50 protein-coding genes and 1 pseudogene are annotated in these 57,671 nt (G+C 63.8%); 18 read left to right on the top strand and 33 right to left on the bottom strand.

The features are described 5' to 3' along the window. Positions 1-72: 72 nt before the first annotated feature. The 7 genes and pseudogenes from ASF04_RS15370 to ASF04_RS15340 form a co-directional block, all read right to left on the bottom strand. On the bottom strand, positions 73-777 hold the full coding sequence (locus ASF04_RS15370) for a hypothetical protein (protein ID WP_056143388.1): 705 nt from the start codon (positions 775-777) through the stop codon (positions 73-75). A gap of 14 nt (positions 778-791) precedes the next feature. Next, on the bottom strand, positions 792-1,889 hold the full coding sequence (gene zapE, locus ASF04_RS15365) for a cell division protein ZapE (protein ID WP_056143385.1): 1,098 nt from the start codon (positions 1,887-1,889) through the stop codon (positions 792-794). Positions 1,890-2,047: 158 nt separating this feature from the next. Continuing rightward, the gene (lpdA, locus tag ASF04_RS15360) at positions 2,048-3,478 is read right to left on the bottom strand and encodes a dihydrolipoyl dehydrogenase (RefSeq protein WP_056143382.1); all 1,431 of its coding nucleotides are present in this window, start codon (positions 3,476-3,478) and stop codon (positions 2,048-2,050) included. Continuing rightward, positions 3,471-3,806 (bottom strand): PspC domain-containing protein, encoded by a 336-nt coding sequence (locus tag ASF04_RS15355; protein ID WP_056143380.1) that lies wholly within the window; start codon positions 3,804-3,806, stop codon positions 3,471-3,473. The genes lpdA and ASF04_RS15355 overlap by 8 nt, the downstream gene beginning before the upstream one ends. A gap of 78 nt (positions 3,807-3,884) precedes the next feature. Continuing rightward, the gene (odhB, locus tag ASF04_RS15350; RefSeq protein WP_056143376.1) at positions 3,885-5,135 is read right to left on the bottom strand and encodes a 2-oxoglutarate dehydrogenase complex dihydrolipoyllysine-residue succinyltransferase; all 1,251 of its coding nucleotides are present in this window, start codon (positions 5,133-5,135) and stop codon (positions 3,885-3,887) included. A 126-nt stretch (positions 5,136-5,261) separates the two neighbouring features. Next, on the bottom strand, positions 5,262-8,114 hold the full coding sequence (locus ASF04_RS15345; RefSeq protein ID WP_056143373.1) for a 2-oxoglutarate dehydrogenase E1 component: 2,853 nt from the start codon (positions 8,112-8,114) through the stop codon (positions 5,262-5,264). Positions 8,115-8,414: 300 nt separating this feature from the next. Next, positions 8,415-9,334, bottom strand: a pseudogene (locus ASF04_RS15340) (LysR family transcriptional regulator). 100 nt (positions 9,335-9,434) lie between these two features. On the opposite strand from ASF04_RS15340, the gene ASF04_RS15335 reads away from it, so the two are divergent. From ASF04_RS15335 to ASF04_RS15310, 6 genes are all read left to right on the top strand, one after another. After that, positions 9,435-10,304, top strand: a complete 870-nt coding sequence (locus tag ASF04_RS15335) for an MBL fold metallo-hydrolase (protein ID WP_056143367.1) — start codon at positions 9,435-9,437, stop codon at positions 10,302-10,304. A gap of 80 nt (positions 10,305-10,384) precedes the next feature. Then, on the top strand, positions 10,385-11,707 hold the full coding sequence (locus ASF04_RS15330) for a leucine-rich repeat-containing protein kinase family protein (protein ID WP_056143363.1): 1,323 nt from the start codon (positions 10,385-10,387) through the stop codon (positions 11,705-11,707). A 316-nt stretch (positions 11,708-12,023) separates the two neighbouring features. Beyond that, positions 12,024-13,097 (top strand): porin, encoded by a 1,074-nt coding sequence (locus ASF04_RS15325; protein WP_082488800.1) that lies wholly within the window; start codon positions 12,024-12,026, stop codon positions 13,095-13,097. A gap of 24 nt (positions 13,098-13,121) precedes the next feature. Further along, positions 13,122-14,765 (top strand): tannase/feruloyl esterase family alpha/beta hydrolase, encoded by a 1,644-nt coding sequence (locus ASF04_RS15320; RefSeq protein WP_082488799.1) that lies wholly within the window; start codon positions 13,122-13,124, stop codon positions 14,763-14,765. A gap of 10 nt (positions 14,766-14,775) precedes the next feature. Then, the gene (locus tag ASF04_RS15315) at positions 14,776-15,834 is read left to right on the top strand and encodes an ABC transporter substrate-binding protein (protein WP_056143357.1); all 1,059 of its coding nucleotides are present in this window, start codon (positions 14,776-14,778) and stop codon (positions 15,832-15,834) included. Continuing rightward, complete coding sequence (locus tag ASF04_RS15310; RefSeq protein ID WP_056143354.1) at positions 15,831-16,763, top strand: alpha/beta fold hydrolase; 933 nt, start codon at positions 15,831-15,833, stop codon at positions 16,761-16,763. Before ASF04_RS15315 ends, ASF04_RS15310 begins: the two co-directional genes overlap by 4 nt. A gap of 19 nt (positions 16,764-16,782) precedes the next feature. On the opposite strand, the gene ASF04_RS15305 is transcribed toward ASF04_RS15310, so the two are convergent. The 10 genes from ASF04_RS15305 to ASF04_RS15260 form a co-directional block, all read right to left on the bottom strand. Then, a complete protein-coding gene (locus ASF04_RS15305; protein ID WP_056143351.1) occupies positions 16,783-17,571 on the bottom strand; it encodes an enoyl-CoA hydratase/isomerase family protein in 789 nt (262 codons plus the stop codon). A gap of 21 nt (positions 17,572-17,592) precedes the next feature. Continuing rightward, a complete protein-coding gene (locus ASF04_RS15300; protein WP_056143348.1) occupies positions 17,593-18,474 on the bottom strand; it encodes an amidohydrolase in 882 nt (293 codons plus the stop codon). Continuing rightward, on the bottom strand, positions 18,471-19,079 hold the full coding sequence (locus ASF04_RS15295; protein ID WP_056143345.1) for a carboxymuconolactone decarboxylase family protein: 609 nt from the start codon (positions 19,077-19,079) through the stop codon (positions 18,471-18,473). Before ASF04_RS15295 ends, ASF04_RS15300 begins: the two co-directional genes overlap by 4 nt. A gap of 15 nt (positions 19,080-19,094) precedes the next feature. Then, positions 19,095-20,315, bottom strand: coding sequence for a CaiB/BaiF CoA-transferase family protein (locus tag ASF04_RS15290; RefSeq protein WP_056143342.1), 1,221 nt, complete (start codon positions 20,313-20,315; stop codon positions 19,095-19,097). Positions 20,316-20,360: 45 nt separating this feature from the next. Then, the gene (locus tag ASF04_RS15285; protein WP_056143338.1) at positions 20,361-20,984 is read right to left on the bottom strand and encodes a glutathione S-transferase family protein; all 624 of its coding nucleotides are present in this window, start codon (positions 20,982-20,984) and stop codon (positions 20,361-20,363) included. Positions 20,985-21,023: 39 nt separating this feature from the next. Continuing rightward, on the bottom strand, positions 21,024-21,776 hold the full coding sequence (locus ASF04_RS15280) for a GntR family transcriptional regulator (RefSeq protein WP_082488797.1): 753 nt from the start codon (positions 21,774-21,776) through the stop codon (positions 21,024-21,026). A gap of 153 nt (positions 21,777-21,929) precedes the next feature. Beyond that, complete coding sequence (locus tag ASF04_RS15275) at positions 21,930-22,721, bottom strand: enoyl-CoA hydratase-related protein (protein ID WP_056143335.1); 792 nt, start codon at positions 22,719-22,721, stop codon at positions 21,930-21,932. A 1-nt stretch (position 22,722) separates the two neighbouring features. Further along, positions 22,723-23,937, bottom strand: a complete 1,215-nt coding sequence (pcaF, locus tag ASF04_RS15270) for a 3-oxoadipyl-CoA thiolase (RefSeq protein WP_056143332.1) — start codon at positions 23,935-23,937, stop codon at positions 22,723-22,725. Beyond that, positions 23,934-25,469: a 3-hydroxyacyl-CoA dehydrogenase gene (locus ASF04_RS15265; RefSeq protein WP_056143329.1), complete on the bottom strand. Its 1,536-nt coding sequence runs from the start codon at positions 25,467-25,469 to the stop codon at positions 23,934-23,936. The genes pcaF and ASF04_RS15265 overlap by 4 nt, the downstream gene beginning before the upstream one ends. A gap of 51 nt (positions 25,470-25,520) precedes the next feature. After that, a complete protein-coding gene (locus tag ASF04_RS15260) occupies positions 25,521-26,876 on the bottom strand; it encodes an MFS transporter (protein ID WP_056143326.1) in 1,356 nt (451 codons plus the stop codon). Between the two features lie 169 nt (positions 26,877-27,045). Between ASF04_RS15260 and ASF04_RS15255 the strand changes: the two genes are divergently transcribed. After that, positions 27,046-27,420 (top strand): BlaI/MecI/CopY family transcriptional regulator, encoded by a 375-nt coding sequence (locus tag ASF04_RS15255; protein ID WP_056144631.1) that lies wholly within the window; start codon positions 27,046-27,048, stop codon positions 27,418-27,420. An 88-nt stretch (positions 27,421-27,508) separates the two neighbouring features. After that, on the top strand, positions 27,509-28,003 hold the full coding sequence (locus ASF04_RS15250) for a hypothetical protein (protein ID WP_229205067.1): 495 nt from the start codon (positions 27,509-27,511) through the stop codon (positions 28,001-28,003). Between the two features lie 64 nt (positions 28,004-28,067). Here ASF04_RS15250 and gltA read toward each other — a convergent pair whose 3' ends face one another. The 7 genes from gltA to ASF04_RS15215 all read right to left on the bottom strand — a co-directional run bounded on the left by gltA (position 28,068) and on the right by ASF04_RS15215 (position 34,253). Then, positions 28,068-29,369: a citrate synthase gene (gltA, locus tag ASF04_RS15245; protein ID WP_056143319.1), complete on the bottom strand. Its 1,302-nt coding sequence runs from the start codon at positions 29,367-29,369 to the stop codon at positions 28,068-28,070. 69 nt (positions 29,370-29,438) lie between these two features. Next, the gene (locus tag ASF04_RS15240; RefSeq protein WP_056143316.1) at positions 29,439-29,720 is read right to left on the bottom strand and encodes a succinate dehydrogenase assembly factor 2; all 282 of its coding nucleotides are present in this window, start codon (positions 29,718-29,720) and stop codon (positions 29,439-29,441) included. 91 nt (positions 29,721-29,811) lie between these two features. Continuing rightward, complete coding sequence (locus tag ASF04_RS15235) at positions 29,812-30,522, bottom strand: succinate dehydrogenase iron-sulfur subunit (protein ID WP_056143313.1); 711 nt, start codon at positions 30,520-30,522, stop codon at positions 29,812-29,814. 9 nt (positions 30,523-30,531) lie between these two features. Further along, the gene (gene sdhA, locus ASF04_RS15230; protein WP_056143310.1) at positions 30,532-32,310 is read right to left on the bottom strand and encodes a succinate dehydrogenase flavoprotein subunit; all 1,779 of its coding nucleotides are present in this window, start codon (positions 32,308-32,310) and stop codon (positions 30,532-30,534) included. A 2-nt stretch (positions 32,311-32,312) separates the two neighbouring features. Next, complete coding sequence (sdhD, locus tag ASF04_RS15225; protein WP_019920493.1) at positions 32,313-32,687, bottom strand: succinate dehydrogenase, hydrophobic membrane anchor protein; 375 nt, start codon at positions 32,685-32,687, stop codon at positions 32,313-32,315. A 1-nt stretch (position 32,688) separates the two neighbouring features. Further along, positions 32,689-33,111, bottom strand: coding sequence for a succinate dehydrogenase, cytochrome b556 subunit (gene sdhC / locus ASF04_RS15220; RefSeq protein WP_056143309.1), 423 nt, complete (start codon positions 33,109-33,111; stop codon positions 32,689-32,691). Between the two features lie 314 nt (positions 33,112-33,425). Beyond that, a complete protein-coding gene (locus tag ASF04_RS15215; RefSeq protein ID WP_056143307.1) occupies positions 33,426-34,253 on the bottom strand; it encodes a GntR family transcriptional regulator in 828 nt (275 codons plus the stop codon). A 207-nt stretch (positions 34,254-34,460) separates the two neighbouring features. Between ASF04_RS15215 and ASF04_RS15210 the strand changes: the two genes are divergently transcribed. The 5 genes from ASF04_RS15210 (at position 34,461) to ASF04_RS15190 (ending at position 41,440) form a co-directional block, all read left to right on the top strand. After that, a complete protein-coding gene (locus tag ASF04_RS15210) occupies positions 34,461-35,450 on the top strand; it encodes a malate dehydrogenase (protein WP_056143304.1) in 990 nt (329 codons plus the stop codon). 138 nt (positions 35,451-35,588) lie between these two features. After that, a complete protein-coding gene (locus tag ASF04_RS15205) occupies positions 35,589-36,596 on the top strand; it encodes a CoA ester lyase (RefSeq protein WP_056143299.1) in 1,008 nt (335 codons plus the stop codon). Beyond that, positions 36,596-37,117, top strand: coding sequence for a hypothetical protein (locus tag ASF04_RS15200; RefSeq protein ID WP_056143295.1), 522 nt, complete (start codon positions 36,596-36,598; stop codon positions 37,115-37,117). The genes ASF04_RS15205 and ASF04_RS15200 overlap by 1 nt, the downstream gene beginning before the upstream one ends. 84 nt (positions 37,118-37,201) lie before the next feature. Further along, positions 37,202-39,910 carry an aconitate hydratase AcnA gene (gene acnA / locus ASF04_RS15195; RefSeq protein WP_056143291.1) on the top strand — a complete coding sequence of 903 codons (2,709 nt, stop codon included), beginning with the start codon at positions 37,202-37,204 and terminating at the stop codon, positions 39,908-39,910. 264 nt (positions 39,911-40,174) lie between these two features. Further along, positions 40,175-41,440 (top strand): DUF2863 family protein, encoded by a 1,266-nt coding sequence (locus tag ASF04_RS15190; protein ID WP_056143284.1) that lies wholly within the window; start codon positions 40,175-40,177, stop codon positions 41,438-41,440. A gap of 41 nt (positions 41,441-41,481) precedes the next feature. Here the strand turns inward: ASF04_RS15190 and ASF04_RS15185 are convergent, their stop codons facing one another. Genes ASF04_RS15185 through ASF04_RS15175 form a run of 3 tightly spaced genes read right to left on the bottom strand, consistent with a single transcriptional unit; the run spans position 41,482 to position 44,599 of the window. Beyond that, complete coding sequence (locus ASF04_RS15185; RefSeq protein ID WP_056143281.1) at positions 41,482-41,946, bottom strand: CYTH domain-containing protein; 465 nt, start codon at positions 41,944-41,946, stop codon at positions 41,482-41,484. A 2-nt stretch (positions 41,947-41,948) separates the two neighbouring features. Next, a complete protein-coding gene (locus ASF04_RS15180; RefSeq protein ID WP_056143278.1) occupies positions 41,949-43,076 on the bottom strand; it encodes a M14-type cytosolic carboxypeptidase in 1,128 nt (375 codons plus the stop codon). A gap of 29 nt (positions 43,077-43,105) precedes the next feature. Beyond that, complete coding sequence (locus ASF04_RS15175; protein WP_056143276.1) at positions 43,106-44,599, bottom strand: acetyl-CoA hydrolase/transferase family protein; 1,494 nt, start codon at positions 44,597-44,599, stop codon at positions 43,106-43,108. 94 nt (positions 44,600-44,693) lie between these two features. Here ASF04_RS15175 and ASF04_RS15170 point away from each other — a divergent pair, with 94 nt between their 5' ends. Continuing rightward, positions 44,694-45,584 (top strand): LysR substrate-binding domain-containing protein, encoded by an 891-nt coding sequence (locus ASF04_RS15170; RefSeq protein ID WP_056143274.1) that lies wholly within the window; start codon positions 44,694-44,696, stop codon positions 45,582-45,584. Here ASF04_RS15170 and ASF04_RS15165 read toward each other — a convergent pair. From ASF04_RS15165 to cphA (ASF04_RS15150), 4 genes are all read right to left on the bottom strand, one after another. Continuing rightward, positions 45,581-46,696, bottom strand: a complete 1,116-nt coding sequence (locus ASF04_RS15165) for a patatin-like phospholipase family protein (protein WP_056143271.1) — start codon at positions 46,694-46,696, stop codon at positions 45,581-45,583. The two genes, ASF04_RS15170 and ASF04_RS15165, sit on opposite strands and share 4 nt — an antisense overlap. Positions 46,697-46,738: 42 nt before the next feature. Further along, the gene (locus ASF04_RS15160) at positions 46,739-48,202 is read right to left on the bottom strand and encodes a catalase (RefSeq protein ID WP_056143268.1); all 1,464 of its coding nucleotides are present in this window, start codon (positions 48,200-48,202) and stop codon (positions 46,739-46,741) included. 157 nt (positions 48,203-48,359) lie between these two features. Further along, positions 48,360-50,924, bottom strand: coding sequence for a cyanophycin synthetase (gene cphA, locus ASF04_RS15155; protein ID WP_056143265.1), 2,565 nt, complete (start codon positions 50,922-50,924; stop codon positions 48,360-48,362). Positions 50,925-50,945: 21 nt separating this feature from the next. Further along, a complete protein-coding gene (gene cphA / locus ASF04_RS15150) occupies positions 50,946-53,123 on the bottom strand; it encodes a cyanophycin synthetase (RefSeq protein WP_056143262.1) in 2,178 nt (725 codons plus the stop codon). Between the two features lie 349 nt (positions 53,124-53,472). Here cphA (ASF04_RS15150) and ASF04_RS15145 point away from each other — a divergent pair, with 349 nt between their 5' ends. From ASF04_RS15145 to ASF04_RS15130, 4 genes are all read left to right on the top strand, one after another. After that, the gene (locus ASF04_RS15145) at positions 53,473-55,749 is read left to right on the top strand and encodes an ABC transporter ATP-binding protein (RefSeq protein WP_082488796.1); all 2,277 of its coding nucleotides are present in this window, start codon (positions 53,473-53,475) and stop codon (positions 55,747-55,749) included. Positions 55,750-55,754: 5 nt separating this feature from the next. After that, entirely contained in the window at positions 55,755-56,222 is a 468-nt protein-coding gene (locus ASF04_RS15140; protein ID WP_056143258.1) for a DUF1854 domain-containing protein, read from the top strand. A gap of 209 nt (positions 56,223-56,431) precedes the next feature. After that, entirely contained in the window at positions 56,432-56,611 is a 180-nt protein-coding gene (locus tag ASF04_RS15135; protein ID WP_056143255.1) for a type II toxin-antitoxin system HicA family toxin, read from the top strand. Between the two features lie 58 nt (positions 56,612-56,669). Beyond that, complete coding sequence (locus tag ASF04_RS15130; RefSeq protein ID WP_056143250.1) at positions 56,670-57,089, top strand: type II toxin-antitoxin system HicB family antitoxin; 420 nt, start codon at positions 56,670-56,672, stop codon at positions 57,087-57,089. 34 nt (positions 57,090-57,123) lie between these two features. Here the strand turns inward: ASF04_RS15130 and ASF04_RS15125 are convergent, their stop codons facing one another. Both ASF04_RS15125 and ASF04_RS26890 read right to left on the bottom strand, forming a co-directional pair. After that, positions 57,124-57,474, bottom strand: coding sequence for an Arc family DNA-binding protein (locus ASF04_RS15125; protein WP_082488795.1), 351 nt, complete (start codon positions 57,472-57,474; stop codon positions 57,124-57,126). A 104-nt stretch (positions 57,475-57,578) separates the two neighbouring features. Next, a partial coding sequence (locus ASF04_RS26890; RefSeq protein ID WP_156368535.1) for an IS3 family transposase occupies positions 57,579-57,671 on the bottom strand: 93 nt, incomplete at its 5' end.

Raw genomic sequence — 57,671 nt, 5'->3', positions numbered from 1 at the left:
TCTCAGTCACTGGAAGGTTCACGGGATACGGCACGGTGCATAGTTTAATCTACCGGGGGCTTGCCAACAACCTTATTGCTTTTTGGCAGCCGCCGCTGCCGCTGCATCCGCCTTCTTCTTCTCGTCGGCCGCGCGCGCGTCGGCCTTGGCCTGGCGCTCCGCCAAGCGCTTGGCCACCTGCTCCTGGCGCCGGGCGGCATCGGCCTGCCGCTTTTCGTACGCGGCGACATTGGCGGCGCGCTTGTCGGCTTGCGATGCGGTCCTGGCAGCATCGCGGCGCAGGCGCTCGGCGTGCTCGGCTTCGCGCTCGGCTACGCTTTTTCCGCTCCTGGGTGCGGCGGGTGGCGCCAGTTCTTCTTCGGTACGGGCCGGCTTGGGCGGCTGGGCTTCGCGGCGGGCGAATTCCTCGGCATCCTTGCGGGCGCGTTCGGCCAGGTCGGCGTCGCGCTTGGCGACCGACGCGGCGCGCTTGAAGTGCTCGGCTTCCACTTCCTCGGCGCGCAACTGGGCCAGCGCCACGCGGCGCTTTTCCTTGGCCTTGTCCAGGCAATTGTTGACAAAGAACTTGTCGTTGCATACGGTTTCTTCGGCGGCAAAGGTGCTGGCCACCACGGCGCGTTCGCGCGTGACGCGCTCGAGCGTGGCGTCGGCCTGGGCCACCGACTGCGTCGGGGTGACGACCGGCGCCGCCCCGGTGGACTCGGCCCGGGCCGCCACGGTTGCCATGGTGAGTACGCCGAACGTAGCGGCCATCATCGATTTCACATTCAGTTTCATACGTATCCTGTAGCCTACGCCAGCGAGCCGGCGGCGGTGCGCTGCTCGCGGTCCATGTATTCCTGCGATTGCATTTCCACGATGCGCGACACCGTGCGGTGGAATTCGTTGGCCAGGGTGCCGGTCGTGTACAGCTCTTCCGGTTCCACTTCGGCCGACATCAGCAATTTTACGCCCTGGTCGTAGAAGACGTCGATCAGCCACGTGAAACGGCGCGCTTCCGACGACATCGACGCCGACATGCGCGGGATTTCCGACAATATCACGGTGTGGAAGCGGCTGGCGATTTCCAGGTAATCGTTCTGCGAACGGGGACCGCCGCACAGCGTATGGAAATCGAACCAGATCATCGAACCGGTACGGCGCAGCGCGCGGATCTCGCGCGCCTCGATGCGCACCACCGGGTCTTCGTCGGCGCTTTCGGCCAGGCGCGCGTAGGCGTCGCGCAGCGCGGCGTCGGCGGTGGCGCCCAGCGGCGTGTAATACGACTCCACCTGTTCCAGCGCGCGGCTGCGGTAGTCGATGCCGGCGTCGATATTCATCACGTCGAGCTTTTCGTACAGCAGGTCGATGGTTGGCAAGATGCGGTCGCGGTGCAGGCCGTCCGGGTACAGCAGTTGCGGATCGTAGTTGGACGTCATGATGAACGACACGCCATTGTCGAACAGCGCCTTCAACAGGTTGTACATGATCATGGCGTCGGCCACGTCCGAGATGTGGAACTCGTCGAAGCAGATCAGCCGGTATTTTTTGGCGACGCGCTTGGCCACCTCGTCGAGCGGATCGGCCACGCCTTTCAACTCATCGAGCTGGCGGTGCACGCCGCGCATGAATTCGTGGAAGTGCAGGCGCGTCTTGCGCACCACCGGCACCACCGAGTAAAAACTGTCCATCAAGAAGGACTTGCCGCGCCCCACTCCACCCCACATGTACACGCCCTTCGGCACTTGCGGCCGGTTGATCAGGCGCTTGAAGGTGCTCGAGCGCTGGGCCTTGTACTGGACCCAGTCGTCATAGCATTGCTGGAGGCGGTCCACCGCGCGGCGCTGGGCGGCATCGGCCTTGAAATCGCGCTCGAGCAGCGCCTTCTGGTAAAACTCTTCGACGTTCATGGGTTCGCTTGTGCGCTGGACGCAAATGAAAAAGCGGGCCGAAGCCCGCCAAGGTTGCTTCAAACCGTGCGCAGCGAGGCGCGGCGCCGAAGACAGTACGAATGTACAGTCCCAGCTGGGCGCCGCCACGAAGCTGCGCGCGGTTTTAAGCGACCGACTTAGAAGTTCAGGGTGCGCTTGTCGATAGCGAGAGCGGCTTCCTTGGTGGCTTCCGACAGCGACGGGTGCGCGTGGCAGATGCGGGCGATGTCTTCGGCCGACGCCTTGAACTCCATCGCTACCACGGCTTCCGAGATCAGCTCGGAGGCCATCGGGCCGATGATGTGCACGCCCAGGATTTCGTCAGTGGTTGCATCGGCCAGGAACTTGACCATGCCCGACGTGTCGCCCAGCGCACGGGCGCGGCCGTTGGCCAGGAACGGGAAGGTGCCGGCTTTGTAGGCAACGCCGTCAGCCTTCAGTTGCTGCTCTGTGCGGCCGACCCACGCGATTTCCGGCGAGGTGTAGATCACCCAGGGAATCGTGTTGAAGTTGGTATGACCGTGCTGGCCGGCGATACGCTCGGCCACGGCAACGCCTTCTTCTTCGGCTTTGTGCGCCAGCATCGGGCCGCGCACCACGTCGCCAACTGCCCACACGCCTGGCAGGTTGGTTTTGCAGTCGTCGTCCACGGCGATGAAGCCGCGCTCGTCCAGCGCCAGGCCAACCTGGTCAGCGCCGAGGCCGTTGGTGTTCGGGGTGCGGCCGATCGAGATGATCAGCTTGTCGAACTCGGCGGTGATGGCTTCGCCCTTGGCGTTTTCGTACGCCACGGAAACGCTGTTGTCACCCTTGGTGATGGTGCCGATCTTGCAGCCCAGGTTGATCTTCAGGCCTTGCTTGGTGAACAGCTTGTTGGCTTCCTTGGCGATCTGCTCATCGACCGCGCCCAGGAAGACCGGCAGGCCTTCCAGCACGGTCACGTCCGAACCCAGGCGACGCCACACGGAACCCATTTCCAGTCCGATCACGCCAGCACCGATCACGCCCAGCTTGGCTGGTACGCCTTCGATGGCCAGTGCGCCGGTGTTCGACAGGATCAGTTTCTCGTCGAATTCGGCGCCTGGCAGTTGACGGGCGTTCGAACCGGTCGCGATGATGACTTGCTTGGCGGTGATGGTTTCATTGGCCGGGCCGGTGATGGCCAGCGGGTAACCATCAGCACCGGCGGCGCCGGCAAACGCTGCGCGGCCGTGGAAGAAGGTCACCTTGTTTTTCTTGAACAGGTACAGGATGCCGTCGTTGTTCTGCTTGACCACGCCGTCTTTGCGCTTGAGCATCTGACCCAGGTTCAGCGACAGGCCGGCAACGTCGATGCCGTGTTCCTTGAACGCGTGACCGGCGTGCTCGAAATGCTCGGACGATTGCAGCAGTGCTTTCGACGGGATGCAACCGACGTTGGTGCAGGTGCCGCCAGGAGCCGGGCCACCTTTTTCATTTTCCCAGGCATCGACGCAAGCGACCGAAAAACCCAGTTGTGCAGCGCGGATGGCAGCGATGTAACCGCCAGGACCGGCGCCGATGACTACTACGTCAAATTGTTTACTCATTTTTATATTTCCAATCAGTTTCTTCTTCTGGAACGAAGATCCACAGCAAAAGATAAATCACCAGGCCCGTGCCAAAGGTCAGCACCAGCAGCACCAGCAGCACGCGCCAGATCCACGACTCGATGCCGGAGATACGGCCCAGGCCGCCACAGATGCCACCGAGCCAGCGGTCGTCGCGCGAACGGCGCAGGCTGCCCACGTTGTCCTCGCGCGGACGGTGCGCTTCCTGGCTGAGCAGGCGCAGCTTGGCTTCGGCGAACTCGTCCGCAGTCAGGGCGCCCGCTTTGTGCAGGTCGTGCAGGCGCTGGATTTCTTCCGCGATGCTCATGGTTTCCCTCGGAGTGACCCCGACAAGCTCAAGCTTGCCGGGGCGGGCTGGTGAACCGCCTAATGAAAGGCCGATACCTTACAGGTCCAGCAGCAGGCGGGCTGGATCTTCCAGCGCGTCTTTCATGGCGACCAGGCCCAGCACGGCTTCGCGGCCGTCGATGATGCGGTGGTCGTAGGACATTGCCAGGTAGTTCATTGGGCGGATCACGATCTGGCCGTTTTCAACCACGGCGCGTTCCTTGGTGGCGTGCACGCCCAGGATGGCCGATTGTGGCGGGTTGATGATCGGGGTGGACAGCATGGAACCGAAGGTGCCGCCGTTCGAGATCGAGAAGGTACCGCCGGTCAGGTCGTCCAGGGTCAGCTTGCCTTCTTTGGCCTTGGCGCCGAATTCACCGATTTTCTTTTCGATTTCAGCGATCGACATCTGGTCGGCGTTGCGCAGGATCGGTACGACCAGGCCGCGTGGCGAACCGACAGCGATACCGATGTCGAAGTAGCCGTGGTACACGATGTCGTTGCCGTCCACCGAAGCGTTGATGATCGGGTATTTTTTCAGGGCTGCAACGGCTGCCTTGACGAAGAACGACATGAAGCCCAGCTTGACGCCGTGCTCTTTCTCGAACTTGTCCTTGTACTTGTTGCGCAGTTCCATGACTGGGGCCATGTTCACTTCGTTGAACGTGGTCAGGATGGCGTTGGTCGATTGCGATTGCAGCAGGCGCTCGGCGATACGGGCGCGCAGGCGGCTCATCGGCACGCGCTCTTCAGGACGGTCACCCAGGCTGGCTGGCGACGACGACACTTGTGGCAGCGAAGCCTTGGCGGCAGGAGCAGCCAGTGGTGCGATGGCCGGGGTGGCGCTTGGAGCCGATGCTGCCAGGGCGTCGCCCTTGGTCACGCGGCCGTCTTTGCCCGAACCGGCGACGTCGCCAGCGTTCAGACCTTTTTCCGACAGGATTTTTGCAGCGGCTGGCATGGCGACATCGCCCTTGCTGCCACCGGTTGCAGCGGCAGCAGCAGGTGCTGGAGCGGCGGCAGGAGCTGGAGCAGCTTCAGCGGCAGGAGCGGCAGCAGCAGCGACGCCGTCGGTGTCGATCACGGCGATGATTTCGTCAGCGACCACGGTGGTGCCGTCGCCCTTGATGATTTTCACCAGTACGCCGGCGGCTGGTGCTGGCAGTTCCAGTACGACCTTGTCGGTTTCGATGTCGATCAGGTTTTCGTCGCGGGCAACAGCGTCGCCGACTTTTTTATGCCAGGTCAGCATGGTGGCTTCTGCAACCGATTCCGACAATTGGGGTACTTTAACTTCGATTTGTGCCATGAAAAACTCCGTATATTTTGTTATTGCGGCGCCACCCCCAGGGTTACCCTTGCAAGGCGGCGCTCCGTCAAAAAGTGTGATGAACCGGGGTCGGCGCCAGCGAACCAGCCGCGCGGCGCCGAGAACTTATTTCGTCAGGATGAAGCCTTTGAGCTTCGAGAACGCCGTTTCCAGCAGGTCTTTTTGCTGGGCGTAGTGCTTGTCGTAGTAACCGACAGCCGGCGAAGCCGATGCCGGACGACCGGCGTAGGCCAGGCGCTGGCCGGCGTCCATGCTCTCGAAGATGTTGTGCTGAATCTGGAACCATGGGCCCTGATTCTGCGGCTCGTCCTGCGCCCATACCACTTCGGCCAGTTTCGGGAACTTCTTCAGTTCGGCAGCGAAAGCCTTGTGCGGGAACGGATACAGCTGTTCGACACGGATGATGGCAGTATCGGTCTGGCCGCGCGTTTTGCGTGCGTTGATCAGGTCGTAGTAAACCTTGCCCGAGCAGGCGATCACGCGCTTGACCTTGTCCGCTTCGATGGCCTGATCGACCTCGCCGATCACGGTCTGGAAGGCGCCCTTGGCCAGGTCGGTCAGCGGCGAGCCCGCATCCTTGTTACGCAGCAGCGATTTCGGCGTGAGGATGACCAGCGGCTTGCGGAACTGGCGCACCATCTGGCGACGCAGCACGTGGAAGATCTGCGATGCCGTGGTCGGCTGCACAACTTGCATGTTGTTGTCGGCGCACAGTTGCAGGAAACGCTCGGGACGCGCGGACGAGTGCTCAGGACCCTGGCCTTCGTAGCCGTGCGGCAGCATCATCACCAGGCCCGAAGCGCGGCCCCATTTCACTTCGCCGGAGCTGATGAACTGGTCGATGACCACTTGCGCGCCGTTGACGAAGTCGCCGAACTGGGCTTCCCAGATCGTCAGCGTGTTCGGTTCCGCGGTCGAGTAGCCGTATTCGAAGCCCAACACTGCTTCTTCGGACAGCACGGAGTCGATCACGGTGAACGGTGCCTGGCCTTCGGCGATGTTTTGCAGCGGCACGTAGGTGCCCGAATCCCAGCGCTCGCGCTTCTGGTCGTGCAGTACGGCGTGACGGTGCACGAAGGTACCGCGGCCGGCATCCTGGCCGGTCAGGCGCACGGCGTAGCCGGAGGCCACCAGCGACGCATAGGCCAGGTGTTCGCCCATGCCCCAGTCCAGGTTCATTTCGCCACGGCCCATGGTGCTGCGGTCACCCAGTACTTTTTCAACCAGCGAGTGGACCTTGAAGTCTTCCGGCACGGTGGTGATGCGGGTGGCCAGGCGTTTCAGTTCAGTCATCGGCACGGCGGTGTCGGCCGAGTCGGTCCATTTCTTGTTCAGGAACGGCAGCCAGTCGACCGCGAACTTGTTCTTGAAGTTGGAGATGACTGGATCGACAGTATGCTTGCCGGCGTCCATCGCATCGCGGAACGCAGCTTGCATTTGTTCGCCGCCATCGGCTGCGATCACGGTTTGCGCGACCAGTTTGTCCGCGTACAGCTTGCGGGTGCCTGGGTGCTGGCCGATTTTCTTGTACATCAGCGGCTGGGTCAGCGCTGGCGTATCCTGTTCGTTGTGACCGAGTTTGCGGTAGCAGATGATATCGACAACGATGTCTTTCTGGAACTGCAGGCGGTAGTCCATCGCGATTTGCGAGGCCAGCACCACGGCTTCAGGATCGTCGGCGTTCACGTGCAGCACCGGCGCTTCGATCATCTTGACCACGTCCGAGCAGTAGATGGTGGAACGGGCGTCGCGCGGATCGGACGTCGTGAAACCGATCTGGTTGTTGATGACGATGTGCACGGTACCGCCGGTACCGTAGCCACGGGTTTGCGCGAGATTGAGCGTTTCCATGACCACGCCCTGGCCGGCGAATGCAGCATCGCCGTGCACCAGGATCGGCAGCACTTGCTTGCCCAGGTGGTCGCCACGGCGATCCATACGGGCTTTCACGGAACCTTCAACCACCGGGTTGACGATTTCCAGGTGCGACGGGTTGAACGCCAGCGACAGGTGGACCGGGCCGCCTGCGGTGGAGATGTCCGACGAGAAACCTTGGTGGTATTTGACGTCGCCGGCTGGCAGGTCGTCGCCGTGCTTGCCTTCGAATTCTTCGAACAGGTCTTTTGGTGCCTTGCCCAGGGTGTTGACCAGGACGTTCAGGCGGCCACGGTGGGCCATGCCGATGACGATTTCCTGCACGCCTTTTTCGCCGGCGCGCTGGATGATTTCATCGATCGACGCGATGAAGGTTTCGCCGCCTTCGAGCGAGAAACGCTTCTGGCCGACGTACTTGGTGTGCAGATAGCGCTCCAGGCCTTCGGCAGCGGTCAGGCGCTCGAGGATGTGCTTTTTCTTTTCTGCGGTGAAGTTCGGGGTGGAACGGATCGATTCCAGGCGCTCCTGCAACCAGCGCTTTTCAGCCGGATCGGAGATGTACATATACTCTGCGCCGATCGAACGGGTGTAGGTGTCGCGCAGGTAGTTCAGCAGGTCGCGCAGGGTCGCGGTTTCCGGGCCAAAATAAGTGTTGCTGATGTTGAACACGGTATCCATGTCAGCATCGGTGAAGCCGTAGAAGCTTGGCTCCAGTTCATTGATCGACGGACGCTCCTGGCGCTGCAGCGGGTCCAGATTGGCCCAGCGCGAACCGAGGTAGCGGTAGGCAGCGATCAGTTGGGTTGCAGCAACACGCTTGCGGCCCATTTCGGCGTCGGCGGAAGCAACCACGGTACGGATCGGACCCGATTTTGCGCGCTCGGCAAACGAGGCGATGACGGAAGCATGGGCGACGTCGGGCTTGTTGGTGCCATCGACGGCCGGTACGTGCTGCATGGCGTCGAAGTAGGCGCGCCAGTTGTCTGGTACGGAGCCTGGATTGTTGAGATACGCTTCGTACAGTTCTTCAACGTACGGTGCGTTCCCACCAAACAAGTAGGAATTGGACGAGGATTGTTGCATTTGTTGCTCACCTTTCTTCGCGTTTCGCGAGGAATTAGCGGGTTAGTCTAACCTTCCGCGACACGGCCTGACCGGTTAGCGGATTGCACATCAAGTTGTGGGGAAGGGCTAAAAATTCAGTTCAAACGTCTGCATCAAAAAACAGCCACTTAGCATAGCACCCGTATTGTAGCGTAACAACCGCCTGTGCTCGCGTTTGTGATTTATTTTCGACTAAATCTTTCAAGGTTAATTTTCACTTAAGCCGCATACTACCTACCTCGGCGGGCAATGTTTTCTGATTTTTAACGGCATTTCGGATTATTTAGCCCGAACGTTGCTCACACTTAACCATGTGGGGTCGTTTGCGAACCAATCCAGCAAAAAATCGAGCATGGCGCGCAACGCCGGCGCCATGTGTTGTCTGGAGGTATAAATTCCGTGAATGCCCATGCTTTGCGGAACGTATGTTGGCAACAAAGGCACCAGCTGGCCGTCGGCGATCAGCCTGGCCACGCTGTACATTGGCTGCATCACTACGCCGGCGCCGGCCACTGCTGCCCGCAATAGCACCGTATCCTCGTTGGCCGACAGGTTGCCGCCCACCGGCACCGAGACAGCCTCGCCATCGGCATCGGTAAATTGCCACAGGCTCTTGCCGAAATACGTGTACGTCAGGCAGTTATGGCCAGCCAGGTCTTGCGGGCGCAACGGTGTGCCGTGCGCGGCCAGGTAGGCCGGCGCCGCGCAAGCGACCGACTCGCACACGGCCAGGCTGCGCGCGATCAGGTTCGGTTCGAGCGCATTGGTGATGCGCAGCGCCAGGTCGATGCGCTGCTCGACCAGGTTGACCGCGCGGCTGTCCACCTGTACATCGACGGTCACGCGCGGGTACTGGCGCAAGAACGCCGTGATGGCGGGCGCCAGCGTGGCCTGGGCCAGCGACTGCGAGCAGGCAATGCGCAGCAGGCCCTGCGGCGAGGCGACATCGTCGGCCGCCACCGGCATGGCGCCGGCCAGTTCGAGCATGGCGCGGCAGCGCGCCAGCGTAACGTCGCCGGCGTCGGTCAGGCTCAGGCGCCGGGTGCTCCGGTGCAGCAGGCGCGCGCCAGCCCACTCCTCCATTTCCGCCAGGTAGCGCGTGACCATGGCGCGCGACATGCCCTGCGCCTCGGCCGCCGCGATCATGCTGCCGCGCTCGGCAATGCTGACAACACTTGTGCGGCCGTGATGCGGTCCATGATTCGTCCGGATTATGCAATTGAGATGCGCAGATTACCCGATTTTTCTATCGTATCAAGCAATTTAAGATGGGGCACCTTTAACCAATACGAGACCCTCATGATCAAGCACACCTTCTTGTCCGCCACGCTGGCTGCCGCTGTCGTTACCGCCCCTGCCTTTGCCACGCCACTGAAACTTGAAGTCTTCAACCCGGGTGAAGCAGCGATCTTCCCGGTCGCTTCCGTACTGGTGACGGGCGACAAGGATGCGGTGCTGGTCGATGCCCAGTTCTCGCGCGGCGAAGCCGTCAAGCTGGTCGAGAAAATCCGCGCCAGCGGCAAAAAGCTGACCACCGTGTATATCAGCCACAGCGACCCCGATTTCTACTTTGGCCTCGACGTGATCCACGCCGCGTTCCCCGCTGCCAAAATCGTCGCCACCGCGCCAACCGTGGCCGGCATCGAAAAGAAAAAAGATGCCAAGGTTGCGTACTGGGGCCCTATCCTGAAAGACAATGCGCCAAAAACCGTGATCGTGCCGCAAGTGTTGAAGGGTAACACCATCACCCTGGAAGGCCAAAGCCTGAAAATCGAAGGGTTGACAGGCCCGACGCCGGACCGTAGCTACGTTTGGATTCCATCGATCAAGGCAGTCGTCGGTGGCGTGGTGGTATTCAACGATCTGCACGTCTGGGTGGCCGACACGCAAACCGCCGAATCGCGCAAGAACTGGCTGACCACGCTGGCCGGCATCGACGCGCTGAAACCGGTTACCGTGGTGCCCGGCCATTTCAAGCCCGGTGCGCCGCTGACGCCAGCCGCCGTGAGCTTTACCCGCGACTACCTGGTGCACTTCGAGGCCGAGACCGCCAAGGCAGCCGACAGCGCGGCCCTGATCACCCGCATGAAGCAGCTGTACCCGACCGCCGGCCTGCCTGCCGCGCTCGAGACCAGCGCCAAGGTCGCCAAGGGCGAAATGAAGTGGTAATGGGGTGATAAACAGGTGAAAGCAGGTGATGGGGAGCGTCGAATGCTAGACTGCCGGCTTTAGCATATCCGTCACTTCCCATGCACACACTTGAGCAGTTGCGCGCCGGCGCATTGCAGGGCATCACGCGCCTGCAATTACGTGCCGGCCTCACCGAATTCCCGCGCGAAATCTTCAACCTGGCCGACACGCTGGAAATCCTCGACCTGACCGGCAACGCCCTCGCCGCTCTGCCCGACGACCTGCCGCGCCTGCACAAGCTGCGCATCCTGTTCTGCTCCAACAACCGTTTTACGGAACTGCCCGCCATGCTGGGGAGCATGCCGGCGCTGACCATGGTCGGCTTCAAGGCCAACCAGATCACCTCTGTGCCGGCCTCGGCGCTGCCACCGGCGCTGCGCTGGCTGGTGCTGACCGACAACCGCATCGAACACCTGCCCGACGAACTGGGCCGCCGCCCGGCCATGCAAAAGCTGATGCTGTCGGGCAATCGCTTAAAAACGCTGCCGGACACCATGGCCAACCTGCACCAGCTGGAATTGCTGCGTCTGGCCGCCAACGCCTTCGAGGCGCTGCCCGTCTGGCTGACCACGCTGCCGCGCCTGGCCTGGCTGGCGTGCGCCGGTAATCCGTGGGGTGCCGAACGCGCGCAAGCAATGAGTGCGGCACCCGCCCCGCTCATAGACTGGGGCCAGTTAGCGTTGCAACAGCAACTGGGCGAAGGCGCCTCGGGCGTGATCCACCGCGCCGACTGGCAACATGACGGCGGCAGCACGCCGGTGGCGGTCAAGCTCTACAAGGGCGAGATGACCAGCGACGGTTCGCCGCTCAACGAAATGGCGGCCTGCGTGGCGGCCGGCCTGCATCCGCACCTGATCCCGGTGCTGGGTCGCATTGCCGGCCACCCGGAGCAGGCACAGGGACTGGTGATGGCGCTGCTCGATCCCGCCTTCGTCAACCTGGCCGGTCCGCCGAGCCTGGCCAGTTGCACGCGCGACATCTATGAAGACGACAAGCAGCTTGACTGGCCGGCCATGCTGGCCATCGCCCAGGGCGTGGCGGCAGCCACGGCCCAGCTCCATGAACGCGGCATCCTGCACGGCGACCTGTACGCCCACAACATCCTGCACGACAATCTTGGCCGCTGCGTGCTGAGCGACTTCGGTGCGGCGGCGTTCTACGATACGGCTACTCCCGATGCGGCGCCGCTGCAACAGCTGGAGGTGCGCGCGTTCGGCCTGCTGCTCGAGGAACTGGTGCAGCGCTGCACGCCCGCAGCGGGCGGACAACCGGCGGCCCTGCCCCACCTGACGCAGCTGGCGCAGGACTGCCTGGCGCCGCCTGCCGAACGGCCGATGTTCGCCGCTATCACTGCCCGGCTGCAACAGATCGCCGCTCAATAGAGCGGCCTCGCAACTGCACTCCATCGCGCTGTCCCGGCAGCGCTACTGCCGCCCTGGCCGCAGCCTTTTGCGGCCACCATATCCGCTGCCATTATGGCCGCCATCATCGCACCCGGTGAAACCGGCCAGCCACGCCCGGACGACTGCACGCGTCGTTGCACAATTTATATAGGTCATATAACTAACCTATTGACCCTATAAAAATTAACAGCTACTATTTCCCTGTCGCCTGTCCCGGGCGGCGCCGGGACAGGCGCATTCGAGGCAATAAAAACCATAATGAACGGCGCCCCCAAAGGCGCTCCAGGAGACTGTTGTGAATATACTTAAAGCGACCCCGGCATTGGCCGTGGCCCTGCTATCCCCGTACGCCGCCGCCCAATCCAATGTCACGCTGTACGGCATCCTCGATGCCTGCGTGGTGTCCGCCCATGGCACGTCGGCTGCCGGCACCCAGGCCAACAGCGGCTGCGCCTATGGCTCGCGTTTCGGCTTTCGCGGCCAGGAAGACCTCGGCGGCGGCCTAAAGGCCGACTTCACGCTCGAATCGGGCATCAGCCTCGACAACGGCACCCTGGCCCAGAACGGCCGCCTGTTCGGCCGCAAGGCGCTGGTGGGGCTGATCACGCCGTACGGCCAGTTGCACATGGGCCGCGACTACGCCCCCACGTTCTACCTGGTGCGCCCGGTCGATCCGTACAAGGCCGGCATCGGCAGCGCCACCACCATGGTGTCCACGTCGGCGCGGCCGGACGGCTCGGGCCGCAATGACAATTCGATCGTGTACACCAGTCCGCGCAAAAATGGCTATGGCATCAAGGCGTCGTATGCGCTCGGCGAACATACGGCCACCAGCACCACCACCCGCGACGCAAAGGGCGTCCTGTTCAGCTATGAATCCGACAAGCTGCTGGCCGGCGTCGCCTACAATGCGACCACCAACGCCACCGGCCGCGCCGACGACCGCACCGCCACCATCGGCGCCAGCGTCAAGACCGGCTTTTTCCAGCCCGCCTTCCTGTTCCAGGTCGGCAAGTGGGAAGGAACCCGGTCGGTGGCGGCGCCTTCCTTGGCCACCAGCTTCTTCAGCCGAGACTACCGCAGCGCCATGGTCGGCGCCACGTTCGCCTTCGGCCCCGGCCGTGGCAACCTGATCGCCACCTACAAGCGCTACGACGATAAGACGGTGCGCAACTTCGATGCCGACCAAGTCACGGTCGGCCACAAGTACCAGCTGTCCAAACGCACCGAGCTGTACGCCGTGTACACGCGCCAGTCGAACAAGGGCGCGGCCGCCTACGGCCTGATGGATGCCACCAATGCCTTCGCTGCCAACGGCGCCGGCACCGCGCCCTCGGCGTTCTACCTGGGCATCACGCACATCTTCTAAGCTGCCCCTCTTCCGGAGACATCCATGCACCATAGAATGACACTGACCGTGATGGCCGGCGCCATGCTGGGACTGGCCGGTTGTGGCGGCAGCTCGTCCACCGCCATCGGCAGCACCGCTCCCGCCCCGGCCTTGCCTGCCGGGCTGGCGCCCGATTGCACCCAGGTCCTGAAACTCGCCTATCCCGACACCGTGTTTCGCAGCGCGCTGCGGGTCGAAGCCGACGCCGTCAGCGCCGGCGCCGTCAAGCTGCCGGCGCACTGCCTGGTCACCGGCGAAATCAACCCGCGCACCGGCGTCAACGGCGTACGCTACGGCATCAATTTCGAACTGCGGCTGCCGCTGGCGTGGAATGGCCGCTTCCAGTTCCAGGGCGGCGGCGGCACCGATGGCAACGTACCGCCCGCTTTCGGCGTACTCAACAACCGGCCCGCCGTGATCCCGGCGCTGTCGCAAGGCACGGCCGTGGTCAGCAGCGACATGGGCCACGCCGCCACCGACAGCCGCGACGCCAGCTTCGGCCTGGATCCGCAGGCGCGCCTGGACTGGGGCTACAACGCGCTGGACCAGGTGACGCAACTGGCCAAGTCGGTGCTGAACAGGTTTTATGGCAAGGCGCCCAGCCATTCCTACTTCGTCGGCTGCTCCGGCGGCGGCCGCCAGGGCATGATGATGACGCAGCGCTTTCCTCAGCATTTCGACGGCGTGGTGTCGGGCGCGCCGATACTCGAGCAGCACGTGGCGCAGGTGGGGTCGATGCAGATTCTCCAGCAGCTGCGCGCAATCGCCCCGCAGGACGCGGCCGGCAACCGCATCCTGAGCCGCGCCTTCAGCGACGCCCAGTTGCAGCGGCTGGCCGACGGCGTGCGCCAGCAGTGCGATGCGCAGGACGGCGCCGCTGACGGCATCATTGAAAACTACGGCGCCTGCACCTACGACGCGGCCGCTCTGCAATGCCGCAGCGATGGCAGCGATGCCGCCGATTGCCTGTCGCCGGGCCAGGTCGCGGCCGTCAACCAGATCATGACCGGGCCGAAGAACAGCGCCGGCGCCCTGCTCTACCCGCCGCTGCCGTGGGACATCAGCCCGGCCGGCTGGCGCAGCGCCATGCTCGGCACTTCGACCACGGCCGTGCCCAATGCCCGCCGCGCCACCAACCAGTCGATCCGCTACGTGTTCATGACGCCGGCGCGGCCCGACTTCGATTACTTCGCCTTCAATTTCGACACCGACCCGGCCACCATGCTGGCCTCGGCCGCGTTCACCGCCACCAACGGCACCAACTACGACGGTTTCAAGGTCCGCAAAGGCAAGACCATCCTGTACATGGGCGTCAGCGACAGCGTGCTCAACGCCAACGGCACCAACCGCTGGTACGATCGCCTGAGCACGGCCAACGGCGGCGTGGCGGCCACCCAGCAGTTCGCCCGGCTGTTCAACGTTCCCGGCATGGACCACTGCAACGGCGGCGAGGCGCTCGACGATTTCGATCCCGTCACGCCGCTCTACGACTGGGTGGAAAAGGACCGTGCGCCCGCCTTCATCCTGGCCAGGGGAGCAAGCTTCCCCGGCCGCGAACGCCCGCTGTGTCCGTATCCGCAAATCGCCCGCTACCAGGGCAGCGGCAGCCACAACGATGCCGCCAATTTTTCTTGCGCGGCCCCCTGAAAGGATCACCATGCAACACTATTTCAAACACACCATGCTGGCGGCAGCCGTCGTGCTGGTGACGGCTGCGCCGCTGGCCCGCGCCGCCGATGCAACGGAAACGGCAGCGGCGCCCGCCGTCGCCGCCGCCGAACGCGAAGGCCGCCTGGTCTGGTACACCACGCTGCTGGGCGAAGCCACCCAGCCGCTGGTGGACGCCTTTGCCAAACGCCATCCGGCCATCAAGGTCGAGGTGGTGCGCGCGGCCGCGCCGCTCAATGCCGCCAAGGTGGTCGCCGAGGCGGCGGCCGGCCAGCCGGTGGCCGACCTGTTCGACGGCAGCTCCACCGCCGGCCTGCTGATGGCGCGCCAGCTGGTGCAGCCTTACGTGTCGCCGTCGGCGGCCACCATCCCGGCACGGTTCAAGGACCCCGACGGCTACTGGACGTCGACCGTGCTGTATTACCTGACGACGGGCTACAATCCGGCCATGATCGCGCCGGACCAGGCGCCACGCACCTGGCAGGACTTGCTGGCGCCGCAGTGGCGCGGCAAGATGGTGTGGAGCGCGGAACAGGCGCCCACCGCCGCCCAGGGCCTGGTGGCCAACGTGCTGCTGACGATGGGCGAGACCGACGGCATGAACTACCTGCGCGCACTGGCCAGACAGGACATCGCCAACGTCAACACCAATCCGCGCAAGATCCTCACCCTGGTCGGCGACAAGGCCTACCCGATCGGTTTGCAGGTAATGGTGCACCACACCGTCATGGCCCAGCACGAGGGCATGACCGTGAACTGGGTGAAGATGGCGCCGCTCACGGCCACCGGCAACGCCATCGGCATCGTGCGCGGCGCGCCACATCCGAACGCGGCGCGGCTGATGGTGGACTTCGTGCTCTCGCGCGAAGGCCAGACCCTGCTCAAGGGCGCCAACCACATTCCATCGAACACGCTGGTGCCCACCGGATTCCCGGAACTGACGGATATCCCGGTCACTTTCATTTCGCCGGTCCAGGCTGCCGCAGGCCAGGACCGCTGGAACGCCATCCTCAAAGAACTGTTTGTCACGCCAAGGACTACGCCATGAACCCGAACCTGCCACACAACCGTCGCCGTACCCTGTTGAACCTGGCGCTGCTCGGCGCCCTGGCAGCCGCCGGCGCCGCCTGCAGCCACCTGCCGGCAGCCGGCCCGCAAGCCACGGCCCGGACCGAGATCGCCGAGGCCCGCCTGCAAGTGGGCGCCACCACCGTGCCCTACCGCGACAGCGGCGGCAGCGGCGTGCCGGTGGTGCTGCTCCATGCCGCCAGCGGCAAGAGCCAGATGTGGGTGCACCAGTTTCCGGCGCTGACCGGCGCCGGCTATCGCGTGATTGCGATCGACTGGCGCCAGCCCAATCCCGGCAGCCCGATCGGCTCGCAATCGACCATCCTGGTCAAGGCGGTGCTCGACCAGCTGGGCGTCAAACAGGCCCACTTCGTCGGCAGCGCGGCCGGCGGCGGCGCCGCGTTCCAGTTCGCCCTCAGCCACCGCGACATGGTACGCAGCCTGGTCGTGGCCAACAGCATCGGCTTCGTCACCGACAAGGACTACCTGGAGATGGGCAACCGCATCCGGCCGTCGCCGCAATTCCGGGCCATGCCGGTCGAGTTCCTGGAGCTGGGGCCGTCCTACCGCGCCGCCAACCCGGAGGGCGTGGCGCGCTGGATGCAGCTGGCGCACGACTTCGTGCCCGGCGCGCCCACGCTGCCGTCGGCCGCACCGGCCGGCGCACCGAAAACCGTACCCGGTTCGAATGCCGTGGTCACGTTTGCCGGCCTGGCCACGCTGAAGATGCCTACCCTGTTGATGACGGGCGACGCCGACCTGTACACGCCGCCGTCGGTGCTGCGCATGTTCGGCGCGCGCATGAAGCAGGCGGAACTGGTGGTAATACCGGAAACGGGCCACTCCGCGTACTGGGAGCAGCCCGAACTGTTCAACCGCACCGTGCTGGCCTTCCTGGCCAAACACTAAGCCCCCGCAGGGGCCACCCTCAATAGCCCTTGAACACAGGCGCGCGTTTTTCCTTGAACGCCGCCTGTGCTTCTTTCGCATCTTCCGTCTTGCCGATCTGCGCGGTCATGTCCTGTTCGTAGCGATAGCCGTCGCGCAAGCTCATATCCTCGATCACGTTCATAGTGTGCTTGCCCATGCGGGTGGAGACCGGGCTCTTGGCAGCGATGGCGTGGGCGATCTCCAGCGCCTTCGGCAGCAGTTCTTCCGGCGCGGTGCACGCCTCGACGATGCCAAGGCGGTACAGCTCCTCCCCGCTCACGCGCTGGCCGGTAAGCGCCATCAGGCGCAAGCGCGAATGGCTGAACAGGCGCATCGCGTGGCGGCAGCCGCCCAGCAGTCCCACATCGACTTCCGGCAAGCCCAAGCTGGCCGCTTCGCTGGCCACCAGGATGTCGGCCGAGGCAACCATCGCCAAACCGGAACCGAGTGCGGCGCCGTTGATCGCCACCACCACCGGCTTGGCGCATTCGCGGATCGCGTGGAAGCACTCGCGGGTGCGGCGCGAATGCGCCATCAGGTCGCCCGGGTGGCGGATATTGTCGGCGCGGCCCTTGAGGTCGGCGCCGGCGCAGAATACCTTGCCGCGCCCGGTCAGCACCACCGCGCGGATCGCGTCGATTTCGGAGATGGCGTCAAGCGCGGCGGTCAGTTCATCGTTGAGGATGCGCGTGAGGGCGTTGACGGGCGGGTTGTCGAGCGTGAGCACGGCCACGTGGCCATCGATACGCAGGTCGAGCTGGGTGTAGGCAGGGAAAGCGGAAGTCATCGGATTCTCGGGATGGTTAAATTAAACGAAGCCGTACAGCAGCGCAGGGTTGTCCACCAGGATTTGCCGGCGCACGGCCGGATCGGGCACCCAGGCGGCCAGCAGGTCGAGCAGCGCGCCTGCGTCGGGCGCGTTGTCGCCCATGCGTACGAACGGCCAGTCCGAGCCCCACAGCAGGCGCGCCGGATTGGCGGCCACCATGGCGTCGTGGAACGGCCGCAGGTCGTCGTACGATGGCGCCTGCTTAGACACCCGGCACAGCGACAGCTTGATCCACACCTGGCCCGCGCGCAGGCGTTCGAGCAGGTGGACGAAGGCGGCATCGGCGGGGCCGCGAGCGATATCGAAGCAGCCCATGTGGTCAAGCACCAGCGGCACCTCCAGCGCCAGCAGCGCTGGCAGCAGGCGCTGGTAGTCGGCGGCACTGGCCCACAACTGCGCGTGCATGCCGAGCGCGCGCATGGCAGGCGCCAGCGCGGCCAGGTGCGTGGTATCGACACTGCCCGCGTAGCGCTGGCCTTTCGGGTCGCGCATCTCGACGAAGCGCAAGCCGCGGATGCCGGCCTCGGACCAGCGCGTCAACTCGGCCACGGAGATCGTGGCGTCGGCCACGCCCACGCCGCGCAGGCGGCCGCCGCTCAGCGCCAGCGCGGCGAGCATCGGCGCCGGATCGCTGCCGTACGGCGCCGGCTGCACCAGCACGCCGCGCGCGGCGCCCACGGTGTCGAGCATTTGGGCGTGCAGCGCGGCCGGCGCCATCGGCAGCGGGTAGCTGGACGGCTGCGCCAGCGGAAAGCGGTCGAACGGGCCGAACACGTGGGTGTGGCTGTCGCAGGCGCCCGGTGGCAGCGGCGTGGCCGGCGCCTGCGGCATGCGCGGCGCCACGCTATCGATGGCGGTCATGCCGCCGCTCCGGTGGCCGCAGGCAGCGCGGTCAGGCCGTCTGCGGCGGCGACCCGCGCCAGCGGATCGGCCACGCCTTCGTCCGGCAGCGGAATGTGGTGCAGGTTAAGCGTCATCGCCACCATCGTGTAGTAGCCGACGATGGCGCCCAGTTCGACGGTGCCGGCTTCGCCGTGGGTGGCCAGCACCTGCTGGTACACCGGCTCCGACACCTGTCCGCCCTGCTGCAACTGGCGCGCGAATTCATAGACAGCGGCGTCCTGCGCATCGTCGAACACCGGCGCGCGCGACTGCGCGATGGCGTCGATGACGGCCTGCGGCAAGCCGGCCACGCGCGCCGCTTCGGCATGGATATACCATTCGAGCTGGCTGTTCCAGCGGCGCGCCGTGACTAGGATCGCCAGCTCGCTCAGGCGCGGCGCGATGCTGGTGCCGAAGCGCAGCAGCGCGCCCATTTTCTGCCAGCGGTCGGCCAGTTCGGGATTGTGCAGCGCGGCCCGCAGCGGGCCCACCAGGCGCGCGCGCGGGCCGCTGACGATGGCGTCGTACACCAGGCGCTGGGCCGGGCTCATGGTGTCAGGTTCGGGAAATGAAATTCGTGGCATGGGGTATCCGTGTAATCAAATGGCGCCGGCGCCGGACCAGGCGGCGATCTCGTCGCTGCTGAAACCGAGCTCGGTCAGCACTTCGGTGGTGTGTTGTCCCAGCAGCGGCGGCGGGCGGTCGAAGCTGGCCTGGGCATTGGCAAAACGCATCGGGCTGCGGATCTGCGGCACGCTGCCGGCCGTGGGATGCGGCAATTCGATCAGCATGCCCCGGTGCTTGACCTGCTCGTCCTCGAGCAACTGGGCAACGGTGTTGATCGGGCTGCACGGCACGCCGGCCTGGTCGAGCAGCGCCACCCAGTCGGCCATCGGCTTTTGCAGGAACAGTTCGGCGATCATCGGCAGCAGCACCTGCTGGTTGCGCACCCGCGCGCCATTGCTGGCGAAGCGTTCGTCGGCGGGCCACTCGGGACGCCCGACCACGTCGCAGAACTTGGCAAACTGGCCGTCGTTGCCGACCACCAGCACCACGTGGCCGTCGGCGCAGCCGAAGACGTCCTGCGGCTGGATGTTCGGGTGCTTGTTGCCGGCGCGCTTGGGGGTCTTGCCGGACACCAGGTAGTTCATGCCCTGGTTGGCCAGGCTGCCTACCATCACGTCGAGCATGCCGATGTCGATATAGTCGCCCACGCCAGTCTCGCTGCGCCGCGCCAGCGCGGCCAGCACCGCCACCGAGGTGTACATGCCGGTCATCAGGTCGACGATCGGGATGCCGACTTTTTGCGGGCCGCCGCCGGGCAGGTCGTCGCGTTCGCCGGTCACGCTCATCAGGCCGCCCATGGCCTGGATCATGAAGTCGTAAGCGGCGTGTTCGGCGCGCGGACCGGTCTGCCCGAAACCCGTCACCGAGCAGTAGATCAGGCCCGGGTTGATGGCCTTGAGGTCATCGTAGCCGAGGCCGTAACGCGCCAGCGTGCCGACCTTGTAGTTTTCGAGCAGGATGTCGGAACGCGCCACCAGCGCGCGCACGATGCGCTGGCCCTCAGCGGTGGCCAGGTCAGCGGTGATCGACCGCTTGCCGCGGTTGGCCGACAGGTAGTAGCCCGATTCTTTGGTCGGCTGGGCGTCGGCGCCGGCCAGGAACGGCGGCCCCCACGCACGCGTGTCGTCGCCGGCGCCGGGGCGCTCGACCTTGATGACATCGGCGCCGAGATCGGCGAGGACCTGGCCCGACCACGGGCCGGCCAGGATGCGGCTCAAATCGAGCACCTTGATATGCGAAAGCGGACCTGCCATGGAATACTCCTGCAAAACGGGATAGCAAAAAAAGGAAAATGCGGCTCAGGTGGCGGCGTCGTCGGGCATGCTGGCGGCCATCGACGGCCGGCGGCTGAAGTCCTGGTGCCAGGCGGCCAATTGCGGCCGGGCGGCGCGCCAGTCCGTACCGGCAAACCGGTAGTCGAGATAGGACAACATGCACGCGAGCGAGATGTGGCCGATATCGATGTCACCGGCGCCGGCCAGGTCGGCGGCTTCGCCTTCGAGCTGGTTAAGGGCGTTGGAAATTTTCAGCTCGAAGGCTTCCAGCCAGGCCGGGGTGGCGCGGGCGGCGTCCTTCATGCGTTCCTGGCGCCACAGCAGCAGGATGGCCAGCATGCCATCGGCCAGGGCCTGGCGGCGCAGCGCCAGCCAGCGCGCCGGACCGGCCGGCGGGAACAGCGGCGTGCGGTCGTGGCGGCTGTCGAGGTATTCGCAGATCACGGGCGAGTCGTACAGCGCGCTGCCGTCGTCGAGCAGCAGGGTGGGAATCTGGCTGAGCGGATTGTCGGCCATGAGCGCCGCGTTCGGGTCGGCCATGGCCACCACCGAGCGGATGCGCTCGACCTGTTCGTATTGTCCCGTCTCGTGCAACAGGACCACTACCTTGCGCACGAACGGGGAGCGCGGGGACCAGTGAAGTTTCATGCCTATCCTTATCTCGGTGATAAGTGAAGGCATGCGCCCTCACTTGAGTTTAATGTCGAGGCGAATCACATCGCCCCGGTAAATGCCCTTGCCGACAAAGACGATGCTGCCGTCCTGGTCGATCGCCGTGCGCGTGACATACGCGACCGGCGCGTTGAGCGGAATTTGCAGCAGCTCGGCGATCACCGGATCGGCCGAACCGAGCGTGAGCACCTGGTGCGCCTCGGCGATCTCCAGTCCCGGCAGATCGCGCAGGATGCGCATCGAGGTCTTGGTCTCGAACGCCTTTTTCGGGATCCGCCGGCTGACGCTCTCCTCGATGTACACATCGCCCAGGTAATACGGCTTGCCGTTGCGCCAGTGGCGCCGGCGCCAGTGCTGGTACGCCGCCGCCAGCGTGCCGGCACCCGGTTCGAGCACCGGCACCGACTGGCCGGAACGGCTGGCCAGGATTTCGATGGTGGCGCCCTCCGGCGCCATCAGCTGACCCGACCAGTCGGTGGCCACTTCGCACCAGAACTGCTCCTGCGGCTTGCCGATCACGAACGTGCCCTTGGCACGGTAGCGCGCGATCAGCTTTTCGTCTTCCAGCAGGTCGAGCGCCTGGCGCACGGTGGCGCGCGCCACGCTGCACGACGCCGCCAGCTCGTCCACGGTCGGAATCTGTTCGCCCACCGGCCACTCGCCCGCTTCCACGCGGTGGCGGAACAAGCTCGCCAGCTGCACGTAGCGCGACACCGCGCTGCGGCTGAAATCGATCGGGGCGTCCTGCTTTGCCGTCTCCGTCTTCATCAAAAAACCTCTTTCAATCGTCTGTACAGTATTGTCAGCGGCGGCGCACGCGCGCCCCGCAATTCGACAATATAACAACTTCTGGCGCCAATCAATTGATAAACCGGTCTTTTGACTCAAATACCAAAAAACAAAACTTGTGGAAAAATCCAGCTAGCTACCCTGGAACTGCGGGCTGCGCTTTTCCAGGAACGCCTGCATGCCCTCGCGCTGGTCGCCGCTGTCGAACAACAACTGGAACGCTTTACGCTCGAGCAACAGCGCCGAATCCAGCGGCAGGTCCTGCCCCATGTGCACCACCTCGCGGATTGCCCGCACCGCCAGCGGCGGCATGGCGGCAATCGTGACAGCCAGCGCCGTGGCCCGCGCCAGCGCGGCGCCGTCGGCCACCACCTCGGACACCATGCCCGCCGCCAGCGCATCGGGGGCGGCGATCGGTTCGCCCGTGAGCATCAGGCGCAGCGCCTGGTATTTGCCCATGGTGCGTACCAGGCGCTGGGTGGCGCCGGCGCCGGGCATGATGCCAACCCGGATTTCGGGCTGACCGAAGCGCGCGCCCGCGCCGGCGACGATCAGGTCGCAGGCCAGCGCCAGCTCGCAGCCGCCGCCCAGCGCATAGCCCTCCACCGCCGCGATCAGCGGCTTGCTGCTGCGGCGCAGCTGGTGGAAGACGGCATCGGTGGCCAGCAGGGTGTGGTCGGTGGGCGTCATGGTCGCCATCTCGGCGATGTCGGTGCCGGCCACGAAGTAGCCGCCGGCGCCGGTAATAATCACCACGCGCACGCTGGCATCCTGCTCCAGCGCGGCCAGGGCCGCACCCAGTTCTTGCTTGACGGCGAGGTTGAGCGCATTGCGACGCGCGGGCCGGTCGATGGTCAGCAGCGCCACCCCGGGCGCGGGGCTGGAGGCGATGACCAGCGGCGGGGTTTGCAGCGTTTCGGTCATGTCATGCCTCCGCAACGCGTTCGATCAGCGCGGCGATGCCCTGTCCCACGCCGATGCACATGGTGCACAGCGCGTAGCGGCCGCCGCGCAGTTCCAGCTCGTGCACGGCGCTCATCACCAGGCGCGCGCCGCTCATGCCCAGCGGGTGGCCCAGTGCGATGGCGCCGCCGTTCGGGTTGACGTGGGGAGCATCCTCGGCCACGCCCAGCTCGCGCAAGACGGCGATGCCCTGGGCGGCAAATGCTTCGTTCAATTCGATCAGGTCGATGTCGGCCAGCGTAAGGCCATGCTGCGTTAGCAGGCGGCGCGTGGCCGGCAACGGTCCCATGCCCATCACGCGGGGCGCCACGCCCGCCGTCGCCACGCCCAGCACGCGGGCGCGCACGCGCAGGCCCAGCCGCGCCGCCATCGGCTTCGAGGCGATTAGCATTGCCGCCGCGCCGTCGTTGACGCCCGACGAATTGCCGGCGGTGACACTGCCGCCAGCGCGGAAGGCCGGCTTGAGCCTGGCCAGCTGTTCGGAGCTGGTGTCCGGGCGCGGATGCTCGTCGGCAGCAAACATCACTGTCTCGCGGCCGCGCCGTACCGGCACCGGCACGATTTCGGCATCGAAGCGACCGGCCGCCTGCGCCAATGCGGCCTTGCGCTGGCTGTTGAGCGCAAACGCGTCCTGGTCGGCGCGCGAGACGCCGTAGTCCTCAGCCACGTTCTCGGCGGTCTCGCCCAGCGGCTCGGCGCCGTAACGCTCGGCCATCAGCGGATTGACGAAGCGCCAGCCGATGGTGGTGTCGGCAATCGCCGAATCGCGGCTGTACGCCTGCTCGGCCTTGGGCACCACGAACGGAGCTCGGCTCATGCTCTCGACACCGCCGGCCAGGTAAAACTCGCCAGCGCCGGACTGGATCGCCCGCACGGCGGCGCCCACGGCGTCCATGCCCGAGCCGCACAGCCGGTTGACAGTCACGCCGCCCACTTCCTGCGGCAGGCCGGCCAGCAGCAGCGCCATGCGGGCGACGTCGCGGTTGTCCTCGCCGGCCTGGTTGGCGCAGCCGAGGATCACGTCATCGAGCAGCGACCAGTCGAGCTGCGGGTGGCGCTGCATCAGCGCGGCGATCGGCAGCGCCGCCAGGTCGTCGGCGCGCACGCCGGCCAGGGCGCCGCCGTAGCGGCCGATCGGGGTGCGAACGGCGTCGCAAATATAGGCATCGAAGGTCATGCGGTCCTCTTGTCGAAAAATGTGTGGTCGGTGGCGCCCAGGCGGCGCAGCAGCGGCGCGGCGCGATAGCGATCTTCTCCGTAGCTGGCGGCCAGGTGGTCGATCGCCTGCACCACGCGCGCGGGGCCGACGGCGTCGGCCCAGGCCAGCGGACCGCGCGGGTAGCTGACGCCCCTTGTCATGGCCAGGTCCACGGCGGCGGCATCGGCTACGCCCTGCTGCACCAGTTCGGCCGCCTCGTTGGCCAGCATGGCGACGGTGCGCATAACGATCAGGCCGGGGGCGTCGTCGAGTTGCACCACGCGCTTGCCCAGCCGCTGGAAAAAGCCCGCCGCCAGCTCCAGCGCGTGCGGCGGCGCCTGGTCGGCGCAAGCCAGCGCCACCAGGCTGGCGCTGCGGTAATCGAAGGCCAGGTCGAACAGCACGTCCACCGGCGCGGCGCCGTCACCGGCAGCGCTACGCGCGGTGGCGGTACGACCGTCGGTGAGGGCGAGCGCCACGCCATCGAAGCGCAGCACGCCCGCGCCGGCGGTGCGGCTGACCGCCAGGCCGGCCTGTTCGGCCAGTTCCGCCAGCACGGCGGCCGGCCCCAGGTCGCCTTCGACTACCACCGTGGCAGGAGCTGCCGACTCGGCCAGCAGAAGCGGTACCGGCGCGGCCGCAGCGGCGCTGTAATCGTAGAAGCCCCGGCCACTCTTGCGCCCGAGCCAGCCCGCATCCACCAGGTCTTTTTGCAGCAGCGATGGCGTGTAGCGCGGATCGCAATACATGCCCTGCCAGACGGTGCTGGTGACGGCATAGTTGACGTCGTGGCCGATCAGGTCCATTAGTTCGAAGGCGCCCATGCGGAAGGCGCCCGCTTCGCGCAGCACGGCATCGAGCGTGGGCACGTCGCCGGCGCGGGCGTCGAGCAGGCGCAAGGCTTCCGCATAGAAGGGCCGGGCCACGCGGTTGACGATGAAACCAGGCGTGGAGCGGCACCGCACCGGCGTTTTGCCCCACGCGGACGCGGTGGCAAACAGGGTATCGAGCACGGCGGTGTCGGTGACCTTACCGCCCACGATTTCCACCAGCGGCATCAGCGGCGCCGGGTTAAAGAAATGCATGCCTGCCACGCGCTGCGGACGCGCCAGGCGCGCGGCCAGCGCCGTGATCGACAGCGACGAGGTATTGGTGGCAACGATGGCGTGCGGCGCCAGCAGCGTCTCGAGTTCGGCCAGCACGCGGGCCTTGATGTCGATGTTCTCGACAATAGCCTCAATCACCAGCGCGCAGCCGGCCAGGTCGGCCAGCGTGGTTGCGCCATGCAGGCGCGCCAGGCGCTGGGCGCTGTCGGCAGCAGCCAGGCGGCCCTTGGCCACCAGTTTGGCGTAGGTCTGGCGGATCGCCTCGAGGCCGCGTTCGAGCGCAGCGGGCGCGGCGTCGTGCAGCAGCACCGTGTGGCCGGCGTCGAGCGCCACCTGGGCGATGCCGCTGCCCATGGCGCCGGCGCCGATCACGCCAATCTGCGCGTCCTGTTGTAATGCGGTCATCTTATCTCCTGGATTGTCTGGATTATTAGCGGTCATGGCGTCGGCAGCCGCTTATTTGGCAGCGGCCGCGTCGGGGCGCACGCCGATCAGCAGGGAGATGGCGCCCAGCGCCAGCACGCTGCCGAAGTAGTACTGGCCGGCCATCAGGTTGCCGGTCTGACTCGCCAGCCAGCCCACAAGGATCGGGCTGAACACGCTGCCCAGGCCGGCAGTGGCGCTGAGCACCGCGATGCCGCCGGCCGCTGCCGCACCGGACAGGAAGGTCGAGGGCAGTGTCCAGAACGGGCCGGTCAGGCTCAGCGTGCCGGCGGTGACCAGGGTCAGCATCAGGACCGACAATGCCGTGCTGTCGTGCACCGACGGCAGGGCCAGCCAGCCGGCGGCGGCCACCAGGGCCGGCAATGCCACGTGCCAGCGGCGCTCGCCGGTCTTGTCCGAGTGGCGGGCGTTGAAGTACTGGGCAAACAGGGCGATACAGAACGGAATCACCGACAGCAGGCCGATGGTGAACACATTGTCGATGCCCGATTTACGGATGATGGACGGCAGCCAGAAGAACACCCCGCCGGTACTGACCAGCACGCCAACACCCATGCCGGCAAGCCAGTACAGGCGCGGCTCGCGCAGCGCTTCCTTGAACGAATGGCGGGTCTTGGCTTTCTTGGCCAAGTTCTCTGCATCGAAATCGCGCTGGATCAGCGCCTTCTCGTCAGTGGACAGCCAGCTGCTGGCAGCGGGCGAGTTTTGCAGGTAGAAGTAGGCGAAGATGCCGATGAAACAGGCCGGCAAGCCTTCGACAATGAACAGCCACTGCCAGCCACGCATGCCGCCCACGCCTTCAAACGCGTGGATCAGCCAGCCCGACAGCGGACCGCCGATCATGCCGGCGATCGGGATCGACATGGTGAATAAGGCGGTGAAGCGGGCGCGGCGGCTAAGCGGCACCCAGTAGGTCAGGTAGAGCAGCATGCCGGGAAACAGGCCCGCTTCGGCCGCGCCCAGCAGCAGGCGCATCAGGTAGAACGACAGCGGCGTGGTCATGAACGCCATGGCGGCGCTGCACAGGCCCCACAGCACCATGATGCGCAACAGCGTGGCGCGCACGCCCACGCGGTGCAGGTACATATTGCTGGGCACTTCGAACAGGATGTAGCCGACATAGAAAATGCCAGCGCCGATGCCGTAGATAGTTTCGGTAAAGCCGAGGTCGTGGACGAAGTGCAGCTTGGCGAAGCCGATATTGGAGCGATCGATGAAGGAAACGACGTAGCACAGCATCAGCAGCGGCATCAGCCGCCATAGCACCTTGCGGTAGACCGCGTCGGCAGCGGCATCGGGCAGGCGCGGCAGTGGCGGTGGCGAGGTCGGCGTGGCGGGCCCCTCTTTGATTACATCCGCGTTGGTCATACAAGTCTCCATCGATGGGTGAGTGCGGTTTTCTGACGCAGGTTGCGCTGAAAAGCTTATAGTCCATATGTATGACCTATAGGTTACGCTGCTTTGCCGACGCTGTCAAACGCCTGTCGCTTTGAAATTACTAGACAAATCGATCTAGATATTTTATTCTAGATCGATGATGACCACTCCCAAACCCACCGCTGCCGAGCTCGAGATGCTGCGCCTGCTGTTCGCGCTGGGCCCGGCCACGGCCAAGCAAGTGCACGCCGCCGCGCTCGACACCCGGCCGGACATGAATTACGCCACCGTGCTGCGCCTGCTGCAAGTGATGCACACCAAGGGCCTGCTCAAGCGCGACGAAAGCCAGCGCGCCCACGTGTACGCGCCGCTGCAGGAGCAGGATGCGATCCAGACCAATTTGCTCAAAGAGCTGATCCAGAAAGCCTTTTCCGGCTCCGGCAAGGCGCTGGTCCTGGCCGCGCTGCGCGGCGGGCATGTGAGCAAGAAAGAGCGTGCCGAGATCCAGGCGTTGCTGGACCAGGAAAAGCCGTAGGCGCGCCGGTTAACGGCAACCCTCGCACGCCGATTTCCGCGACGGCGTCTCGGAATTCTCGCATGGCAGCCCCGGTGGGCAGTACCAAATGCCACTACAATGGTGCCCCACCCGACTTTACGCCGCACCGATGAACCACCGCTTCGACTCCTGGCCCGCCCTGCCCCATCCCGTCATTGCCGTCCTGCTCGGCGTCGCCATCTGCGCGGTACCGGTGATACTGCCGCACTTCGACCTCGCCAACCTCGGCGCCAACCTGTTCGCCTACTGTTTCGCCTGCGTGCTGGCGTACCCGTTCGCAGCGCTGCTGCGCCACCGGATCACCAATGTCGTACTGCTGTGGGCGGTGGCTTCGCTATTGATGCTGGCCGCCTGCTTCTACCACACCAACATCATGGCGGAGACCGCAAACGCCCTGTGGCCCCAGCGACGCGACGCGACCCTCGCCAAGTTCCTGTTCAACCTGCCGCAGGTAACCCTGGGTGTGTTGGGCTGGTGGATACTGGTCATCCGCCCCGACCGCCGCGCTCCGGTCGTGCGCGAGGAAGACGATGAAGTGCTGGAGCAGGAAGACAAATCCTGATCCCGAAGTCGGGACGAAAAAAAACGGGCCAAAGCCCGTTTTTTTCGTCCGGATTAAACCAGAATTAACGCTGATCCAGCGGCTTCACGTCGCGGGCGGTCGAGCCGACGAACAGTTGGCGTGGACGGCCGATTTTCTGTTCTGGGTCGGCGATCATTTCGTTCCACTGGGCGATCCAGCCGATGGTGCGGGCCATGGCGAAGATACCGGTGAACAGCGACACTGGAATGCCCAGCGCCGATTGCACGATGCCCGAGTAGAAGTCGACGTTCGGGTACAGTTTGCGCGAAACGAAGTATTCGTCGTTCAGTGCAATCTTTTCCAGTTCCATCGCCAGCTTGAACAGCGGGTCGTCTTGCAGGCCCAGCTCTTCCAGCACTTCGTAGCAGGTTTCGCGCATCAGCTTGGCGCGCGGGTCGAAGTTCTTGTACACGCGGTGACCAAAGCCCATCAGCTTGACGCCCGAGTTCTTGTCCTTGACCTGCTCGATGAAGGCCGGGATGTTGTCAACCGAACCGATTTCTTTCAGCATGGTCAGCGCGGCTTCGTTGGCGCCGCCGTGGGCAGGGCCCCACAGGCAGGCGATACCGGCAGCGATACAGGCGAACGGGTTGGCGCCCGACGAACCGGCCAGGCGGACGGTGGAGGTCGAAGCGTTTTGCTCGTGGTCCGCGTGCAGGATCAGGATGCGGTCCAGGGCGCGCACCAGCACGTCGTTGACCTTGTACTCTTCGCACGGGTTACCGAACATCATGCGCATGAAGTTGGCGCTGTACGACAGGTCGTTGCGCGGATACATGAACGGCTGGCCCATCGAGTACTTGTACGCCATGGCGACCAGGGTCGGCATCTTGGCGATCAGGCGGATGGCCGAGATTTCGCGTTGCTTGGCATCGTTGATGTCGAGCGAGTCGTGGTAGAACGAGGCCAGCGCGCCGACGGTACCAACCAGTACCGACATCGGGTGCGCGTCGCGGCGGAAGCCACGGAAGAAGAATTGCATCTGCTCGTGCACCATCGTGTGCTTGGTGACGGTGTCAACGAACTCCTGCTTCTGAACGTTATTAGGCAGTTCGCCGTTCAGCAGCAGGTAGCACGATTCCATGAAGTCGGCGTTGACGGCCAGCTGTTCGATCGGATAGCCGCGGTACAGCAGTTCGCCCTTGTCGCCGTCAATGTACGTGATCGACGAATTGCACGACGCGGTGGACATGAAGCCCGGATCGTAGGTGAACTTGCCGGTGCCGGCGTACAGCTTGCGAATGTCGATGACGTCGGGACCGATGGTGCCCTTGTAGATCGGGAATTCGATGGGCTGGCTGCCATCGGAGAACGACAGGGTGGCTTTGTTATCAGAGGTGTTCATGGACTCTTCCTTTTTTAGGGAGATGGTGCGAAAAAAGTTCTGGTGCCTGGCGGCCTGCGGCTTGTGGCTTCAGGCCTGGCGCAACCGCTGCAGCAACGCATGCACGTGCGGCAGGTCGATTTCGCCGTCCGGCTCCTTGCGGGCCAGTACCAGATCCATCAGGTCATTGTCCGACAAGTCGAGGAGCCGCGTGAACGCGTCCACTTCCCCGTCGGTCAATTCGGTTTCATGCGCATCGAGAAAACGGGTGAGGATGATGTCGTTTTCCAGAAGACCCCGGCGCGAGCGCCAACGCAGGCGCGCTCTGTTGGCTGGGTCCGACTGATGTGCAGATTGGTTCGGTTCAGTCATGGGTCACTACTTTACACTGCGCGCGCCGATCATGCTGGAGCGCTACTTCTAAATGAAACGGGCGACGTTGCCGCCGCCCGCCACTGCGCTGTCAGATGGCGCGGCGTACCATCAATTCCTTGATTTTACCGATCGCCTTGTTCGGGTTCAGGCCTTTCGGGCACACGTCCACGCAATTCATGATCGAGTGGCAGCGGAACAGGCGGTACGGGTCTTCCAGGTTGTCCAGGCGCTCGCCGGTGGCTTCGTCGCGCGAGTCGGCGATGAAGCGGTACGCTTGCAGCAGGCCGGCCGGACCGACGAACTTGTCCGGATTCCACCAGAACGACGGGCACGACGTCGAGCAGCACGCGCACAGGATGCACTCATACAGGCCATCGAGTTCTTCGCGTTCGGTCGGCGTTTGCAGGCGTTCTTTTTCAGGACGGATCGAGTCGTTGATCAGGTACGGCTTGACCGAATCGTACTGCTTGAAGAACTGGGTCATGTCCACGATCAGGTCGCGGATCACCGGCAGGCCTGGCAGCGGACGCAGCACGATCGGCTCGGTCAGCTCGTTCAGGTTGGTGGTGCAGGCCAGGCCGTTCTTGCCGTTGATGTTCATCGCGTCGGAACCGCACACGCCTTCGCGGCACGAGCGGCGCAGGGCCAGCGAATCGTCCACGTCGGACTTGATGCGTTGCAGGGCGTCGAGCAGCATCTTGTCGGTGTCTTTCAACTCGACGGTGATGTCCTGCATGTACGGCTTCGCATCCTGGTCCGGATCGTAGCGGTAGATTTTCAGTTTGATAGTGCGTGCCATGTTCTAGCCTTAGAAAGTACGTGGTTTCGGTTTGAAGGTGTCGACCGTCAGTGGCTTGGTCACGACTGCCTTGTAATCCAGGCGGTTGCCTTCCGAGAACCAGAGGGTGTGCTTCATCCAGTTGTCGTCGTCGCGGTGCGGGTAGTCGTCCTGGGCGTGGGCGCCGCGCGATTCCTTGCGCGCTGCTGCCGAGACGATGGTCGCTTTCGCGGTTTCGATCAGGTTGTCCAGTTCCAGCGCTTCAACGCGCGCGGTATTGAACACTTTCGACTTGTCCTTGAACGAGACGTGCTTGCGACGCTCGTCCAGTACCATGATTTCCTTGACGCCCTGGTTCAGCATCTCGTCGGTACGGAACACGCCGCAGTATTTCTGCATCGTGGCGCGGATGTCGTTGGCGACGCCCTGCACTTTTTCCGAACCGGTGGACGTTTCCAGCTTGTTCAGGCGGTCCATGGCGAAGTCCGACGCGTCTTTCGGCAGCGGCTTGTTTTCTTTTTGCTTGAGGTTCGAGGCCACCACGTGGTTGCCGGCCGCGCGGCCGAATACCACCAGGTCGAGCAGCGAATTGGTGCCCAGGCGGTTGGCGCCGTGCACCGAGACGCAGGCGCATTCGCCGATGGCATACAGGCCGTTGACAATCTTCTGGCTGCCGTCGGCGCCAGGCACCACCACTTGACCATGGATGTTGGTCGGAATACCGCCCATCTGGTAGTGAATGGTTGGCACGACCGGGATCGGTTCCTTGGTCGCATCGACGTTGGCGAACTTGTGGCCGATTTCCAGGATCGATGGCAGGCGCTTCTCGATGGTGTCCTTGCCGATGTGGCGCAGGTCCAGCATCACGTGGTCCTTGTTCGGACCGCAGCCGCGGCCTTCCTTGATTTCCTGATCCATCGAACGCGAGACGAAGTCGCGCGGCGCAAGGTCCTTCAGCGTTGGCGCATAACGCTCCATGAAACGTTCGCCTTCGGAGTTGATCAGGATACCGCCTTCACCGCGCACGCCCTCGGTAATGAGCACGCCGGCGCCGGCCACGCCGGTCGGGTGGAACTGCCAGAATTCCATGTCCTGCAGCGGCAGACCGGCGCGTGCCGCCATGCCCATGCCGTCGCCGGTATTGATGAACGCGTTGGTCGAGGCAGCGAAGATACGGCCGGCGCCACCGGTGGCAAACATCGTGGTCTTCGCTTCCAGGATCATGACGTCGCCGGTTTCCATTTCCAGCGCAACGACACCAACCACGTCGCCGTCGGCGTCGCGTACCAGGTCCAGCGCCATCCACTCGACGAAGAAGTGGGTACGGGCGCGGACGTTACGCTGGTACAGCGTGTGCAGCAGGGCGTGGCCGGTACGGTCGGCCGCGGCGCAAGCGCGCTGCACGGCTTTTTCGCCGAAGTTGGCGGTGTGGCCGCCAAATGGACGCTGGTAAATCGTGCCATCCGGGTTACGGTCGAACGGCATGCCGAAGTGTTCCAGTTCGTACACGACCTTCGGTGCTTCGCGGCACATGAATTCGATCGCATCCTGGTCGCCCAGGTAGTCGCCACCTTTGACGGTGTCGAACATGTGCCAGAACCAGCTGTCTTCGGCCATGTTGCCGAGCGATGCGCCGATGCCGCCCTGGGCTGCCACGGTGTGCGAACGGGTAGGGAAGACTTTCGACAGCACCGCCACGTTCAGACCGGCTTCAGCCAGTTGCAGGGATGCGCGCATGCCGGAACCGCCGGCGCCAACGATTACCGCGTCAAAGCGGCGGGTAGGGATTGCAGATTTGATTGCTGCCACGATTACACACTCCAGATTATCTGTACCGACCAGGCGGCACATGCGATCAGCCACAGGATGGTGGCTGCTTGCAGGGTCAGGCGAAGGCCGACCGGTTTAACGTAGTCCATCCAGACGTCACGCACGCCAACCCAGGCGTGGTAGAACAGTGCGAACAGGGTCACAGCACTGATCAGCTTGAACCACTGCTGGGCGAACAGGCCTGCCCAGCCTTCATAGCTGAAATTCTGGCCGGTCAGGAAGGTGATCAAGAGGATCGCGGTGTACGCGACCATGACGACGGCGGTCACGCGTTGCGCCAGCCAGTCGCGCATGCCGTAGTGGGCGCCGACGACCAGGCGTTTCGGGCCGACGTTGTTGTTGACGTTATTTGCCATCTCAGAACACTCCAAACAGTTTCATTGCCACCAGCACGGTCAGGGTCAGGCTCAGGGCCAGCACGGCCGCCGACGATTTACGCGCCGAATCCTTGTCCAGACCAATGTGCAGATCCATCACCAGGTGGCGTACGCCAGCGAACATGTGGTGCAGGAAGGCCCAGACCAGGCCCAGGATGATCAGTTTGACCAGCGGGTAGGTGACGAAACCCTGGTAGTGCGCATAGGAGATCTCGGAGCGCAGACTTTCCTGCAGCAGGTACAGGATGAATGGCAGCAGAACGAAGATGATGACGCCGCTGATGCGGTGCAAAATCGACACGATGGCCGACAAGGGCATGCGGTAATTTGACAGTTCGGTAACGTGGATATTACGGAACTCCGGCCGTTCTTTTTTGGGTGCGACCCGTACGGCTTCTGACATAACAAGACCTCCTAAACTTTGACAAAAATTGGGTGAAATCGGATGAAACATTGATTTTCGCCTATTTACCCTCATACGACCAATATCTATTGTTACATATAACCAAAATAGTGTTTTGCAACACACCCCAACGGCCACTTTCCGTAGCTCAACGTATTATCAGCGCAACAATGCTACGGGCATGTGACAGCCCCTACATTGTGCGCCTCTTGCAGTTTTTGTGCACTGCAAGAGTCTCCTGCTCCACTCCATGAGTTCGGTTCAAAGACGGTTCACCGCCCGGGGGCCGGCGCGCTCCCGCAACTGGCTCCCTGTTAACTTAATTCGTTGTGGTAATGATGCTGCTCGGTCAGATACAAGCCGCGGCGCAATTCCACCGGCTTGTCGCCGTAGGTGAACGACACCCGCTCCGACGCCAGCAGCGGCGTGTTGGCGGCGATCTGCAGCAAGGCGGCGGCGCCATCGTCGGCACACACCGCGCGGATTTTTTCGGTCGCCCGTATCATGCGGGTACCGAATTCGGACTCGAACAGGCCGTACATCGGCCCCTTGTACTCGACCAGCCGCTCGGCGGTGAGCCCCTTGAAGGTGGCGCCGGGCAGCCACAGTTCCTCGACGATGGTGGGCACGCCGTCGAACGACTGCACGCGCTTGATGAACACCACGGCATCGCCGGATTTGAGGTCGAGCAGGCGCGCCACGTCGGCGGGCGCGCGCAGGCGCTTGACTTCGATGAACTTGCTTTCAGGGTAATGGGGAACGCCCTCGTCGGGCATCAATCGCAGGAAGCGGAAATGCGCGCGCGCTTCGTGGTGGGTGGACACGAACGTGCCCTTGCCCTGCTTGCGCATCACCAGGTTCTCGGCGGCCAGTTCATCGATGGCCTTGCGCACCGTGCCCTGGCTGACCTTGAAGCGGTTGGCCAGCTCGACTTCGCTGGGTATCAGTTCGCCCGGCTTCCACTCGCCGCTTTGCAGGCTTTGCGTGATCAGCGCCTTGATTTGCTGATACAGTGGGGAGAACGTCGGCGAGGTCGTCGGCGCGTTCGCTGGCACCCCCGTCACTGCCGTGGACGAACCGGCAGCGCCACCGGCACCTGGGGCTGGGCTGTTGCTGTTCGAATTGGGCGGGACGGGATTCATAGACCGAGATTTCACCACAAATACCCCTTGGCGTCCAGCAAAACCGACCCGAACTTCTATGTCTTATATAAGACATAAGATACAATTGACAGAAGCCGGACACAGGCCTACACTCCCCGGCCATGCGCTGCGTAGCGAGTGCACAAAATTGCAGTATGATGTTGGACTGTGTTCGACTCTGTTCTATACCTACTTTGGAGATTCATCATGGCAAAAACCCCAATGCGTGTTGCTGTTACCGGTGCAGCCGGTCAAATCGGTTACGCTCTGCTGTTCCGTATCGCTAACGGCGACATGCTGGGCAAAGACCAGCCAGTCATCCTGCAACTGCTGGAAATCGCCGACGAAAAAGCCCAGAAAGCGCTGAAGGGCGTGATGATGGAAATCGACGACTGCGCGTTCCCGCTGCTGACCGAGATGACCGCCCACTCCGATCCAATGACCGCCTTCAAGGATGTTGACGTCGCCGTGCTGGTTGGCGCCCGTCCACGCGGTCCTGGCATGGAGCGTAAAGACCTGCTCGAAGCCAATGCGCAGATCTTCACCGTGCAAGGCAAGGCGCTCGACGCCGTCGCTTCGCGCAACGTCAAGGTACTGGTCGTAGGCAACCCAGCCAACACCAACGCTTACATCGCCATGAAATCGGCACCATCGCTGCCAGCGAAAAACTTCACCGCCATGCTGCGCCTGGACCACAACCGCGCGCTGTCGCAAATTGCTGCCAAGACCGGCACCGCCGTCAAGGATATCGAGAAGCTGACCGTGTGGGGCAACCACTCGCCAACCATGTACGCCGACTACCGCTTCGCCACCACCGGCGGCAAGGCAGTCAAGGACCTGATCAACGACCAGGAATGGAACGCCAACACCTTCCTGCCAACCGTCGGCAAGCGCGGCGCCGCCATCATCGAAGCACGCGGCCTGTCGTCGGCAGCGTCGGCAGCCAACGCCGCCATCGACCACATCCACGACTGGATGCTGGGCACCAACGGCAAGTGGACCACCATGGGCGTGCCATCGGACGGTTCGTACGGCATCCCTGAAGGCACCGTGTTCGGCTTCCCGGTCACGACCGAAAACGGCGAGTACACCATCGTTCAAGGCCTGGAAATCGATGAATTCTCGCAAGAGCGCATCAACCTGACCCTGAAAGAACTGACCGAAGAGCGCGAAGGCGTCAAGCACCTGCTGCCATAATCGGTTTGCTCTTCATGAATGCTCGTGGAACCGGTTAAGACACCGATCCGCAGCAAGCACCGCGCTGCCAGGAGCAGCGCGGTTTGCGTTTCCGCTCCTGGTACTCTCTCCCCTCCCACCACTACACCCATTTCCTGCATGCATCCATCCGAGGTTTTATTCCAGGGTAATCGCCAGCCGCTCTTGCTGCCAGCTTGCGACCACTACGCCGGCTCCGAAAAGCTGATGCGCAAATCGATCGTCCTGCAACAAGAACTTGGTCCCGTCTTCGACATCACGCTCGACTGCGAAGACGGCGCCAGCGCGGGCAACGAGGAGGCGCACGCCCACCTGGTGGCCGAACTGCTGGCGTCCGGCGACAATCGCCACCACCGCATCGGCGCCCGCATCCACGATGTGCACAGTCCGCACTTTGCCCGCGACGTGGAGATCATCGCCGGCGGCGCCGGCGCTGAAGCGCTGGCCTACATCGCCCTGCCCAAGGTCAACAGCGTGGCCGAAGTGATAGAAGCGATCGCCTTCATCAACGGCCATGCCGGCAAGGCCGGCCGCAGCGACCTACCGGTACACGTGCTGGTCGAAACCCACGGCGCCCTGCGCGACGCCTACGACATCGCCGCCCTGCCCCAGGTCCAGTGCCTGTCGTTCGGCATCATGGATTTTGTCTCGAGCCACTATGGCGCAATTCCCGGCGCCGCCATGCGCACGCCGGGCCAGTTTACGCACCCGCTGGTGGTGCGCGCCAAGCTCGAGATGGCAGCAGCCTGCCACGCCCACGGCAAGGTGCCGTCGCATAACGTCACCACCGAGATCAAGGACCCGGCCGTGGCCGCCAACGACGCCCAGCGCGCCGCTGCCGAATTCGGCTACACGCGCATGTGGAGCATCCACCCCGGCCAGATCAAGCCCATCGTCAAGACCTTTACGCCGCGTCTGTCCGAGGTGAACGAGGCCGCTGCCATCCTGCACGAAGCGGCCAGCGTCCAATGGGGCCCCATCTCCCAAAATGGGCGCTTGCACGACCGCGCCAGCTACCGATATTATTGGACCATCTTGCAGCGCGCCAGATTCGCGGGGCTTACCCTGCCCGAGTCGGCTGCCGCATTGATGCTGCCCACTCCCGTTCACCCTCTGGAACCAAACTGATGTCCATCTCCAAAATCCTGCTGGCCTGCGGACTCGCCATCGGCTCGCTGAGCCTGGCGACCGCGCCGGCAGCTGCTGCCGTCGAAACCAAGCCGGCTGCCAAGAAACCCGTCAAGAAAGCCACCACCAAAGCCAAGAAGGCCGTGGAAAAGCCGGTCGTGCCGAAAGAACCGAATCCGGAAGAAGACGAGCCGGTCATCACCGATTCGAGCGTGACCGAATTCGACTGCGAACTGGGCAACAAGGTCGCGATCTACCAGAACGTGGGCGACGACGAACACATCGCGCTGCGCTGGAAGAAGCGCCTGCACCGCCTGACGCGCGTGGGCACCACCACCGGCGCCCAGCGCTTCGAGAACAAGCTGTATGGCCTGATCTGGATCGGCATTCCGGCCAAGAGCATGCTGCTCGATTCGAAACTCAATCGCCAACTGGCCAACGAGTGCCGCAACCCAGAACAATTGCAGCCGGTCGCCATCACGGAAAAGGCGCCGGAAGCACCAGCAACTGCAGTCCAGTAACGCGTTTTGGCCGGCCGCGCACGCTTGCGCACGGTCGGCACCGATTTAGTTCATCATTTGACGATACCCACTGAAGGAGATGTCATGTCCCGTAACACTTTGAACACGCTCAAGGAATTCAACATTTCGGGCAAGAAGGCGAAGTTCTACTCGCTGCCCGCACTGGAGAAGAGCCTGGGCACCAAAATCTCCCGCCTGCCGGTATCGATCCGCGTGGTGCTGGAGTCCGTGCTGCGCAACTGCGACGGTAAAAAAGTCACCGAAGAACACGTCAAGCAACTGGCCAACTGGGGCGCTACTGCCGAGCGCACCGACGAAATCCCGTTCGTCGTGGCCCGCGTGGTGCTGCAGGACTTTACCGGCGTGCCGCTGCTGGCCGACCTGGCCGCGATGCGCAACGTCGCCTACAAGATGGGCATCAACGCCAAGAAAATCGAGCCGCTGGTGCCGGTCGACCTGGTGGTCGATCACTCGGTTACCATCGACCACTTCCGCGAGCCGGGCGCGCTGGACCTGAACATGAAGCTGGAATTCTCGCGCAATAACGAGCGCTACCAGTTCATGAAATGGGGCATGCAGGCGTTCGACACCTTCGGCGTGGTGCCACCGGGCTTCGGCATCGTCCACCAGGTCAACCTGGAATACCTGGCGCGCGGCGTCCACAAGGACAACGAAGGCGTGTACTACCCTGATTCGCTGGTCGGCACCGACTCGCACACCACCATGATCAACGGTATCGGCGTGGTCGGCTGGGGCGTGGGCGGCATCGAGGCCGAAGCCGGCATGCTGGGCCAGCCCGTGTACTTCCTGACCCCGGACGTCATCGGCGTCAACCTGACCGGCGTGCTGCGCGAAGGCTGCACCGCCACCGACCTGGTGCTGACCATTACCGAACTGCTGCGCAAAGAGAAAGTCGTGGGCAAGTTCGTCGAGTTCTTCGGCGAAGGCACCGAGACGCTGTCGGTCACCGACCGCGCCACCATTGCCAACATGGCGCCGGAATACGGCGCCACCATGGGCTTCTTCCCGGTTGACGACGCCACCATCGAATACTTCGAAGGCACGGGCCGCACCAAGGCCGAGATCGACGCGTTTGCCGCCTACTTCAAGGCGCAGGGCATGTACGGCGTCTCGAAAGCCGGCGACATCGACTACACCCGCGTGGTCGAGCTGAACCTGACCACCGTGACGCCTTCGCTGGCCGGTCCGAAGCGTCCACAGGACCGTATCGAAATCGGCAACGTCAAGGCCAACTTCACCGAGCTGTTCTCGAAACCGACCACCGAAAACGGCTTCAACAAGAACCCGGACGACCTGCAAAAAACCTACACCACGACCGACGGCGTGCATGTGAAAAACGGCGACGTGCTGATCGCGGCAATCACCTCGTGCACCAACACCTCGAACCCGAGCGTGCTGCTGGCCGCCGGCCTGCTGGCGAAAAAAGCCGTGGAAGCCGGGTTGACCGTGGCCCCGCACATCAAGTCGTCGCTGGCCCCCGGCTCGCGCGTGGTCACCGAGTACCTGACCGCTGCCGGCCTGCTGCCGTACCTGGAGCAACTGGGCTTCGGCGTCACCGCCTACGGTTGCACCACCTGTATCGGTAACGCCGGCGACCTGACGGCCGAACTGAACGCCGCCATCACCCAGAACGACATCGTCGCCTCGGCCGTGCTGTCCGGTAACCGCAACTTCGAAGCGCGGATCCACCCGAACATCCGTTCGAACTTCCTCGCTTCGCCACCGCTGGTGGTCGCCTACGCTATCGCCGGCAACATGACCGTGGACCTGATGACCCAGCCGGTCGGCAAGGGCAAGGACGGCCGCGACGTGTACCTGGGCGACATCTGGCCGACCTCGCAGGAGATCGCCAAGCTGATGAAGTTCGCGATGAACTCGAAAGTGTTCAAGACCAACTACGCCGACGTCAAGGGCAACCCGGGCAAGCTGTGGGAACACGTCTCGACCACCGAAGGCCAGGTGTACAACTGGCCGGAATCGACCTACATCGCCGAGCCGCCGTTCTTCGACGGCTTCACGATGGAGCCGGTGGTCACCGAAGCGGGCATCACCAACGCGCGCGCGCTGGGCGTGTTCGGCGACTCGATCACCACCGACCACATCTCGCCGGCCGGTTCGATCAAGGAAGACGGTCCTGCCGGTAAATGGCTGCTGGCCAACGGCGTCCTGAAAGCCGACTTCAACTCGTACGGCTCGCGCCGCGGCAACCACGAGATCATGATGCGCGGTACGTTCGCCAACGTGCGTATCAAGAACCGCATGATCCCGGCCAAGCCGGACGGTTCGGCAGTCGAAGGCGGCATCACGATCCACCAGCCATCGGGCGAACAGCTGTCGATCTACGACGCCGCCATGAAGTACGTGGCCGAAGGCACGCCAACCATGATCTTCGGTGGCGAAGAATACGGCACCGGCTCGTCGCGCGACTGGGCGGCCAAGGGCACCCAGCTGCTGGGCGTCAAGGCCGTGATCGTGCGCTCGTTCGAGCGTATCCACCGCTCGAACCTGGTGGGCATGGGCGTGCTGCCGCTGCAATTCCTCGGCAACGACAGCGTCGAAACCCTGGGCATCACCGGCAAGGAAACCTACGACCTGAAAGGCCTCGAAGGCGACATCAAGCCGCAGCAAACCGCCACCCTGGTGATCCACCGCGCCGACGGTTCGAGCACCGAAGTAAAAGTGCTGCTGCGTATCGATACCCCGATCGAAGTCGACTACTACAAGCATGGCGGCATCCTGCCGTTCGTGCTGCGCCAGCTGCTGGCCGCGTAACGGTCGTTTAAAAAAAGATCGCAGCGTCGTTGCAGCGCCTTGCCGTGCAGGCGCACTGTCTGCGGCGCTGCGCCTCGCTGCGATCATTTTTAAACAACCTCGTGATTGGAAAGCGCCGGACTCGTCCGGCGCTTTTTTTATGGCTGCACCATCGGCGACCTTGTTTTGCGGGTTTCATCTACAATATGGTGCATAAGGGTTATGATCTGCATGACCGATCCGTTTTTTTATCTGCTTTCCCTTACCTGAGACCTTTATAGCGCTATGCGTCGTCCATCTAAAGATTCATCCCAAAAATTGTCCGCCGAGAGCCAGCGCCTGGTCAGCCATGCGCAGGCAGTCGGGCAAGCTGCCAGCCGCCTCGAAGAGCGGGCCTGGGAGCGCAGCCTCGATGCGCAGCTGCAAAAGCTGCTCAAGACCGGCCACCAGGACACCATCGACGCCACCCTCAACGCCCTGTTCCGCGAAGACCTCAACGCCTACGACGTCCTGATGGACGGCGTGGAAGCGGCCAGCGAATCGAGCTCCATCGTTCTGGAAACCGCCGACGGCGTCTCCAAGCCCTACGACGTGCTGCTGGTAGCCGCGCCGATCCTGGCCTGGACCCGCTTTGCCATCGCCTCGGGCCCGATTCCGGCCGATATTTTGAATACGCTGTCGGCCCACTTCTCGGCCCACCTGCTGGCCGATGGCACGCAGATGGCCATGTCGCCCACGCTGTTCTCGATCGACCAGCTGCCGCGCAGCCACGTGGAAACCTGGGGCAAGGTGCACAAGCTGGCGCAGGCCGCCCTCAAGGGCACCGTGCTCAAGGCCAACACCAAGGTGCCGGAAACCGCGCCATTCCTGGCCGACACCCGCTACCTGATGGTGGCCGTGGTGGCGCCGGCCGGCGCCCCGCTGTTCCGCTGGCAGATGCCGGCGCACCAGGCCAACTTCGCCACCGAGCGCGCCAACGTGCTCGAACAATGGCGCGCCCAGGCCACGCCTACCGTCAACCGCCTGCTGCCCGGCTGCGGCGTGGAACTGCTGCTGCCCGAAGCGTATTACATGGCCTGCCGCGAAGCGGACAAACAAATCCGCCCGGTCTCGATCCGCGCTGCCGTGCATTATCTGACGCACACGCTGTCGATCGAACCGTCGGAACTGCGCGCCGTGATCGCCGGTTTTGGTGAAGAGAATGGCGAAGGCCAGATCGACGAATACCGCGTGGCGTTCACGCGCCGTTCGTCGCCGGACGTGATCTACGGCGTGGTGTGGCCGCTGTATGGCCAGGAAGACGAAGAAGGCACGCCACCGGAAGGCCCGGCCGCGATTTTGCCGGCCACGCAAAAGCCGGTCACGCCGATGGACGACATCGTCAACCACCTGAACGAAGCGGGCATCACGCAGATCAAGCGCCATGCCGAGCGTTACGTGGTGGAGTTCTGCGACGACTGCGGCGCACCGCTGTTTGCCGATCCGGTCGGAGAACTGGCGCATGCCGAGATGCCGGAAGATACGCCTAGCGGCACCGAGCACTTCCACTGATAAAAAAGGCCCCGATCACGTCGGGGCCTTTTTTTTCTGCGTTACCAGTTCGAGAACGGATGCCTGACCAGGTTGGAGTTGTAGTACCGCGCATCGTCGGTCACCTCGTCCGCAATCCACTCGGGTTTGTCGAACGCCTCATCCTCGGCCCGCAGTTCGATCTCGGCCACCACCAGCCCCGCATTCGCACCGAGGAATTCATCGACTTCCCACACGTGCGCGCCGACGGCGATCTTGCGCCGGTACTTTTCGATCAGCGGCTGTTCGCACAGGCCGTCGAGCAGTTCCGCCGCGTCCTGCACGGGAATCGGATACTCCCATTCGCCGCGCACAGCGCCCACGCTCTTGCCCTTGATGGTGATCACCGCGCGGTCGCCCTCGATGCGCACGCGCACCGTGCGCTCCTTCTGCGACGACAGGTAGCCCTGGCGGAAGAACACCGGTTCGCCCAGCGTCTTCCAGGCATCGCCCTGCACCAGGAACTTGCGCTCGATTTCGACGCCCATGATCAGTAGTCGTCCAGCGACAGCAGGATCGGTTGCAGGATGGCTGCGCCGAGCGCAGCGGAGCGTGCGCCATTCCAGCCCACGCGCACGTCGGGCAGATCGGCGTTGTCCTTGAACGGCATTTCCAGCGTGAGCGCCAGGCAGCCGAAGTGGTGGCCCACGTACTTGGAAGCGAGCGTGAGCATGTCTTCCTTGTACTTGCTGGCCGCGTAGCCGAACTTGTCCTGGAAGTCCGGGCTGGCGTTTTTATAACGGTCGATGAAGGCCTGCTGCTTGGCGCGGCGTTCGTCGCTGAAGTTTTCCAGCATCTCGTTACCGGCCACGAAGTTGTACGGTAGCGCCTCGTCGCCGTGGATGTCGAAGAACATGTCGATGCCCGTCTCGTGCATCTTCTGTTTTACGACCAGCACTTCGGGGCTGCGCTCAACGGTTGGCGTCATCCACTCGCGATTGAGGTTGGCGCCGGCCGCGTTGGTGCGCAGGTTGCCGCGCACCGAGCCGTCCGGGTTCATGTTCGGCACGATGTAGAACACGCAACTTTGCAGCAGCTTGCGCGCGATCGGATTGGCGTCGTCGAGCAGCGAGTCGATCAGGCCTTCGACAAACCATTCGGCCATCGATTCGCCCGGGTGCTGGCGCGCGATGAACCAGATTTTTTTCGGCGCATCGGGCTGGCCGATCACCACCAGGTTCATGTCGCGGCCATCGACCGTGCTGCCCAGGTCTTGCACCTTGGCCAGCGGGTGCTCGCCCACCTCGCCCAGCAGGCGCAGGTGACGCTCGAACGAGTATGGCTCGAAATAGGCGTAGTAGATGCTGTCGGTATCGGGCGTGTGCTTGATGGTCATGACCGCGCCGTCGAACGTGGTGGGCACGCGGAACCAGGTTTCGCCATCGTAGCTGGCCACGGCGTTGTAGTTTTCGTAGCCCTTGGCGTAGGTGGCTTCGCCGGCGTTCAGGAAGCGCATGCGCACCGCCTGCCCCGCTGCGCCTTGCAGGCGGAAGTGGAACCATTGATGGATGTCCGCGTGCGAGTCCTTGCGCAGCTTGAGGTCGATGGCGTCGGCGGTCTCCGCGCGCACGACTTCGATGGCGCCGGAGTCGAAATTCTGGCTGATTTTGATGGTCATGTCGATCCAATAGATGATTATCGATCGCGCTATTTTACCAGCATGGTCCCTTCGCGTTTATAGCGGGCATGCCATGCCAGCGCCTGTTCCAGCACGTGCGGCGTCTGGCCGCCGCCGGCCAGCGCCTGTTCTACATACGCGCGCAATTGCGGGCGATAGTCGGGGTGGGCGCACTGCTCGATGATGAGCGGCGCGCGCTCGCGCGGGGCAAGGCCGCGCAGGTCGGCCAGGCCCCATTCGGTCACCAGCACATCGACATCGTGCTCGGTGTGGTCCACGTGCGCGGCAAACGGCACCACGCTCGATATCGCCCCGTCCTTGGCTACCGACTTGCTGACGAAAATCGACAGCTGGCCATTGCGGGCGAAGTCGCCCGAGCCGCCGATGCCGTTCATCATGTGCGTGCCGCCCACGTGGGTGGAGTTGACATTGCCGTAGATGTCGAATTCCAGCGCCGTGTTGAGCGCGATGATGCCGAGCCGGCGCACGATTTCCGGGTGGTTGCTGATCTCCTGCGGGCGCAGCACGATGCGGTCTCGGTACTGCTCGAGGTTGGCGATGAAGCGCTCGTGGGTGGCGGCCGTCAGGGTGATCGACGAGGCCGAGGCCACGGCCAGGTGGCCCGAGTCGAGCAGCGCGATGGCGCTGTCCTGCAGCACCTCGGAATACATGGTCATGTCGCGGAACGACGAGGCAGATAAGCCATGCAGCACGGCGTTGGCAATCGTGCCGATACCGGCCTGCAGCGGCAGCAGTTGCGGTCCCATGCGCCCTGCCGCCACTTCGCCCTCTAAAAATGCCACCACGTGGCGTGCAATGGCGTCGGTCTCCGTATCGGGCGGCAGCGCGTTGGACGGGCTGTCGGCGCTGTCGGTGATGACGATGGCGGCAATGCGCCCCGGGTCGATGGCGATCGCGGTGGCGCCGATGCGCTGCAGCGGCGACGTCAGCGGAATCGGCGCGCGTTCGGGCCGTGCCTGCGGCACGTAGATATCATGAAAGCCTTCCAGCGCCAGCGGCGCGGCCAGGTTGATCTCGATGATCACCTGCGCCGCCTGCTGGGCGAAACTGGCCGTGTTCCCGACCGACATGGTGGGGATGATGCTGCCGTCTTCGGTGATGGCCACCGCTTCGATCACGGCGATATCGACAGGCTTGAGGTCGCCCGAACGCAGCTGCTCGGCGGTCTCGGACAGGTGCTGGTCGATGAACATCACCTCGCCCGTGTTGATCTTGCGGCGCAGCGCGGCGTCGGCCTGGAACGGCATGCGCCGTGCGACCACGCCGGCATTGGCCATCAGGCCGTCGCTGTCGTTGCCCAGCGAGGCGCCGGTGAGCAGGGTCAGGTGCAGAGGCGCCTGGCGCGCGCGTTCCACCAGCGCCAGCGGCAGCGCCTTGGCGTCGCCGGCGCGGGTAAAGCCGCTCATGCCGACGGTCATGCCATCCCTGAACAGCGCGGCGGCGCGGTCGGCGGTCATCACCTTGTCCATCAGTGTTGCAAGGCGAATGCGGTCTTCATACATGGTGTGCTCCTCGATCTTCTTATAGAGTTTCAGTATAGAATTGCCGAGTCAGTCGCTTTATGACTTAAATTCCTGTTCTCCAGTCGCTTTATTCATGGACCTCCGCTCGCTGCGCTATTTTGTCGAAACCGTGCGCCTCAACAGTTTTACCCAGGCGGCGGAGTCGCTGCACGTCACCCAGTCCACCATCAGCAAGATGGTGCGCCAGCTGGAACAGGAAACGGGCGCGCAGCTGTTGATACGCGACGGCCGCAAACTGGCGCTGACCGACATCGGCCGCGTGGTGTATGCCCGCGGCGAAGACATGCTGGCCTCGATGCGGCGCCTGGCGCAGGAAGTGCACGACACGCAAACGGTGGAGCGCGGCCAGCTCACGGTCGGCATCCCGCCCATGATCAACCTGCTGTTTACGCCGGTGTTGAAGGCATTCCGCGAACGCCATCCGCAAATCGCCCTCACGCTGCTGGAAGACACGGGTCAGGCCATCGAACGCAAGGTAGCAGCGGACGAGCTGGAAATCGGCCTGACCGTGCTGCCGGCCGATCCGGCGCTGGCACTGCAAACGGCCACCATCGCCAGCTACCCGTTATGGGCACTGGCCGCGCAAGGCACGTTCCGCAAGGGACGGGCGACATTGCCCTTCAAGGCGCTGAACGGATTGCCGCTGGTGCTGCTCACCGACGATTTCGCGCTCACGCGCAGCCTGCGCGCGGCATTCGGCGCAGCCGGATTCGAGCCGCAGGTGGCGGCGCAAAGCGGGCAATGGGACTGGCTGGTCGCAATGGCGTCAGCCGGCATGGGCGTGGCGCTGCTGCCGGAACCGTTCATCGGCCGGTTGGCCTCCGGCCCGCTGGATGCGGTCCGGCTGGTGGAACCGGCGCTGCCATGGCAGCCAGCCCACGTGTGGCAAGGCGGCTACCTGTCGCACGCGGCGCGCGCGTGGCTCGACGTGTGCGAGGAAGTGCTGGGGGCCGCTGCGGGTTAAGCCGGTGACAGTGGTGGCAACGTGTGCAGCGCTACGCCTTCGATCAGATCCACCTTCGATTCCCACGGCCTCGGGGCGATCATGCGCTGCGCCTCTTCATACCCGGCCTGCCAGCGCGCGTTGATGCCGCTCGAGGAAAAATCGATATCCTTGGTATGGTCCTCGCCGCCGATGCGCGGCGCTACCAGCGACAGCACGTGCATGGTGGTGCCGCAGCCCCAGCACGACAGGTCGCGCACTTCGGGCAGCTCGGCCACGTCGGCCGGCAGGTGCAGGCTCAGTTCGCGGATCACGTGACGCAGCCGGTGCAGCTTGCGCTGCTGCTCGATATTGCTTGAGCGGCTCGCGTACTGGATCTCCTTTTGCTTGTCGAGCACGTCGAGGATGCTTTGCGGCTCGGTACCGTCCGGGTTCCACACCTGTACCGAGAAGATCACCGAACTGCGGCGCGGCTCGTCGTCGAGCACCGCTTCGATCGGCGTGTTGGAATAGATGCCGCCATCCCAGTACGGTTCGCCATCGATGCGCACGGCGGGAAAGGCCGGCGGCAGCGCGCCCGATGCCATCACGTGGTCGGCGGTGAGCACGTCGCGGCTGCTGTCGAAGTAGCGCATGGCGCCGGTGCGGGCGTTGACCGCGCCGACCGTGAAGCGCGGCTGCTGATGATTGAGGTAGTCGTAGTCGATCAGTTGCTCGAGCGTGGCGCGCAGCGGCGCGGTCTGGTAGAACGACGCGTGTTCCACGCCGACCTTCGCGTCCGGATTCCACCAGGCCGACAGGTTGGGCTCGAAAAAGGCGGGAATGCCCTGCCCCACCGTGAGGGCATTGGCCACGCTGCGCGGCAAGGACGTCACCCCGAGCGCGTTGCGTTCCATGCGTTGCCAGAACTGGCGCAGGCGCTCGAGGCGCTGCTCCGGTGGATTGCCGGCGATGATGGCGCCGTTGATGGCGCCGATCGACGTGCCGATCACCCAGTCGGGTTCCAGCCCCGCCTCGTGCATGGCTTGATAGACGCCCAGCTGGTAAGCGCCCAAAGCGCCGCCGCCCTGCAGGACCAGGACAACCTGGCCAAGCTGGGCAGAGTTTGAAACGGATGCGGGGGTGCGGTTCAAACGGTACTCCACGTTGGTGGCAACGTGGAGATTGTAGTGCAGTTAAGCGACTTCCACACCACGCGCCTTGAGCGCAGCACGCACACCGGCGCCGTAAGCCGGATCGGCCTGGTCGAAGTGGCCCAATTGACGGGCGATGATCTCGGCGCTCACCTGCGACAACGGACCGGCGATATTGTCGAACAGGTTCTGCTGCTCTTGCGCCGGCATCAGGCGGAACAGGTTGCCCGCTTGCGTGTAATCGTCTTCCTTGCCGCGACCGTCGTAGCGCCCTGCCGCGCCGTGCAGCGCCAGCCCCGGTTCGCCGTGACCCATGCCTTGCGGGTTGCTGCCGTTGCTATCGACCGGCTGGTAGTTCTGCGCCGCGCCGCCGTTGGCGATTGCCATGGCGCCGTCGCGCTGCTGGTTGTGGAACGGGCAGCGTGGCGCGTTCACCGGCAGGTGCTGGTGATTCACCCCCACGCGGTACAGCTGGGCGTCGTGGTAGGCAAACAGGCGCGCCTGCAGCATCTTGTCCGGCGAGTAGCCCAGGCCCGGTACCACGTTGGACGGCGACAATGCAGCCTGCTCCACCTCCGCGTGGTAGTTGACGGGATTGCGATTGAGTTCGAACACGCCGACCGGAATCAACGGGAAGTCCGCGTGCGGCCACACCTTGGTCAGGTCGAACGGGTTCCAGCCGGTGCGCTGTTCCCATGCCGCCAGCTCCGCTTCGGTGGCCACTTGCAGGCGCACGTCCCAGCGCGGGAAGTCGCCGGCCGCAATCGCGCCGAACAGGTCGCGCTGGGCGTAGTCCGGATCTTCACCGGCGATGCGGGTGGCCACGGCAGCCGGCAGGTTCTTGATGCCCTGCTGCGTCTTCAGGTGCCACTTGCAGTACACGCGCTCACCCGCCTCGTTGATCAGGCTGAAGGTGTGGCTGCCGAAACCGTCCATGTGGCGGTAGCCGTCCGGCGTGCCACGATCCGAGAACAGCATGGTGACCTGGTGCAGGCTTTCCGGCGTCTTGCTCCAGAAATCGAACATCATGGTCGGCGACTTCAGGTTGGTTTGCGGATCGCGCTTCTGGGTGTGGATAAAATCGGGGAACTTGATGCCGTCCTTGATGAAGAACATCGGCGTGTTGTTACCGACCAGGTCCCAGTTGCCATCCTCCGTGTAGAAGCGCATGGCGAAGCCGCGCGGATCGCGTTCGGTATCGGCACTGCCTTTTTCGCCGCCCACGGTGGAGAAGCGCACGAAGGTCTCGGTCTGCTTGCCGATGCTCGCGAACAGCCTGGCCTTGGTAAAACGGGTGATGTCGTGGGTGACGGTGAAGGTGCCGTAGGCGCCCGAACCCTTGGCATGGACCACGCGCTCCGGAATGCGCTCGCGGTTGAAGTGCTGGAGTTTTTCAAGCAGGTGGAAGTCTTGCAGCAGCAGCGGGCCGCGCGGGCCGGCGGACAGCGAATTCTGGTTGTCGGCAACCGGGATGCCGGAGGCGGTGGTGATCGGTGGCTGGCTCATGCTATGACTCCTCGTTGTTTAATAGACTGAAGCTATTTTAAACGCTGGATACGATAAATAAAAACTATAAATATCTATGGCTTTCATAGATAACACCAATAACTACCGACAATAAAAAACCGGGGACGCACCCCGGTTTCATTGCTTGCTCCGACGATCAGACTTCGGCGATACGCTTGCGGATATGCGCCAGCGCGTCTTCCACCTGGTCGATCAGGATCAGGCACAAGTCCCCTTCCTGCAGGCGGCCCAGCGCCGTATCGATGGCGAGGAACTCGCCGTAAATCTCCTGCACGTGCGACGTGCGCGGCGCGCCTTGCAGGCCGGAGCGCAGCAGCGCCACCACTTCGCCATCGACGCGGCCGCGCTGGCACGCGTCTTCGTACAGCAGCACGTCGTCGAACGCACGGCCGAGGATTTCGGTCTGCTGGCGGATGTCTTCATCGCGGCGGTCGCCGGCGCCCGAGATCACCACGCCACGGCGCTTGGCCGGCATGGTTTCCACGGCCTGCACCAGCGCCAGGATGGCATCCGGATTGTGGCCGTAGTCGGCGATCACGGTCGCGCCCTTGTAGTCGAACACGTTGAAACGGCCGGGCGCATTGTCGGAATCGTTGGCGAAGGTTTTCAGGCCCAGGCGGATCGACTCCCAGCTGATACCCACGCCCCATGCGGCAGCAACCGACGCCATCACGTTCTCGACCTGGAAGCCGATGGCGCCGTTGCGGGTGATCGGCACTTCCGACAGCGGAATCCGTACCTGCTGCTTGCCTTCGGCAGCCACCAGGTGGCCGTCCGCGACGTACACGGTGCGGCAGCCCTGCGCCAGGTGGGTGGCGATGACGGGATGGCCGGCGTCCGCGCCGAAGTAGATGATCTTGCCCTTGCAGTTGGCGGCCATGGCGGCGACGATCGGATCGACCGCGTTCAGCACCGCGTAGCCGTCTGCGGCGACGTTCTGCACGATCACGCGCTTCAAGACCGCCAGGTCTTCCACGGTGGTGATGTAGTTCAGGCCCAGGTGGTCGCCGGCGCCAATGTTGGTCACCACCGCAACCTGGCAGCGGTCGAAGGCCAGGCCTTCGCGCAGGATGCCGCCACGGGCGCTTTCGAATACCGCCGCGTCCACGTCCGGGTGCAGCAGCACGTTGCGCGCGCTGCGCGGGCCGCTGCAGTCGCCGCTGTCGGTCTGGCGGCCTTCGATGTATACGCCGTCGGTATTGGTCATGCCGGTGCGCAGGCCGCTGGCCGTGAGCAGGTGCGCGATCAGGCGCACGGTGGTGGTCTTGCCGTTGGTGCCGGTGACGGCAACGACCGGGATGCGGCCATTCTCGCCCGGCGCGAACATGGTATTGACGATGGCTTCACCCACGGCGCGGCCCTTGCCGTACGACGGCGCGATGTGCATGCGCAGGCCGGGGGCGGCGTTGACTTCCACCACGCCGCCGCGACGATCGTCAAACGGTTCGAGCACGCCTTCGCACACCACGTCCACGCCGCAGATATCGAGACCGATCATCTGCGCCGCTTCCACCGCGCGCGCCGCCACTTCCGGGTGCACGTCGTCGGTCACGTCGGTGGCGGTGCCGCCGGTGGACAGGTTGGCGTTGTTACGCAGGATCACGCGCTGACCCTTGCCGGGCACGGAGTCCGCTTCCAGGTCTTGCAGCGCCAGGCGCGCCAGGGCGATGTCGTCGAACCGGATCTTGGTGAGCGACGTCGAGTGGCCACTGCCACGGCGCGGGTCGGCATTGACCAGGTCCACCAGCTGGCGCACCGTGTGCACGCCGTCGCCAACCACTTGCGGCGGGTCGCGCCGGGCGGCGGCAATGAGCTTGTTGCCGATGACGAGCAGGCGGAAATCATGGCCCGGAAGGTAGCGCTCGACCATCACGTCGTCGCGGAATTCCTTGGCGGTGCGGAACGCCTGTTCCAGGTGTTCCTTCGTATTGACGTTGACCGTCACGCCCTTGCCCTGGTTGCCGTCCTTCGGCTTGACCACGACCGGCATGCCGATGTCCTGCGCGGCTTGCCAGGCGTCCGCCTCGTCTTCCACGGTGCGGCCGTACGGGACCGGCACGCCGGCCGCGTGCAGCAGCTTCTTGGTCAGTTCCTTGTCCTGGGCGATCGATTCGCCGATGGCGCTGGTGGTGTCCATTTCGGCAGCCTGGATGCGGCGCTGCCTGGAGCCCCAGCCGAACATCACCATGCTGCCTTCGGTCAGGCGGCGGATCGGGATGTCGCGCGCCAGCGCGGCGTTGACGATGGAACCGGTGCTCGGGCCCAGGCGCACGTCTTCGTCGAGGTCACGCAGTTCGCTCAAGGCGGCGTCGAGGTCGAAAGCGGTGTCGTTCAGCGCAGCGTTGATCAGGTTCTCGGCCATGGTGACGGCCAGGCGACCGACGGCTTCCTCCGAGTATTCCACCACGGTCTGGTACACGCCTTCTTCCGGCGTGGCGGTGGTGCGGCTGAAGGTGACCGGGCAGCCGGCTTGCGCCTGCAGGCTCAAGGCAGCGGCTTCGAGCACATTGGCCAGCGAGATGGTTTCACCGGTGGCGTGCAAGGCGCCGACCGCCGGGAAGCGCGCGTGCAGGCGCTGCTCGAAGCCGGGCAATTGCGCGATGGCGCGCTGGTCGGGCGGGCACGATACAACCACTTCCATGGCGGTGTGGTGGCTCCAGAGATTCGGGCCACGAAGGGCGCGGGTGCGGATGACTTCCATAAATCTGCTTGTTCTTTCGTATCAGTGATGGATGCGCTTCGGATTCGCATCGAAGGTGCGCAAACCGGCGGCGATCAGTTCCGGCGTCAGGCCCAGTGCCCAGCCGGCGGCAATCGCGGCCAGCACGGCCTCGGGCGGCACCAGCGGCGACAGCGGCAGGCTGACCATGTCCACGTAGCCCTGGCCCAGCACGATGGTGCGCTGGTCGCCCTGGGTGCGCTGGAACACCACGCGCGCGCTGTCCTGGCGGTGCTGGACGATGGCCGGCAGGTGCTCGTCCACGCCGTAGAAAATCACTTCGCCGTCGCACAAATCTGCCATCTCCACCACTTGCGGATCGGCGGCGTTGAGCACGGCGGCGCCGCTGGCCAGCACCACGTCCACCTGGGTGCGCAGCACGTTGTACAGTTTGTCGTCGGTGTCGATGTGGAACTCGGCCACGTCTTCCAGGCCGGCGACATCGGTCACCACGCCCACCGTGCACTTGTCGTAGGCCAGGCCTTCGGTGAGGATCATGCGCGCGCTCGATTCGAACACCGCCGCTTCCACGTTTTTGTTGAGCAGCAGGCGCTCGCCGGTTTCCCAGTCGGACAGGCCGTCGCGCGACAGCAGGCGGCTGTTCACGTACAGGCCGTCGGCGCAGCTCACGCCGACCTTCTTGCCGCCCACTTGCAGCAGCCAGGCGATCAGGCGCGCGGCCATGGTGGTGCCATGCTTGCCGGTGATGCCCACGACCGGAATGCGGCCCGTCTCTCCCTCCTTGAACAGCTGGCCGACGATGGCGGCGCCGACGTTGCGCGGCTCGCCGTGTTCGGGTTTCAGGTGCATCAGCAAGCCGGGGCTGGCGTTCACTTCAATGATGGCGCCGCCCTGCTCGTGCAGCGGACGGGTGATGTCGGACGCCACCAGGTCGATGCCGGCAATGTCGAGGCCCACCACGCGCGCGGCCAGCGTGGCCATGGCGGCGACTTCCGGGTGCACCTTGTCGGTGACGTCGGTGGTGACGTTGCCGTTGGCCTGGATCAGCACCTTCTGGCCGTCCAGCGGCACGGAAAACGCGTCCATGCCCTGGCGCTTGAGTTCCAGGATGGTTTCGCCGGCTTCCGCCGGCTTGATCAGGCTGAGGGGAAAATCTTCTTCCTCGCCACGGCGCGGATCGATATTGATGTGCAGATCGACCAGCTGCTGGATGGTGTGGACGCCGTCGCCGGTGATCCACAAGGCTTCGCCGGCGGCGGCGGCGATCATGCGCTTGCCGACGACGAGCAGGCGGTGTTCGTTACCGACGATGAAGCGCTCGACGATCACGCTCGCGCTGTAGCCTTCGTCGGACGCCAGCGCATAGGCGGCAGTGACGTCGGCTTCGGTCATCAGGTTGAGCGACACGCCACGGCCATGATTGCCGTCGTACGGTTTGACCACGACCGGCAGGCCGATGTCCTGCGCGGCTTCCCACGCAGCTTCGGCGCTGGTGACCAGTTCACCTTCGGGCACCGGCACGCCGCACGACGACAGCAGCGACTTGGTCAAATCCTTGTCGCTGGCGATGCCTTCGGCAATCGCGCTGGTCTGCTCGGTTTCGGCGGTCCAGATGCGGCGCTGCGCGGCGCCATGGCCCAGTTGCACCAGGTTGCCGTCAGTGAGGCGGATCGAAGGAATCGCGCGGTCGGTGGCGGCATCGACGATGTTGCCGGTGCTCGGGCCCAGGCACAGCGTTTCGACCAGGTCGGTCAGTTCGGCCACGGTGGCGGCCAGGTCGTAGGGCTGATCCTCGATCATCGCCATCAGGAGGTCGCGCCCGGCGGCCAGGGCGGCGCGGCCGACCTGTTCCTGGCGGGTGCGGAACGCCATCTTGTAGTAGCCGGTGTCCGTGCCGATCTGGCGGGTTTTGCCGAAGCCGGTCTTCATGCCGGCCAGGTTTTGCAGCTCCAGCACCACGTGCTCGAGCACGTGGCCGGCGTAGGTGCCGTCGCGCAAGCGCTCGAGGAAGCCGCCCACCTCGCCCACGCCGCAGCGGTGCTCGAGCAGGCCCGGCAGGATCGTGGTCAGGCGCTCGTACAGGCCCGGCAGCAGGTTGGACGGATATTGTTCCAGCTCGCCAATGTCCAGCCACGCCTCGATCACCGGGCGATAGGTCCAGATATTGGGGCCGCGCAAATGGGCGACGCGGAGGATTTCTATGCTTTTCTTCTTGATCATGTTTCGAACTTTATAACTTCGTTATCGGCTCGGGCCGTGGCCGCGCGCCGTATTTTAAACCCTGTAATATCGCTGTCGCCAAATCACATTTGGCATCACCCGTGTCCTGATCAAGTTCATCAAGCAGTACCAGCGTCTTTGTCCGTGCGTTATACTTGCCGCTACAACAAATAAGTCAGTACTGACTTAACTTCTGTCAATTTATTAGCGACAGAATACCGTAATTCATTACTTTTACCAGAGACAATGCGCGATTGAATTCCTGCACTGTCGCTGCCATGTAAGTAAGCACTTAACCACGCACCCAAGCACACAACGCTTTTTTCCCGAATCCGGAGTACGCCACACAATGACAAGCCAACAACTTTCCACCATATCGAGCGTCGGCGGCGAGCTGCCCGACCGCTGGCGTTCCGATATACAGGCACAACTTTCCCAAGGGGAAAACGTTGTAAGTGCCCTGGAGGTTGACCTGGATCAGCAACTTCGTTTCGCCAAGGGTGTAGTCGTGATTACCAACACCCGCCTGCTGGCGCGCGCGCCGGGCCAGGAGCAATGGCAGGCATGGCCGTTCTCGTTCGATCTGTCGCTGGAACACCACGATCACGCGGGCGTGGGCCACCTGGAGCTGGTGTCCGCGCGCGGCCGCCTGGCCGCCTGGCGTTTTACGCTGGGCCAAAACCTGCAGGCGATCCGCCTGGTCGAACACTTTGCCGCCCAGCGCGACAGCCACTCCAGCGGCGAGCCGGTCATCAGCGACGACACCAATGTGTGCCCCAGCTGCAAGGCGCCGCTGGAACCGGACCAGGAAGAATGCCCGGTCTGCACCAAGGTGGTGTACACGCCGCCGTCCACCTGGACCCTGTTCCGCCTGTGGCGCTTCGCCCGCCCCTATAAACTGCAACTGGGCCTGGGCTTCCTGCTGATGCTGCTGTCCACCGGCGCCCACATGATCCCGCCGTATCTGACCATTCCGCTGATGGACAAGGTGCTGATTCCGTACCAGAACGGCACCCCGGTCGATTCGAGCCTGGTGGCGCTGTACATGTCCGGCCTGGTGGGCGCGGCCGTGCTGGCGTGGATTTTCGGCTGGGCCAAGACCTATGTGCTGGCACTGGTCTCCGAGCGCATCGGCGCCGACCTGCGCACCGAGACTTATGACCACCTGCTGCGCCTCTCGCTCGAATACTTCGGCGGCAAGCGCACCGGCGACCTGATGTCGCGCATCGGCAGCGAGAGCGACCGCATTTGCGTGTTCCTGTCGCTGCATTTGCTCGACTTCGCGTCCGACTGCCTGATGATCATCATGACCGGCGTGATCCTGTTCTCGATCGATCCGTATCTCGCCATCTTCGCGCTGGCGCCGCTGCCGTTCATCGCCTGGCTGATCCACCTGGTGCGCGACCGCCTGCGCACCGGTTTCGAAAAGATCGACCGCGTGTGGGGCGAAGTGACCAACGTGCTGGCCGATACCATTCCCGGCATCCGCGTCGTCAAAGCGTTCGCCCAGGAGACGCGCGAAGCGGCGCGCTTCCGCACCGCCAACAAGCACAACTTGGCAGTCAACGACAAACTGAATAAAATCTGGTCGCTGTTCTCGCCCACCGTGTCGTTCCTGACCGAACTGGGACTGCTGGTGATCTGGGTGTTCGGTATCTACCAGGTCTCGAAGGGCAATATCACGGTCGGTGTGCTGTCCGCGTTTATCGCGTACTCGAGCCGCTTCTACGGCCGCCTCGATTCGATGAGCCGCATCGTCTCGGTCACGCAAAAATCGGCGTCGGCTGCCAAGCGTATTTTCGATATCCTCGACCACGTGTCGTCGGTGCCCGATCCGGTCAACCCGGTCAAGCTGGCCAAGGTGGAAGGCAATATCACCTTGCGCGAAGTGGGCTTCCGCTACGGTAACCGCGCGGTCAATCGCGGCATCAACCTCGATATCAAGGCCGGCGAAATGGTGGGCCTGGTCGGCCATTCGGGTTCGGGCAAATCGACGCTGGTCAATCTGATCTGCCGCTTCTACGACGTGGCCGAAGGCGCCATCATGCTCGACGGCGTCGATATCCGCTCGCTGGCCATTTCCGACTACCGCCGCCAGATCGGCCTGGTGCTGCAGGAGCCGTTCCTGTTCTTCGGCACCATCGCCGAGAACCTCGCCTACGGCAAACCGGATGCCACCCGCGCCGAGATCATGGCCGCCGCCCGCGCCGCACACGCCCACGAATTCATCCTGCGCCTGCCGCAGGGCTACGATTCGATGGTCGGTGAACGCGGCCAGGGCCTGTCCGGCGGCGAGCGCCAGCGCATCTCGATCGCGCGTGCGCTGCTGATCGATCCGAAGATCCTGATCCTCGACGAAGCTACCGCCTCGGTCGATTCGGAGACCGAAAAAGAAATCCAGCGCGCGCTGGAAAACCTGGTCAAGGGCCGCACCACGATTGCGATTGCCCACCGCCTGTCCACGCTGGCAAAGGCGGACCGCCTGGTGGTGATGGATCGCGGCGTGGTGGTGGAAGAAGGCGCCCATGATGAACTGATGGCCAAGGAAGGCGCGTACTACCGCCTGGTACAGGCGCAAGCCCGCAACGTGGACACGGACCTCGACGACCGTGGCAGCAAGGATTGAAGCAGATGAGCATTAACTTTGAACTGATACGCAACCCCTTCGGCAAACTGGTACTGACCACGCTTGATGGCGTGGTCCACGAAGGCGTGGCGGCGGTGCGCGCCTTCCCGGTGCAGGCGCCGGAAGACGGCATCGCGCTGGTCAACCACGACGGCAAGGAAGTGGCCTGGATCGACCGCATCGAGGATTTGCCGGCAGCGGTGGGCGCGCTGGTGCGCGAAGAATTGAGCGGGCGCGAATTCATGCCCGAGATCAGCCGCATCGTGGCCGTGACCAGCTTTGCCACGCCGTGCACCTGGACCGTCAATACCGACCGGGGCGACACCGAATTCGTGCTGCGCGGCGAAGAAGACATCCGCCGGCTGACGGCCGATACGCTCCTGATCTCGGACATCCACGGCATTCACTTCCTGGTGCGCGATGTGCGCGAGCTGGACAAGCACAGCAAGAAGATACTGGACCGGTTCCTCTGAACCGCTGACGGCCGTGGGCAACGGCCGACTTTGACAACAGGAAAACGGCTGCTTGAGCCACATCAAGCCAATGATGCAATGTCGTTGCAATCAAGCGGCCGTTTTTCTATCTTGATCTATCCAACACGTGGGCTGAGTGCCCGCAGACCTTATCTCACACCCCGCCAAAACACAACATATTTGTTGTACAATTCCTGTGAACATGAGCCATGAAATACAGCGAATTCCGTCGATGGCTGCTCAAGCAGGGAGCTCAGTTTAGCCGGGGCAAGGGAAGCCATCAACGGGTATTCCTGAACGGTAAGTGGACCATGTTTCCATATCATGGCGCGAAAGAGATCGGCGTCGGGCTGGTCGAGAAAATCAAGAAAGACCTTGGTCTGAAATAGCAGCACGCAATATCGAGCGCGCCGGTTGTGCTTGAACTGAATACCTGGAGGCACAAACATGTTGAACTACCCAATCACGCTCACGCCAGATTCCAATGGCACCTACCTGGTGGGATTCCCGGATTTTCCCGAAGCGAACTCTGTCGGGGATGATAAGGAAGACGCTTTGCGAAACGCTGTCGATGCGCTAGAAACTGTGCTGTCGATTTACTTCGATGAGCGGCGGCCTGTTCCACTGCCATCAACTGCCGATGTGGGCGATGCAGTCGTCACGCTGCCGGCGCTCGAAACGGCAAAGGTTTTGGTATGGAACGAGATGTTCGAGCAGAATCTGCGCAAGGCAGATCTCGCGCGGGCATTGGATGTCCATACGCCGCAGGTCGATCGGCTGTTCGATCTGGGGCACTCGTCAAAAATCGAATTCGTGGAACAGGCCGCAAAGGCGCTCGGCAAGAAGCTGCAAGTCACGCTTGTTTGATGGCAGGATGAAGTACGGCTGGGCTCTTCGGATATTACTTGGCCGGCACCCCGGCCTGTTTTTTCGCCAGCATGTCCGCCACCGGGTTGTCCGGATCGGCAGCCAGGGTCCAGTTGCCGCTTTCGATTTCGGACGGACGCACGTCGCGCTGGTTGCCGAGGTTGACGCCAAAGCTGTAGCGCAATTCGGGGTTGCGCTGGGACAGCCGTTCGAGCGCCTCGAAAATGATGCGCATATCGATGTCGTTGGAGCTGTCCGTCAGGCTCCGCTCCAACCGGCCCACCAGTTCGGCGTTGACGCTGCGGCCGGCCTTGCCAGCTTCTGCCTTCAACTTTTCGAACAACGAAAACGGCATGCGGAATTGACTACGATAGATGTTTGTCATGACGCTATCTTGGCATCAACGCGGCAAAGCCGCTAGTGCCTGAAATTCTCAAAATAGTGACAAAACGGTTGGGAATGGGGATGCGGACCTTTTCTTGGACTGGTTTACATCGTTAAACCCAAGCTTTCACGATACTCGATCGGACTCAGATAGCCAAGAGAGCTCTTGATGCGCTTTTCGTTGTACCAGCGAATGTA

Source organism: Duganella sp. Leaf61, from assembly GCF_001421905.1.
GTDB classification, from domain to species: domain Bacteria; phylum Pseudomonadota; class Gammaproteobacteria; order Burkholderiales; family Burkholderiaceae_D; genus Rugamonas; species Rugamonas zoogloeoides.
This window is presented reverse-complemented; position numbering and strand designations above follow the sequence as displayed.

Excerpts from the sequence above, each read along its gene's own strand:
- ASF04_RS15185 (WP_056143281.1), bottom strand. The coding sequence starts at position 41,946 with ATGGGCGTCGAAATCGAGCGCAAGTTCCTGGTGCAGGGCGATGCCTGG.
- ASF04_RS15345 (WP_056143373.1), bottom strand. The coding sequence starts at position 8,114 with ATGCAACAATCCTCGTCCAATTCCTACTTGTTTGGTGGGAACGCACCG.
- ASF04_RS15130 (WP_056143250.1), top strand. The coding sequence starts at position 56,670 with ATGTTGAACTACCCAATCACGCTCACGCCAGATTCCAATGGCACCTAC.
- cphA (WP_056143262.1), bottom strand. The coding sequence starts at position 53,123 with ATGATCAAGAAGAAAAGCATAGAAATCCTCCGCGTCGCCCATTTGCGC.
- ASF04_RS15355 (WP_056143380.1), bottom strand. The coding sequence starts at position 3,806 with ATGAGCATCGCGGAAGAAATCCAGCGCCTGCACGACCTGCACAAAGCG.
- ASF04_RS15305 (WP_056143351.1), bottom strand. The coding sequence starts at position 17,571 with ATGACTTCCGCTTTCCCTGCCTACACCCAGCTCGACCTGCGTATCGAT.
- ASF04_RS15235 (WP_056143313.1), bottom strand. The coding sequence starts at position 30,522 with ATGGCACGCACTATCAAACTGAAAATCTACCGCTACGATCCGGACCAG.
- ASF04_RS15330 (WP_056143363.1), top strand. The coding sequence starts at position 10,385 with ATGCACACACTTGAGCAGTTGCGCGCCGGCGCATTGCAGGGCATCACG.
- ASF04_RS15285 (WP_056143338.1), bottom strand. The coding sequence starts at position 20,984 with ATGAAACTTCACTGGTCCCCGCGCTCCCCGTTCGTGCGCAAGGTAGTG.
- sdhD (WP_019920493.1), bottom strand. The coding sequence starts at position 32,687 with ATGGCAAATAACGTCAACAACAACGTCGGCCCGAAACGCCTGGTCGTC.
- ASF04_RS15295 (WP_056143345.1), bottom strand. The coding sequence starts at position 19,079 with ATGCCACGAATTTCATTTCCCGAACCTGACACCATGAGCCCGGCCCAG.
- ASF04_RS15265 (WP_056143329.1), bottom strand. The coding sequence starts at position 25,469 with ATGACCGCATTACAACAGGACGCGCAGATTGGCGTGATCGGCGCCGGC.
- zapE (WP_056143385.1), bottom strand. The coding sequence starts at position 1,889 with ATGAACGTCGAAGAGTTTTACCAGAAGGCGCTGCTCGAGCGCGATTTC.
- ASF04_RS15215 (WP_056143307.1), bottom strand. The coding sequence starts at position 34,253 with ATGAATCCCGTCCCGCCCAATTCGAACAGCAACAGCCCAGCCCCAGGT.
- sdhC (WP_056143309.1), bottom strand. The coding sequence starts at position 33,111 with ATGTCAGAAGCCGTACGGGTCGCACCCAAAAAAGAACGGCCGGAGTTC.
- ASF04_RS15135 (WP_056143255.1), top strand. The coding sequence starts at position 56,432 with ATGAAATACAGCGAATTCCGTCGATGGCTGCTCAAGCAGGGAGCTCAG.
- gltA (WP_056143319.1), bottom strand. The coding sequence starts at position 29,369 with ATGAACACCTCTGATAACAAAGCCACCCTGTCGTTCTCCGATGGCAGC.
- ASF04_RS15275 (WP_056143335.1), bottom strand. The coding sequence starts at position 22,721 with ATGACCGAAACGCTGCAAACCCCGCCGCTGGTCATCGCCTCCAGCCCC.
- ASF04_RS15310 (WP_056143354.1), top strand. The coding sequence starts at position 15,831 with ATGAACCCGAACCTGCCACACAACCGTCGCCGTACCCTGTTGAACCTG.
- ASF04_RS15125 (WP_082488795.1), bottom strand. The coding sequence starts at position 57,474 with ATGACAAACATCTATCGTAGTCAATTCCGCATGCCGTTTTCGTTGTTC.
- ASF04_RS15205 (WP_056143299.1), top strand. The coding sequence starts at position 35,589 with ATGCATCCATCCGAGGTTTTATTCCAGGGTAATCGCCAGCCGCTCTTG.
- acnA (WP_056143291.1), top strand. The coding sequence starts at position 37,202 with ATGTCCCGTAACACTTTGAACACGCTCAAGGAATTCAACATTTCGGGC.
- ASF04_RS15160 (WP_056143268.1), bottom strand. The coding sequence starts at position 48,202 with ATGAGCCAGCCACCGATCACCACCGCCTCCGGCATCCCGGTTGCCGAC.
- ASF04_RS15250 (WP_229205067.1), top strand. The coding sequence starts at position 27,509 with ATGCCACTACAATGGTGCCCCACCCGACTTTACGCCGCACCGATGAAC.
- ASF04_RS15370 (WP_056143388.1), bottom strand. The coding sequence starts at position 777 with ATGAAACTGAATGTGAAATCGATGATGGCCGCTACGTTCGGCGTACTC.
- cphA (WP_056143265.1), bottom strand. The coding sequence starts at position 50,924 with ATGGAAGTCATCCGCACCCGCGCCCTTCGTGGCCCGAATCTCTGGAGC.
- ASF04_RS15210 (WP_056143304.1), top strand. The coding sequence starts at position 34,461 with ATGGCAAAAACCCCAATGCGTGTTGCTGTTACCGGTGCAGCCGGTCAA.
- ASF04_RS15190 (WP_056143284.1), top strand. The coding sequence starts at position 40,175 with ATGCGTCGTCCATCTAAAGATTCATCCCAAAAATTGTCCGCCGAGAGC.
- ASF04_RS15145 (WP_082488796.1), top strand. The coding sequence starts at position 53,473 with ATGACAAGCCAACAACTTTCCACCATATCGAGCGTCGGCGGCGAGCTG.
- ASF04_RS15200 (WP_056143295.1), top strand. The coding sequence starts at position 36,596 with ATGTCCATCTCCAAAATCCTGCTGGCCTGCGGACTCGCCATCGGCTCG.
- ASF04_RS15175 (WP_056143276.1), bottom strand. The coding sequence starts at position 44,599 with ATGTATGAAGACCGCATTCGCCTTGCAACACTGATGGACAAGGTGATG.
- ASF04_RS15140 (WP_056143258.1), top strand. The coding sequence starts at position 55,755 with ATGAGCATTAACTTTGAACTGATACGCAACCCCTTCGGCAAACTGGTA.
- odhB (WP_056143376.1), bottom strand. The coding sequence starts at position 5,135 with ATGGCACAAATCGAAGTTAAAGTACCCCAATTGTCGGAATCGGTTGCA.
- ASF04_RS15240 (WP_056143316.1), bottom strand. The coding sequence starts at position 29,720 with ATGACTGAACCGAACCAATCTGCACATCAGTCGGACCCAGCCAACAGA.
- ASF04_RS15290 (WP_056143342.1), bottom strand. The coding sequence starts at position 20,315 with ATGGCAGGTCCGCTTTCGCATATCAAGGTGCTCGATTTGAGCCGCATC.
- ASF04_RS15320 (WP_082488799.1), top strand. The coding sequence starts at position 13,122 with ATGCACCATAGAATGACACTGACCGTGATGGCCGGCGCCATGCTGGGA.
- ASF04_RS15170 (WP_056143274.1), top strand. The coding sequence starts at position 44,694 with ATGGACCTCCGCTCGCTGCGCTATTTTGTCGAAACCGTGCGCCTCAAC.
- ASF04_RS15260 (WP_056143326.1), bottom strand. The coding sequence starts at position 26,876 with ATGACCAACGCGGATGTAATCAAAGAGGGGCCCGCCACGCCGACCTCG.
- ASF04_RS15280 (WP_082488797.1), bottom strand. The coding sequence starts at position 21,776 with ATGAAGACGGAGACGGCAAAGCAGGACGCCCCGATCGATTTCAGCCGC.
- ASF04_RS15180 (WP_056143278.1), bottom strand. The coding sequence starts at position 43,076 with ATGACCATCAAAATCAGCCAGAATTTCGACTCCGGCGCCATCGAAGTC.
- lpdA (WP_056143382.1), bottom strand. The coding sequence starts at position 3,478 with ATGAGTAAACAATTTGACGTAGTAGTCATCGGCGCCGGTCCTGGCGGT.
- ASF04_RS15300 (WP_056143348.1), bottom strand. The coding sequence starts at position 18,474 with ATGACCGCCATCGATAGCGTGGCGCCGCGCATGCCGCAGGCGCCGGCC.
- ASF04_RS15335 (WP_056143367.1), top strand. The coding sequence starts at position 9,435 with ATGATCAAGCACACCTTCTTGTCCGCCACGCTGGCTGCCGCTGTCGTT.
- pcaF (WP_056143332.1), bottom strand. The coding sequence starts at position 23,937 with ATGACCTTCGATGCCTATATTTGCGACGCCGTTCGCACCCCGATCGGC.
- ASF04_RS15255 (WP_056144631.1), top strand. The coding sequence starts at position 27,046 with ATGACCACTCCCAAACCCACCGCTGCCGAGCTCGAGATGCTGCGCCTG.
- ASF04_RS15315 (WP_056143357.1), top strand. The coding sequence starts at position 14,776 with ATGCAACACTATTTCAAACACACCATGCTGGCGGCAGCCGTCGTGCTG.